The organism is Ruegeria sp. A5, assembly GCF_056543005.1.
The window spans coordinates 1-57,671 of the sequence record NZ_JBQGAV010000004.1; the positions used below are offsets into that span (position 1 = coordinate 1).

At 55.6% G+C, this 57,671-nt stretch carries 50 protein-coding genes, 1 tRNA gene and 1 pseudogene (1 of these 52 running past the window's edge); 18 read left to right on the forward strand and 34 right to left on the reverse strand.

Annotated features, from left to right (window positions below):
• Positions 1 to 283: 283 nt before the first annotated feature.
• Both ACR0AY_RS10260 and ACR0AY_RS10265 read right to left on the reverse strand, forming a co-directional pair.
• Positions 284 to 1,909 carry an FAD-binding oxidoreductase gene (locus ACR0AY_RS10260; protein WP_170512609.1) on the reverse strand — a complete coding sequence of 542 codons (1,626 nt, stop codon included), beginning with the start codon at positions 1,907 to 1,909 and terminating at the stop codon, positions 284 to 286.
• A gap of 273 nt (positions 1,910 to 2,182) precedes the next feature.
• Positions 2,183 to 2,806 carry a glutathione S-transferase gene (locus tag ACR0AY_RS10265; RefSeq protein ID WP_170512607.1) on the reverse strand — a complete coding sequence of 208 codons (624 nt, stop codon included), beginning with the start codon at positions 2,804 to 2,806 and terminating at the stop codon, positions 2,183 to 2,185.
• 112 nt (positions 2,807 to 2,918) lie between these two features.
• Here ACR0AY_RS10265 and ACR0AY_RS10270 point away from each other — a divergent pair, with 112 nt between their 5' ends.
• Positions 2,919 to 3,821 (forward strand): LysR substrate-binding domain-containing protein, encoded by a 903-nt coding sequence (locus ACR0AY_RS10270; RefSeq protein ID WP_170512604.1) that lies wholly within the window; start codon positions 2,919 to 2,921, stop codon positions 3,819 to 3,821.
• Positions 3,822 to 3,893: 72 nt separating this feature from the next.
• Here the strand turns inward: ACR0AY_RS10270 and ACR0AY_RS10275 are convergent, their stop codons facing one another.
• From ACR0AY_RS10275 to ACR0AY_RS10295, 5 genes are all read right to left on the reverse strand, one after another.
• Positions 3,894 to 4,070, reverse strand: coding sequence for a hypothetical protein (locus tag ACR0AY_RS10275; protein WP_480454119.1), 177 nt, complete (start codon positions 4,068 to 4,070; stop codon positions 3,894 to 3,896).
• Between the two features lie 140 nt (positions 4,071 to 4,210).
• Positions 4,211 to 5,713, reverse strand: coding sequence for a glycosyltransferase family 4 protein (locus ACR0AY_RS10280; RefSeq protein WP_170512602.1), 1,503 nt, complete (start codon positions 5,711 to 5,713; stop codon positions 4,211 to 4,213).
• Positions 5,714 to 6,009: 296 nt separating this feature from the next.
• Complete coding sequence (gene sauS, locus ACR0AY_RS10285) at positions 6,010 to 7,404, reverse strand: acylating sulfoacetaldehyde dehydrogenase (protein WP_170512600.1); 1,395 nt, start codon at positions 7,402 to 7,404, stop codon at positions 6,010 to 6,012.
• A gap of 120 nt (positions 7,405 to 7,524) precedes the next feature.
• Positions 7,525 to 8,463 carry a UDP-3-O-(3-hydroxymyristoyl)glucosamine N-acyltransferase gene (locus tag ACR0AY_RS10290; RefSeq protein WP_170512597.1) on the reverse strand — a complete coding sequence of 313 codons (939 nt, stop codon included), beginning with the start codon at positions 8,461 to 8,463 and terminating at the stop codon, positions 7,525 to 7,527.
• A gap of 3 nt (positions 8,464 to 8,466) precedes the next feature.
• Positions 8,467 to 9,111, reverse strand: a complete 645-nt coding sequence (locus tag ACR0AY_RS10295) for a PIG-L deacetylase family protein (RefSeq protein WP_170512595.1) — start codon at positions 9,109 to 9,111, stop codon at positions 8,467 to 8,469.
• 713 nt (positions 9,112 to 9,824) lie between these two features.
• Between ACR0AY_RS10295 and ACR0AY_RS10300 the strand changes: the two genes are divergently transcribed.
• The gene (locus ACR0AY_RS10300; RefSeq protein WP_480454199.1) at positions 9,825 to 10,262 is read left to right on the forward strand and encodes a class I SAM-dependent methyltransferase; all 438 of its coding nucleotides are present in this window, start codon (positions 9,825 to 9,827) and stop codon (positions 10,260 to 10,262) included.
• 441 nt (positions 10,263 to 10,703) lie between these two features.
• On the opposite strand, the gene ACR0AY_RS10305 is transcribed toward ACR0AY_RS10300, so the two are convergent.
• The 9 genes from ACR0AY_RS10305 to ACR0AY_RS10345 form a co-directional block, all read right to left on the reverse strand.
• Complete coding sequence (locus tag ACR0AY_RS10305) at positions 10,704 to 10,877, reverse strand: hypothetical protein (protein ID WP_170512591.1); 174 nt, start codon at positions 10,875 to 10,877, stop codon at positions 10,704 to 10,706.
• A 754-nt stretch (positions 10,878 to 11,631) separates the two neighbouring features.
• Positions 11,632 to 12,729, reverse strand: a complete 1,098-nt coding sequence (locus ACR0AY_RS10310; RefSeq protein ID WP_170401969.1) for a M56 family metallopeptidase — start codon at positions 12,727 to 12,729, stop codon at positions 11,632 to 11,634.
• Positions 12,716 to 13,111 (reverse strand): BlaI/MecI/CopY family transcriptional regulator, encoded by a 396-nt coding sequence (locus tag ACR0AY_RS10315; RefSeq protein ID WP_008759241.1) that lies wholly within the window; start codon positions 13,109 to 13,111, stop codon positions 12,716 to 12,718. The genes ACR0AY_RS10310 and ACR0AY_RS10315 overlap by 14 nt, the downstream gene beginning before the upstream one ends.
• A gap of 66 nt (positions 13,112 to 13,177) precedes the next feature.
• A complete protein-coding gene (locus tag ACR0AY_RS10320) occupies positions 13,178 to 13,579 on the reverse strand; it encodes a DUF2160 family membrane protein (RefSeq protein WP_170512589.1) in 402 nt (133 codons plus the stop codon).
• Positions 13,580 to 13,587: 8 nt separating this feature from the next.
• The gene (locus ACR0AY_RS10325) at positions 13,588 to 14,385 is read right to left on the reverse strand and encodes a carbohydrate ABC transporter permease (RefSeq protein WP_058280831.1); all 798 of its coding nucleotides are present in this window, start codon (positions 14,383 to 14,385) and stop codon (positions 13,588 to 13,590) included.
• Positions 14,382 to 15,245: a carbohydrate ABC transporter permease gene (locus ACR0AY_RS10330; protein WP_170392846.1), complete on the reverse strand. Its 864-nt coding sequence runs from the start codon at positions 15,243 to 15,245 to the stop codon at positions 14,382 to 14,384. Before ACR0AY_RS10330 ends, ACR0AY_RS10325 begins: the two co-directional genes overlap by 4 nt.
• Positions 15,242 to 16,318 carry an ABC transporter ATP-binding protein gene (locus tag ACR0AY_RS10335; RefSeq protein ID WP_170512587.1) on the reverse strand — a complete coding sequence of 359 codons (1,077 nt, stop codon included), beginning with the start codon at positions 16,316 to 16,318 and terminating at the stop codon, positions 15,242 to 15,244. The genes ACR0AY_RS10330 and ACR0AY_RS10335 overlap by 4 nt, the downstream gene beginning before the upstream one ends.
• Before the next feature lies 1 nt (position 16,319).
• A complete protein-coding gene (locus tag ACR0AY_RS10340; RefSeq protein WP_170512585.1) occupies positions 16,320 to 17,369 on the reverse strand; it encodes an ABC transporter ATP-binding protein in 1,050 nt (349 codons plus the stop codon).
• A gap of 81 nt (positions 17,370 to 17,450) precedes the next feature.
• A complete protein-coding gene (locus tag ACR0AY_RS10345; protein ID WP_170392843.1) occupies positions 17,451 to 19,190 on the reverse strand; it encodes an ABC transporter substrate-binding protein in 1,740 nt (579 codons plus the stop codon).
• A 398-nt stretch (positions 19,191 to 19,588) separates the two neighbouring features.
• Here ACR0AY_RS10345 and ACR0AY_RS10350 point away from each other — a divergent pair, with 398 nt between their 5' ends.
• A complete protein-coding gene (locus ACR0AY_RS10350; RefSeq protein ID WP_170512583.1) occupies positions 19,589 to 19,816 on the forward strand; it encodes a hypothetical protein in 228 nt (75 codons plus the stop codon).
• Positions 19,817 to 19,999: 183 nt separating this feature from the next.
• Here the strand turns inward: ACR0AY_RS10350 and ACR0AY_RS10355 are convergent.
• A tRNA-Gln gene (locus ACR0AY_RS10355) sits at positions 20,000 to 20,074 on the reverse strand.
• Positions 20,075 to 20,444: 370 nt separating this feature from the next.
• On the opposite strand from ACR0AY_RS10355, the gene ACR0AY_RS10360 reads away from it, so the two are divergent.
• Positions 20,445 to 20,954: a ferritin gene (locus ACR0AY_RS10360; protein ID WP_170512581.1), complete on the forward strand. Its 510-nt coding sequence runs from the start codon at positions 20,445 to 20,447 to the stop codon at positions 20,952 to 20,954.
• A gap of 27 nt (positions 20,955 to 20,981) precedes the next feature.
• On the opposite strand, the gene ACR0AY_RS10365 is transcribed toward ACR0AY_RS10360, so the two are convergent.
• Positions 20,982 to 21,470 carry an SH3 domain-containing protein gene (locus tag ACR0AY_RS10365; RefSeq protein ID WP_480454200.1) on the reverse strand — a complete coding sequence of 163 codons (489 nt, stop codon included), beginning with the start codon at positions 21,468 to 21,470 and terminating at the stop codon, positions 20,982 to 20,984.
• A gap of 169 nt (positions 21,471 to 21,639) precedes the next feature.
• Here ACR0AY_RS10365 and ACR0AY_RS10370 point away from each other — a divergent pair, with 169 nt between their 5' ends.
• From ACR0AY_RS10370 to ACR0AY_RS10385, 4 genes are all read left to right on the forward strand, one after another.
• Positions 21,640 to 22,626 carry a 2-hydroxyacid dehydrogenase gene (locus ACR0AY_RS10370; protein ID WP_170392503.1) on the forward strand — a complete coding sequence of 329 codons (987 nt, stop codon included), beginning with the start codon at positions 21,640 to 21,642 and terminating at the stop codon, positions 22,624 to 22,626.
• A 27-nt stretch (positions 22,627 to 22,653) separates the two neighbouring features.
• Positions 22,654 to 24,051 carry an FAD-linked oxidase C-terminal domain-containing protein gene (locus ACR0AY_RS10375; RefSeq protein ID WP_170512580.1) on the forward strand — a complete coding sequence of 466 codons (1,398 nt, stop codon included), beginning with the start codon at positions 22,654 to 22,656 and terminating at the stop codon, positions 24,049 to 24,051.
• 86 nt (positions 24,052 to 24,137) lie between these two features.
• Positions 24,138 to 25,466, forward strand: a complete 1,329-nt coding sequence (locus ACR0AY_RS10380) for a hypothetical protein (protein ID WP_170512578.1) — start codon at positions 24,138 to 24,140, stop codon at positions 25,464 to 25,466.
• A 140-nt stretch (positions 25,467 to 25,606) separates the two neighbouring features.
• Entirely contained in the window at positions 25,607 to 28,114 is a 2,508-nt protein-coding gene (locus tag ACR0AY_RS10385; protein ID WP_170512576.1) for a GcvT family protein, read from the forward strand.
• A gap of 69 nt (positions 28,115 to 28,183) precedes the next feature.
• On the opposite strand, the gene ACR0AY_RS10390 is transcribed toward ACR0AY_RS10385, so the two are convergent.
• The 3 genes from ACR0AY_RS10390 to ACR0AY_RS10400 all read right to left on the reverse strand — a co-directional run bounded on the left by ACR0AY_RS10390 (position 28,184) and on the right by ACR0AY_RS10400 (position 30,309).
• Positions 28,184 to 28,519: a carboxymuconolactone decarboxylase family protein gene (locus tag ACR0AY_RS10390; RefSeq protein ID WP_170392499.1), complete on the reverse strand. Its 336-nt coding sequence runs from the start codon at positions 28,517 to 28,519 to the stop codon at positions 28,184 to 28,186.
• A gap of 72 nt (positions 28,520 to 28,591) precedes the next feature.
• Complete coding sequence (locus tag ACR0AY_RS10395) at positions 28,592 to 29,245, reverse strand: DUF938 domain-containing protein (protein WP_170512574.1); 654 nt, start codon at positions 29,243 to 29,245, stop codon at positions 28,592 to 28,594.
• Between the two features lie 2 nt (positions 29,246 to 29,247).
• Positions 29,248 to 30,309, reverse strand: a complete 1,062-nt coding sequence (locus tag ACR0AY_RS10400; RefSeq protein WP_170512572.1) for an NAD(P)/FAD-dependent oxidoreductase — start codon at positions 30,307 to 30,309, stop codon at positions 29,248 to 29,250.
• 203 nt (positions 30,310 to 30,512) lie between these two features.
• Between ACR0AY_RS10400 and ACR0AY_RS10405 the strand changes: the two genes are divergently transcribed.
• Entirely contained in the window at positions 30,513 to 30,923 is a 411-nt protein-coding gene (locus ACR0AY_RS10405; protein ID WP_170512621.1) for a hypothetical protein, read from the forward strand.
• A 3-nt stretch (positions 30,924 to 30,926) separates the two neighbouring features.
• Positions 30,927 to 32,159 carry an HlyD family secretion protein gene (locus ACR0AY_RS10410; protein ID WP_170392496.1) on the forward strand — a complete coding sequence of 411 codons (1,233 nt, stop codon included), beginning with the start codon at positions 30,927 to 30,929 and terminating at the stop codon, positions 32,157 to 32,159.
• A 195-nt stretch (positions 32,160 to 32,354) separates the two neighbouring features.
• Here ACR0AY_RS10410 and ACR0AY_RS10415 read toward each other — a convergent pair whose 3' ends face one another.
• The 8 genes from ACR0AY_RS10415 to xdhA all read right to left on the reverse strand — a co-directional run bounded on the left by ACR0AY_RS10415 (position 32,355) and on the right by xdhA (position 43,012).
• The gene (locus ACR0AY_RS10415; RefSeq protein WP_170512570.1) at positions 32,355 to 33,545 is read right to left on the reverse strand and encodes a S41 family peptidase; all 1,191 of its coding nucleotides are present in this window, start codon (positions 33,543 to 33,545) and stop codon (positions 32,355 to 32,357) included.
• A gap of 106 nt (positions 33,546 to 33,651) precedes the next feature.
• Complete coding sequence (locus ACR0AY_RS10420) at positions 33,652 to 34,725, reverse strand: BMP family ABC transporter substrate-binding protein (protein WP_170392494.1); 1,074 nt, start codon at positions 34,723 to 34,725, stop codon at positions 33,652 to 33,654.
• Between the two features lie 34 nt (positions 34,726 to 34,759).
• The gene (locus ACR0AY_RS10425) at positions 34,760 to 35,680 is read right to left on the reverse strand and encodes an ABC transporter permease (protein ID WP_170392493.1); all 921 of its coding nucleotides are present in this window, start codon (positions 35,678 to 35,680) and stop codon (positions 34,760 to 34,762) included.
• 1 nt (position 35,681) lies between these two features.
• Entirely contained in the window at positions 35,682 to 36,764 is a 1,083-nt protein-coding gene (locus ACR0AY_RS10430; RefSeq protein ID WP_170392492.1) for an ABC transporter permease, read from the reverse strand.
• Between the two features lie 38 nt (positions 36,765 to 36,802).
• Positions 36,803 to 38,320: an ABC transporter ATP-binding protein gene (locus tag ACR0AY_RS10435; RefSeq protein WP_170636097.1), complete on the reverse strand. Its 1,518-nt coding sequence runs from the start codon at positions 38,318 to 38,320 to the stop codon at positions 36,803 to 36,805.
• Positions 38,317 to 39,252: a xanthine dehydrogenase accessory protein XdhC gene (gene xdhC / locus ACR0AY_RS10440; RefSeq protein ID WP_170512567.1), complete on the reverse strand. Its 936-nt coding sequence runs from the start codon at positions 39,250 to 39,252 to the stop codon at positions 38,317 to 38,319. Before xdhC ends, ACR0AY_RS10435 begins: the two co-directional genes overlap by 4 nt.
• A complete protein-coding gene (xdhB, locus tag ACR0AY_RS10445; RefSeq protein ID WP_170512565.1) occupies positions 39,252 to 41,654 on the reverse strand; it encodes a xanthine dehydrogenase molybdopterin binding subunit in 2,403 nt (800 codons plus the stop codon). The genes xdhC and xdhB overlap by 1 nt, the downstream gene beginning before the upstream one ends.
• Positions 41,651 to 43,012 (reverse strand): xanthine dehydrogenase small subunit, encoded by a 1,362-nt coding sequence (gene xdhA, locus ACR0AY_RS10450; RefSeq protein WP_170512563.1) that lies wholly within the window; start codon positions 43,010 to 43,012, stop codon positions 41,651 to 41,653. The genes xdhB and xdhA overlap by 4 nt, the downstream gene beginning before the upstream one ends.
• Positions 43,013 to 43,354: 342 nt before the next feature.
• On the opposite strand from xdhA, the gene dnaE reads away from it, so the two are divergent.
• The 3 genes from dnaE (at position 43,355) to ACR0AY_RS10465 (ending at position 47,528) form a co-directional block, all read left to right on the forward strand.
• The gene (dnaE, locus tag ACR0AY_RS10455) at positions 43,355 to 46,855 is read left to right on the forward strand and encodes a DNA polymerase III subunit alpha (RefSeq protein ID WP_170512561.1); all 3,501 of its coding nucleotides are present in this window, start codon (positions 43,355 to 43,357) and stop codon (positions 46,853 to 46,855) included.
• Positions 46,856 to 46,941: 86 nt separating this feature from the next.
• A complete protein-coding gene (locus tag ACR0AY_RS10460) occupies positions 46,942 to 47,154 on the forward strand; it encodes a YMGG-like glycine zipper-containing protein (RefSeq protein WP_170392486.1) in 213 nt (70 codons plus the stop codon).
• A gap of 5 nt (positions 47,155 to 47,159) precedes the next feature.
• Positions 47,160 to 47,528, forward strand: a complete 369-nt coding sequence (locus ACR0AY_RS10465; protein ID WP_170512559.1) for a hypothetical protein — start codon at positions 47,160 to 47,162, stop codon at positions 47,526 to 47,528.
• A gap of 23 nt (positions 47,529 to 47,551) precedes the next feature.
• Here ACR0AY_RS10465 and ACR0AY_RS10470 read toward each other — a convergent pair whose 3' ends face one another.
• Positions 47,552 to 48,319: an imm11 family protein gene (locus ACR0AY_RS10470; protein ID WP_480454123.1), complete on the reverse strand. Its 768-nt coding sequence runs from the start codon at positions 48,317 to 48,319 to the stop codon at positions 47,552 to 47,554.
• Positions 48,249 to 48,443, reverse strand: coding sequence for a SlyX family protein (locus ACR0AY_RS10475; RefSeq protein ID WP_170392484.1), 195 nt, complete (start codon positions 48,441 to 48,443; stop codon positions 48,249 to 48,251). Before ACR0AY_RS10475 ends, ACR0AY_RS10470 begins: the two co-directional genes overlap by 71 nt.
• A 125-nt stretch (positions 48,444 to 48,568) precedes the next feature.
• Here ACR0AY_RS10475 and hisS point away from each other — a divergent pair, with 125 nt between their 5' ends.
• Genes hisS through hisG form a run of 3 tightly spaced genes read left to right on the forward strand, consistent with a single transcriptional unit; the run spans position 48,569 to position 51,846 of the window.
• Positions 48,569 to 50,068 (forward strand): histidine--tRNA ligase, encoded by a 1,500-nt coding sequence (gene hisS / locus ACR0AY_RS10480; protein ID WP_480454125.1) that lies wholly within the window; start codon positions 48,569 to 48,571, stop codon positions 50,066 to 50,068.
• A gap of 3 nt (positions 50,069 to 50,071) precedes the next feature.
• Complete coding sequence (locus ACR0AY_RS10485; RefSeq protein ID WP_480454127.1) at positions 50,072 to 51,160, forward strand: ATP phosphoribosyltransferase regulatory subunit; 1,089 nt, start codon at positions 50,072 to 50,074, stop codon at positions 51,158 to 51,160.
• The gene (gene hisG, locus ACR0AY_RS10490) at positions 51,157 to 51,846 is read left to right on the forward strand and encodes an ATP phosphoribosyltransferase (protein ID WP_170512552.1); all 690 of its coding nucleotides are present in this window, start codon (positions 51,157 to 51,159) and stop codon (positions 51,844 to 51,846) included. Before ACR0AY_RS10485 ends, hisG begins: the two co-directional genes overlap by 4 nt.
• On the opposite strand, the gene ACR0AY_RS10495 is transcribed toward hisG, so the two are convergent.
• Positions 51,843 to 52,274 (reverse strand): DUF1489 family protein, encoded by a 432-nt coding sequence (locus ACR0AY_RS10495; protein WP_170392480.1) that lies wholly within the window; start codon positions 52,272 to 52,274, stop codon positions 51,843 to 51,845. The two genes, hisG and ACR0AY_RS10495, sit on opposite strands and share 4 nt — an antisense overlap.
• 129 nt (positions 52,275 to 52,403) lie before the next feature.
• On the opposite strand from ACR0AY_RS10495, the gene ACR0AY_RS10500 reads away from it, so the two are divergent.
• Both ACR0AY_RS10500 and ACR0AY_RS10505 read left to right on the forward strand, forming a co-directional pair.
• Positions 52,404 to 54,686: an adenosylcobalamin-dependent ribonucleoside-diphosphate reductase gene (locus ACR0AY_RS10500; RefSeq protein ID WP_170512550.1), complete on the forward strand. Its 2,283-nt coding sequence runs from the start codon at positions 52,404 to 52,406 to the stop codon at positions 54,684 to 54,686.
• A gap of 462 nt (positions 54,687 to 55,148) precedes the next feature.
• Positions 55,149 to 55,484: pseudogene (locus tag ACR0AY_RS10505) on the forward strand (hypothetical protein); the annotation flags it as partial.
• Positions 55,485 to 55,791: 307 nt separating this feature from the next.
• On the opposite strand, the gene ACR0AY_RS10510 reads toward ACR0AY_RS10505, so the two are convergent.
• Together ACR0AY_RS10510 and ACR0AY_RS10515 are read right to left on the reverse strand one after the other, a co-directional pair.
• Positions 55,792 to 57,303, reverse strand: a complete 1,512-nt coding sequence (locus tag ACR0AY_RS10510) for a mannitol dehydrogenase family protein (protein ID WP_170512549.1) — start codon at positions 57,301 to 57,303, stop codon at positions 55,792 to 55,794.
• Positions 57,303 to 57,671, reverse strand: the final stretch of a protein-coding gene (locus ACR0AY_RS10515) for an L-iditol 2-dehydrogenase (RefSeq protein ID WP_170392708.1). It continues 405 nt past the right edge of the window; only the last 369 of its 774 coding nucleotides appear in the window; the start codon falls outside the window, past its right edge; its stop codon occupies positions 57,303 to 57,305. The genes ACR0AY_RS10510 and ACR0AY_RS10515 overlap by 1 nt, the downstream gene beginning before the upstream one ends.

The following is a 57,671-nucleotide window of genomic DNA, read 5'->3' on the forward strand; positions in this document are numbered from 1 at the left end:
CGTTCAGCCAGAAAAGGTCGCTCATATCACCGCTCCGTTTTCCAGCTCGTGAATCACGCAGCGCTGCCGAAATCAATGCATCCTGACCCTAGAAACTTGGAAAAGTAACCAAGATCTTTCCTACACAGAAGCAAACACGTGTAGCCTGAGCGGGTACTCACGCTTGGTTCGGCACGTCTCTTTCTGCGACAGTAAAGCGTTGATTTTTGAAACAAGCCCTAAGGTAACATCCGGGATAATCTAAGATTGTTTCGGCCTTAGCACCGATTACCGACATTCGGAACTATGCTCCAAAAGTCTCATATTTGATCTGATCGCTCATGACGCCTGCAGCCTCCAATCCAGTTTTCAAACCGGTCATAAACTCCAGAGGGCCGCAGATCATATAGTGCGCGTCCGGCCCCGCCCTGATCGCCAACAAGTCCTTAGCAGTGATCCGGCCATGGACGTCAAACGTCTCGCCTAGAAGATCGGTCCTTTCCGGTGAACTGAAGAATATCAATCGAGTGGCATTCGGGTTTCCCGCAATCAGTTTATCAACCTCACGGCCAAACGCATAGGCGCGCCCACTTCGAGCTCCATGGACATACCACACTGGCCGATGGTTTTCTTCTGCTGAGGCTTCGTAAAGCATTGCAAGCATTGGTGTCAGGCCGACACCAGCGCTGATGAGAACTAATGGATTGTCATCTTTGGGGAGTACAAAGTTACCAGCGGGCGGCTTTGCCTCGATCACATCGCCCACGTGCACCTCGTCATGTAGGAATTGCGACCCGATACCGCCTGCCTCGCGTTTTACGCTTATCCTGTAGTTCTGAATCGCGACCGAGCCAGATAGTGTGTATGTCCGACGTACCTTCGCCCCATAACCTGGGATGTCCAAGGCAATCGGCAAATGCTGTCCTGCAAGAAAAGGTGTCACCGCCTCGCCGTTCGTGGGTGCCAGATGGAAAGAGGTGATGTGCTCGGCTTCTAAGACCTTGTCGATCACGGTCAGTTTTGTCATCGTCGCAGGGTCTGCAGACCACCTCAGAGAAAGCGCGGCTGGTCTGTCGATGACAGATTCTATCTCTACATCAATCACACGAAGGATGCTTGGATCGCGCGCTTCCTCCGGGTCCCACTCGACCGAAGCCCGACCCGTCAAATGCAAAAGCCCGCCAGTTGAGAAGTCGACAAAGAGCAACCCAACACGCGGATCTTCGAGCAGGTTCCCGATCGTGTTGAAGAAGTTATTGCCGGTATAGTCGGGGATGCGCAGGCGCTTCGGCCCAACTACCCGGACGAATCCAGGGTCACCGCCACGATGGGAAGCGTCATAGCCGTCGGAGTGCGCTTCGTTAGAGCTTTGTCGCCCCGATCCGATGAATAGAGTGTCAGCGGCGCCTATGTGTTTGATTTGTTCGGAGCTGAGTTGAGTAGACGTCGTCGCTTCAATCGTCATCGCCCTATCGGCTCGCCACCAATTCCGCTCGTTGATATACTTCGGACAATTCCCAAAGGTCTGATGGATATCGACTGCGAAGCCATCCTTGGTTGGACGCGACTTACCGCTGAAGCGGTTGCGGCGGCGCGTAGCGAGTTCGATGCCAACCACGCCGATATCGGTGCCAGCCATAATCGATTCGCTCAGCGGATCTTGTGGATCAATCCGTGTTGCAAGCGTCAGCGTCTGAGAGTCTGGTGACCCAATGAATCCTTCCTCGCCTTCGATGATCGTCGCCCACACTCTTCCCTGGATATCGCTGGAGGCAGCAACCAGAAACGGTTGTGCTTGATAAAAAGCGCGGTGTTGATCTGGCATGTGATTTCGGATGAAGGGCGCCACGCGTTTGGAAAGCCCCCTAACACCTGCGCGTTCTTGTGCAGCCAGTTCACCCGGATGAAATGGGGTTTCTTCGTCCAACATCGTTTTGTCCTTCTTTCTCAATCTTGTCATCAACGACGCTGTATACTCAGGTCCGGGTTATCGTCCGCAAGCAACCCCATGACCCAACAGTCCAAGCAACTTTCGGGGTGCTCTGCACGGTTGCGTCAGTTGCCGCCTAGCGTTTATGCGGGCGCGACCTTAGCTACGTTGCGTCCGTTCATGCCGACTTAGTCAAGGCGCGCGTTTTCAATCACGGTTTCCCGAGTCGATGATGAGACGGCGATTCGTTCGCCTTCGCAAATGTCCATTGAACTACTCGGCAGCAAGACCAACGGCGGTGGCTGGCATCGCTTGAAAACCGGTCAGTGCTTCGAACCTTGCAATCCAGGCACGGACATTCGGGTACGGCGCGAGCGAAATATTCCCTTCTGGCGCATGGGCTGTGTAGGAATAGGCCGCAACATCAGCGATGGTCGGTTGATCACCAACAAGCCAGTCGCGACCGTCCAGCCCAAATTCCAGTTTTTGCATTGCTTTCGTGGCGGTTGCAGCTGCAAAGTCCACGTCCAGAGGTGCGCCAAACACCGTAATCAACCTTGCTGCACATGAGCCAAATGCAATTTCACCTGCAGCGAGTGTCAGCCATTGCTGAACGTTCGCTTCTCCTACGGCATCACTTGGTATCCAGTCGGGTGCGTATTTGCGGGCTAAGTAAACTAATATTGCGTTTGAGTCAGAAATGACGGCGTCGCCATCTTCCAGCACGGGCACCTGTCCATTCGGGTTCATGGCAAGGAAGTCAGGCGTTTTGTGCTCACCAGCGGCGAGATCTACAAAGACAGCTTCATGGGCAATCCCTGCGAGCTTAGCAAAAACCAAAGCGCGATGCGCGTGACCTGATTTGGGGAAGTGATGAATACGAACCGGGTTTGACATTTAAGGGCTCCTGCTGGGGTTGGTCATTTACCAAAACAGATACGACTTGCACAATTGCGCGATAATCGTCAATTTTTGAGAAAGTTTAGGCCCTGAGGGGGCGGAATAAGCTATGGATAAGATTGACCGCATGCGAGCCTTTGCGCTTGTCGCAAAGAACGCCTCTTTCACACTTGCCGCACAGCGTATGGGACGATCCGCGCGGCAGGTTAGCAAATACGTCGCGGATCTGGAAGAAGCGCTAGGCGTTCAGCTTCTGAACAGAACCACACGCAGTGTATCCCTGACGGATGTCGGCGCCACGTATCTGGCGATGTGTGAACCACTTCTTGACGGGTTCGACGAGTTGGAAGAAACCGTCAGGAACCAACAAACGGCTTTACGCGGTGTCATCCATATCTCGGCTCCGACGGGATTTGGATCAGTGCGGCTCGCGCCTTCTCTTGCGGTATTCGCCGCACAGCATCCGGAAGTTGAAATCGACCTTCGTCTCTCGGATCGAAGGGTGTCAATTATTGACGAAGGTTTGGATCTCGCGATCCGCATCGGACCGATGAGAGACAGTTCACTTAAAGTACGCCAGCTTGGCCCAATGCCTTTGCTAGTCTGTGCATCTCCAGACTATTTGAAGCGCACAGGTATGCCGGCGCATCCGCGTGCACTGGAGGCGTATGAGTGCATTTTAGACGGCAACATGACGGATCCTACGATCTGGCGCTTCGATTTAGAAGGTCGGGAATTTGCGGTCCATGTTAACGGTCGGCTTCGCGCCAATGCACCGGCAGCATCAGCACGGCTGGCAGCCACGGGAATAGGGGTTGCCCGTTGTCCGGCGTACACCGTTTCAGAAGCTCTAAAGACAGGAGAATTGGTCGAGCTCTTCGCCGAGAATCGCGTTACACCCTATGTGGTCGCCGCACTTTTTCCGCAGAATCGCCGACTGACGACCCGCGTGCGCGCACTTATTGATCATCTTGCAAGCGACACGTCGCTTTGCTCTGACTTAAAGGGGTGATGAAGCAAAACCGTTAATCAAAAGCCGTTACGATGTGCAGCTTCCTTTGAAGCTCCTGCTTCTCAATGTAACTTAATGAGCTCCGCCTGGACTGAGACCCGCCAATTGCAGCTTAAAGCTGCGTTCAGGATCACCGCGGAGAATGACTGCAGTGGAGAACCGGTTGATTGCCATCATGATCGAACGGCCAGACAATTTGGTCGCGGCGGCTATCGTCGGATTGCAGTTTTGCTCGAACCAGTCTTCCATTTGAACGCGGTCGGATTGTACCTCGCATCCAGCCTGAACCGGATCGTTGGTCGATGGGTAACGGCACCTAGCGTCATTTTCCTGGGATTGCGCCGCGATGCACCAACCTGAGCCGAGCGTTCAGATGCGTCAACCCGCTTTTAGTTCAGGTTGCCATTTGTGCCAAAATCCCTATCGACGGAAAGTCTTTCGTACAGCTCCAACAACCGTTTCGCCTGCGCGTTCCAGCTATACTCTTTGTTAAGTATATCGAGGGAGGTATCCGTGAGTTTATAGGCTTCGCGGTTCTCAGCAACTTTCTTTATGGCTACGGCGATAGCAAGTGGGTCGGTTTGATCCATAGCGACGCCATGACCCAATACTCTGACAAATTCCCTTTGATCAGGGCGATCTGGAACGCAAACCGGTAGCCTAGCAAATGTGGCCTCAAACAGTTTGTTCGGCATCGAATGTAGATAACTTAACCCGATGTTTTGTGAAGCGCTCGCTGCAAGCGTAGCATCTGATACAACGTAGGGTACTGCTTCGGCAGGAACGGGCGCCAGCAAGTGAATTCGGTCAGCAACGCCCAGTTCCTCGGCGATACCCATAATCCAAGCGTCGTTGGGTTCCTTGCGTGGCCCAAGGTTTGCAATATGAAAACCAGGTAAGTGGACTAATGCTGCAGCGAGTTTGTCCACGCCACGGTTTTCTCGTTGGATCCCACCAATGTAAGCGATCAATGGAACGTCTTCTGGCAAATCTAGCAGATCACGTAGCCGGTTTCCGCCTCGGTTAGTTTCACTTCGAGCAATGTCGGGTGAGTTATAGATTAAAGTAGGCTTACTCTTTGTGAAGCGCTTAGAGTAGAGTTCAGCAATTCCCTTAGAAACTGTGATCACATGATCTGTTTGCTTCAGGCAATCGTCTTCCAGTTTCTTCGTTAGTTCCTGCACATCTGTATGGAGTCCGGCACGTTCGGCTTCATACTCATGAGCGTCATAAATAAGTTTACCATTGCCTCGCTTTGCGAGCGCGACACCTGCAGGCAAAGTTAGCAAATCGTGGGCATGAACTATGTCGAAAGTACTGTCGTCCAGCACGGGTAACAGGTTTTGCATGAATACCAGCCCCCGAATTGCGCCGAGGCTCACCCAACTTGCGGCAAGTTCTTTTTTTTCGCGGTCAAGTTGGGCGATAAGTTCATATTGCCTTGCAACACCGGGCGCGCCGATGCTTATTTTGCTTAAGCTTCTCATAACCTTGTGATGCAGTTTGCGCCGCATTCGAGCGGTACCGCGCGCAGATTTATAATAGTATTTGTTTAACGGAGATTGTACGCAGCAAAACTGAAGGCGTTCTAGCTGACGCTTCTTCTCAAGATAGTCGTCAAACCGTTTTGTTACTTCTGCTCCCGAGTACTCTAAAAATGGAAGTTTGTTGACAATTTCTCTGTCCAGAGTGGAGCGTTCGAAACAGCGGAAGCGCTTAATCTTGATGTTCGAGATCGTTTCGTTTTTCTCTCGGTTTCCAAGCTGGTTGCAAAAGACATGAACATTATGCCCTGCATCAGCAAGAACGCGGGCTTGTTTAAAAACACGCGCATCTTGCGTTACTTCGTTGTAATTCAAGATTGCGATGCGCTTCCGATTGACAATATTCATCGCTGTTTTTGCTCGCTTTAATGTGGTGAGGTCAATTGCTGAATTTTGGATTTGTTTGTCTGATTGGCCAATCTTTTTACTGTAGTCAAACTATCTGAAGTTATGATTTGGATCTAGAGATCACCCTAATATGGTCAGAAAAACTTCTCTTCGTCCTAATCCGAATAGACCCATTGGTGTGCACACCACTGCCTAGCAGAATCGGTAACATCCCAGCCATGTTACTTCTCATTTCCGATGGGCGAAGGCATAAGATGGAATATCTTGGGAAGAGAAAAATATAATCCCCATCCTAATCAAACGGGGTCAAACTGCGGATCATAGACGGTTCCGAACGCTTCGTCAGGGCTCGGCATTTCCTTTTCGTAAGTCTCTACTAGCACAGTTTTGTTAACAAAATGCTTGATCGAAAGATTCTCTGATATGGAATTTTTTCCCCAAGTCCCACACCCCATGGTAAGCGTGAATGGTAGTGCATTATTCATCCCGCCGCCATTTCCGAATGTGTGAGCCTGGTTCACGAGAACACGCGCAACGTCAACTTTCTCAGCGAGCGCCACCGAGCGTTCTTTTCTAGCGGTATGAATGCCTACGGAATGTCCGGCACCCTCGTAGTCAAGAATATCGTTGCAAATATCGATGGCGTCGTCAAAGTCTTTCGCTTTGTACACCGAAAGTACAAGTGCAAGCTTTTCTCCGGAAAGAGGAGCTTCTTTTCCGATTTGAGACTGAGGAACCAATATGAAGCGCTTCGAATTCGGGAGCTTCATTTCAAACAGTTTCTGAAGGGTAGAGATGTCTTTCCCTACGGCTTGACGGTTTACGGCACCATTTGTAAACAACTTTTCCTCAATCCTGCCTACTTCTGTAGGAGTCGCGAGGTAACCCCCAGCAGTCTCTAACTCTGAAATCATTGTTTCGTAAACACTTTCGAGCAAAATGACCGAGTTTTCCGAACTGCAGGATGTGGCGTTGTCGAAAGTCTTTGACGCCACAATTTTCGCGGCCGCGTCTTTAATATCCGCGGTCTCATCGACAATTACAGGAACATTGCCTTTGCCGACGCCTATACAGGGTGTGCCACTGCTGTAACCTCTCCGAACGTTTGTCTGGTCACCAGTGACCAGGAGAAGGTCGACATTTCGTGCAAGATAGTCAGCCTTGTCGAATGATATAGGTGCATGTAGCACTTGGAACAATTCAGTAGGGGCGCCGATAGCTCGCAATGCGTCATCGAAATATGATTTCAGTTTTTGAGCAGTGCGCAAACCGGCAGGGGAAGGGCTGATTATGATTGAGTTTCCACCCTTGACCGCCATGAGTGCCTGATTTGCCGGAGTTGCTGCAGGGTTAGTCGAGGGTGTTAGGCTACCGATGACGCCAACAGGCTTTGCCCATTCCGTTATGCCGCGCTCTGGATCTTCAAAGATCTTTCCAACTGTTGGAGTCGCGAGTAAGTCGCAAAGTGTTCCAAATGTTTTCCGACGGTTCTTTAGTATTTTATCCTCAATGTTTCCAAGGCCAGTATCGGTAACTGCCATTTCCGCCAGGGTGCGCGCATGGTCCTGTCGATAGATCGCCCAAGCTAGTGCTCGCACAACGTTGTCGATCTGGATCTGACTATATTTTGCAATTTCCTGCTGCGCGTCATGAGCTGCGGCCAGCTGTTTATCTATCTCTGAAAATGCCAAACGATTTGTCCTGAGTTTGTCGGGTTACTTCTTATTGAGGGGAGTTCAACATTGACACTATATCGTCAAATTTACGAGGCTGTTAGAGCTATCCTAAGCTTAAGCACCGCTATCCATAATTTATTTCGAGTCACGAAGGCCTGCGTATATTTCGAGATTTCTCTGATGAGAGATTGCAAAGTTCCCCGATACCACCGTGTTGTCAGGGAGATGCGAAATGACGATGCTGCCGATCTTGATATTGCAATTGCGTCCAATCCGCCGATTGTTCGATATCGTCGATCCAGCCCAGATTTCAGTTCCGCTACCGATCTTCGTGCCACCGGCGACCTGGCACCTAGTTCCTATCAAGCAGTCTTCGTCAATTTCGACATTATGTGCGATCTGAGTAAGGTTTCCGATGCGAACACCATTGCCAATCATTGTGGGCGACAGGCCTCCACTATCAACACAGGTGTTCGACCCAATAGAGACATCGTTCCCGATTACGACACCACCGAGGTGTGGAAACGGCTTAAGGGCACCATTTGGCTGACGTACATGTCCGAAGCCAGGCGCCCCGATGACGCAACCAGAACAAATCTCGACGTTGTCGCCAATGCTTACACCTGGGTAGACGGTCACATTTGGATGAATAATTACATCTGCGCCAAGTACTGCTTCTTTTGATACAGATGCAGAATGAGCAATCCAGGTATTCTCGGACGTTTGGGCAAACATAGTTTCGTCGTGGAGGCCCTTTGAGAAAGCGATTTCATCGTCGTAGAGTCCAGCCAGGATCATTCTAAAGGTGTCACGGGGGTTATCCACCAAAATCAATACCTTATCGCTCTGAACCACCGCATCTTTTGCTTTGGCTTCGGGCAGAATCAAAACACTTGCCGAAACAGAGATTACGTCGGCAGATACCTCGCGCGACCAGGTAAGATTTATTTTTTCACTTTTTCCAATCGGAGCAGGGCCGATAAAGTCGCGATGGTCTCCGACAACGGTATGGGCAACCCCAATTTTTGTTAGAAACGAGCAAAGATCTTCGGAATTAATTGATTGGAATTGCACGGATCAAACCTTTAGCGTAATCAGTTCAAATGCTTCTGAGTATTTGACACCTTGTTGGATGCCACGAACGGCGGCCAGCCCCCGAATAAATTCAGATTCAAAATAGTTGCGGTTCTTCAAGATCTGAGACTCATATGACTGTAACGCTCTTTGCTTCGCCGCCAAATGCTCTTCCGTTACGTGCACAAAAACCCGGCTCTCAAAGCGGAAGTTGTTCCAAGGCAATTCATAGCCCAGCATGGTGGTCGTTTTAAAGGCGCGCAGTGACTCATTGTGAACGACTTGATGATCCTGATGAACATCACCACCGGAAGGCGTAAAAATTATGTTTGGTTTGATTTTACTTCGGAGTTGCACCAGATCTTCGAGAACGTCTTGGCGCGAATAATTCAAGCGCCTTACTTGATAATCAAATACGTGCAGCCGCTCTTTGGGAATATCATAAGTTTCCATAGCAGCAAAAAACTCACGTTTTAGGTGGTCCTTGTCGAGGCCACTAGGCAAGGATTGCGCGGCCGTGGAAAACACTGCGACATCAACGGTTTCGCACTCCTCCATGCATCGGGCAAGCGTCGCTCCACACCCAAGCTCTACGTCGTCAGTATGTGGGGCGAGAAACAATACTCTCGCACCGCTGAAAAGACTCATGTTGCCCTCCGGTACAACGCTCTGGGTTCGATCAAAAAAGTGTTATCGGCGTTCTGGCTAGAAATCATAGGGCATTAAATATGTCTAGCAGAAAACCTCTGACTTTGTTGGAGAGATGCCATCAACCATTTCCGATCAATAAGGTTGGGTCGTTGAGAGTCGCGCGCAAACAGTTCATCAAGGGCTACGAACCTGAATTTGCGCGAACAGTTGACAGCGCTCTTCAGGTTGCCTTCGGCAATTGCTGAGTCAGTTGAATGTTGTGGCAAGGCTTGTTTCGAATGCCGCTTAGCCTTGCGCTGGAAAAGCCCATTGGCCTGCGAACCAAAGGTCGCTTAGGCGAGAAATCAGAACGGCAACAATTCGTGACAGGTCCACAATGGCCAGATGAATGACAAGTAACGAGCCAAATCATTGCGATGGTTCTACAAGGTTGCATGCCACACTGAGATTAACGTAGATGCGATTGCATCTGAATTTCTAGGAAGGGAACCATCTAATCTGGTTTGGACGAAGATCCGATTTTTAAGGGCTTGTCAATGAAAAGAACTATCGCTGTCGGTCACCGTCTCCCTTTCGTCAAGATTCCCCTCTTCGGTGATCGCGACCGCTACGGTTTGATTTCGGACCGTAAAGATCCAATGTGGGACGAATTGGAGAAAGCGTGCGCGGATTTTTATCGGGCCAACCAGCGATGAGGGCTCGGAAAGTCTATCAACGACGCGGGTTGCCGTGTTCTAAGTACATTTGATTTCGCCGGAAAAACTGTGATCGAGATCGGGTCCGGTTACGCGCCACATTTGCCATTCTTTATGACGAATCCTTTGCACTACATTCTGATTGATATACGCGAAGAGTTTCTACTGAGCGCCGCTGAACAATTGAGCAAGATGGGAATTTCCTACGAAACTCGTCTGATCGATCCACAAAATCCGCATAAACTACCTCTAGAGGCTGATGTGGCAGATGTTCTGCTGACATTCAATTCTCTCGAGCACCTCTATCCATTGCAGAGTTTCGCTGAGGAATACCAACGTGTTTTGCGGCCCGACGGCCATGTTGTTGGTGCGATTCCAGCTGAAGGCGGGCTTGCCTGGTGCCAGTTACTCGCATTTTGCCGTTCGGACCAAATTCGCACCCGCCCTTATTGAGAACATGGGTAAGAATGGCGTCCAATGGGGGATCTCATCGAATATCATTGCCCTGATCACCAAGCGTTTAAAGCAAGGCGCTGCATCGGGCCACGTCATGCTGCAGAATGGCCAGGGAATATGACTAATTTGCCATCGCAGCGTGATCTCAAGCTAGCTGAGGCGTCAGAAATCGCAGAGTTGATCACAGGTTGTCTGCTGAGAATACGCGCGAAGGCCCAGTGAGCCTGCGCGTTAAAGTAAGTTCGATCCAGATGTTCTTGAAGATTCAATACAGCAACCAGCATGGGATGTTTGACGCAGAACGTCCTGCTCAGCTTTGCGCAGTTTGTACGAGAGGAGACCGCAGAGCACATTCGAGACAAGATTGCTGCATCCAAACGCAATGTGTTGTGGATGGGTTGAGATGTCGCCATCGGATACATCGCAAATGGAAGATCGCTAGGGGTGGATGAAAAAGAGGCAGAAACGCCCCGAATGCTCAACGCGCACCACGCGCGGCACGGATATTTGCGCAAAGTCAAGATCGAAGCCGCCCGACTCGGTCCGCGGAGCAGCAAAAGGGAGAGAGGGCTTGGTCAGATCATGGGCGGTGGCGTGTTTGATCGCGACCATACCCACCACATCCTAACGAACCCCATCTAGGCGGGTCGTATACGCCACAAGAATAAGGTCAAAGAGGGGCTACACCCAGCGATTATTGATCCGATGGACAGGGACGAGGTGCCGCAAAAGCAAATATCTATGCATCAACTGAACGCGGAAAGGCACTTCTGATGATGGCATTCCATCCGTGATTTGTGCAGTCAGGGCTGATAGAAGGCGAACTTCAATGGAACAGCGCTGAGAAGTTCGCGGGTTTCTGAGTAGAAGCTGCTTCGCATCCCAAGGGTTCAGCCCCGACAGGCAAATCAAATCATCGAATGTTTCCGGCGCAACTGCGGGCGCGGTTGTCCACGATCAATTGGGACAAAGAAGGTTTACAACACACTCACTATGCTGAATGACCGAGTACGCTGGCAGATCGTCTTCGGGGCGTTTCAATGGCTCGCATAGCGGATAAGAAGGCGTTGTAAGGGCTCTCTGCCAAACTTGGAACGTTCACAGCACCGAAGTATAACCAGACCTTCATTTAGAAATGGCGATGCTGCGTTGTAGCAGGTTGGAATGGCATAAATTGCTATCGAATCGTTCTCGGTCGATCAATATCGAGCAACGCGGACGCCAGCATTAAAGCCGCTGACAGCGATACCTCAAAACCAGACTTATTGAAAATCAGCAGCACTTTAGCGCAGAATCTGTGACTAACTTGCTAGCATTAACCGCAAGTGTAACCCCCCAGCCCGCATTGGACATACACTACTGCCAGTTAATTCCCCTGATTACGAGCTTCCAGCCGTTCAAGGTTTACAACCGTCGAAAGCATAAGACGATCATGGCTCCAATCCTGAGTTTGACGAACCGAGGCCGAACCAATTGCAAGCACAACAACAAGGGAAAGCGCCGACCCAACGAAAATAGCCGACAATTGGGTCGTCGTCACTGGTGCATCGGTCAGGGCGATCACACGCTGTCGCAGAACATGCTTTGCTTTCGGCCCGTTAACCAAGGCCACATGAAGAATGCGAGGGCTTTTTAGCTTAACCGATCGTGTGCAGTAGTCCAGTAAACAGGCGGTATAGTCGGTCGCGTCAATCCCTTTACGCGAGACGACAGACTGATCGCAGGCCAATTCGCGAAGCCGGTCAAACTGATGCTTCATAGCCAGATAGGCCGGGTTCCAGAACAGCAACGGGCGTAAAAGCTCGAAACCCAGTTCCCATTCCACGTCCAATGCGCGGATGTGCTGAAACTCGTGCGCCAGAGCAAAGCGCAGATCGCGTGGCGAGTTCAGTAGATGGCTGGGCAAAACAACGTGGCGGCGACGAAGGCCGCGTACTGCAAAGGGTACGGTCACGCGATCCGAAAGACGAATGTCCACTTTGGCCGATTGTCGCCATAGAAAGCTGGAGCTTACAGCGTTGCGAATTGCAAGCGCGTTGAGGGCAACCCGAATTGCCAGAACAGCCGCCACCAAAACCAGTGTAATCAACGCACAAGTCACAAAAACAGAGCCGCCTGACATGACATGATCAACCCAGCGTTCGCGCGTGTTCAGAAGGGTTTCGAACTGCGCAGCCGGCATTGCGATTTCGCCGCGCAAATAGGCTGCCACTGCGATATCCCCCAGCGCAACAACCCGTCCGGGCCATACCTGAGCAACAAAACCCGAAACACCCATCGCCAGAACCGGGCTGAGCATAACGCCGATGCAGAGTATCTTGAGCGAACGAAGCTGAGCAACAAAGCCGTACCGCATGGGCGTCAGCGCAAGGCCTCCGCGCACGGCCAGCCAGATCAGCGCCGACAATCCAAGCACTATGTTGAACTCGAGAAACGCATCGAGAACCGGTTTAACCGCTGTCATTTTGCAGTCTCCTCTCTACCAGTGCTCGAATCTCCTCTAGATCATCTTCTGTCAGCCCCTCATCATCGACCAGCCTTGCCACCAGAGTTGCGGGCGTGTCGTCAAACAGGGTCCGGGACAAATTCTGCAACGACCGCGACTGATACCTGTCCTTCTCCAGAAGGGGTCTGTAGATCAGCGACTTGCCGTTCTTCTCGCTTTCGACAAAGCCCTTTTCATCAAGAATACGCAAAATTGTGGCTCCGGAAGTGTAGGCCAGATTGCGATCAGGTGGCAGGCGATCAAGGACTTCACGGACCGAACCCTGACCAAGCGCCCAGAGTTCGTTCATGAACTCAAGTTCCACGTCGGTCAGAAGATTTGTTGTCTTTTTCTTTCGCATCGATCTCGGTGTCGCCATTATTTAGTATGCCTGACAGACAAGCATCCTTTCGCTGTTTCTCAAAGCTTAAACTTTCCAGAAGACGAAGACGCCCCAACCGATGGACAGGAAAAGTGGCGTCCATACAGGTTGGCCTACCATCCCAAGCCAGGCAAGGAAGATATAGGTCGAGCCGAGCAGTGTTATGAACAACCGATCGCCCAACGTGGTTGTCAGACCAAGTGCACCGCGACGTTCAAGGCCGTCGCGGAACTTGAACCCTTCCAATAGTCCAATTAGTGCGATGGCCGCGAAGATACCCACGAATACCGCCAACGTCGCCGGGGTCCAGGCCATCCAGAAATCAGGCCAAAGAGGGGCGGTCCACGAGAATCCCTTTTCCTCTTGCTGGCCAACATTGCCCCATCCGGCTTGCTGGGCGAATGCCATCGAAGGCAGGAAGGGGAGGGTGAGAAGAAGTCTACGCATATCGAACCTCACACACGGCCCATCGCGAAACCGCGCGCGATGTAGTTGCGGACAAACCAGATGACAATGGCACCAGGGATAATGGTCAGTGTTCCCGCGGCTGCCAGCAGACCCAACTCATACCCCGCGCTGGAGGCGGTGCGGGTCATCACGGCGGCGATGGGCTTGGCCTCGACCGCGGTGAGGGTCTTGGCCAGCAGCATCTCGACCCATGAAAACATGAAGCAGAAGAAGGCCGCGACGCCGACACCCGCTTTGATGTTGGGCAGGAAGATCGTCACGAAGAAGCGTGGGAAAGAATAGCCGTCGACATAGGCTGTCTCATCCAATTCTTTCGGGATGCCGCGCATGAAGCCTTCGAGAATCCAGACCGCCAGCGGCACGTTGAACAGCGTGTGCGCGAGCGCCACGGCCAGATAGGTGTCGAACAGGTGGATTGACGAATAGAGCTGGAAGAAGGGCAGCGCGAACACCGCCGCTGGCGCCATCCGGTTGGTCAGCAGCCAGAAGAATAACTGCTTGTCGCCCAGAAACCGATAGCGCGAGAACGCATAGGCCGCTGGCAGCGCTACACAGACCGACAGCACCGTGTTGATCGTCACGTAGATTATCGAGTTGATATAGCCCCAATACCACGTCGGATCGGTGAAGATGGTAATGTAGTTCTCCAGCGTGAAGGTCTGGGGGAACAGGGAAAAGCCCGACAGGATCTCGTTCGTGGTCTTGAAGGACATCGCCACCAGCCAATAGATCGGCAGCATCAGGAACGCGATATAGAGGATCGGGATAAGGGACCGCTTCTTCATTGCGCGTCATCCTTTGTCATCAGAGTGTAGAAGACCCAGCTGACCAGCAGCGTGATGGCGAAGTAGATCAGGCTCATCGCGGCCGCAGGGCCAAGGTCGAACTGTCCCAGCGCGATCTTTACAAGATCGATCGACAGCAAGGTGGTTGAGTTGCCGGGGCCACCGCCGGTCAGAACGAAAGGCTCGGTATAGATGTTGAAACTGTCCATAAAGCGCAGCAGAACGGCGATGGTTAGGACAGTCTTCATCTTGGGCAGCTGGATATAGCGAAACACTGACCACGGGCTGGCACCGTCGATCTTAGCGGCCTGATAATAGGCATCCGGGATCGACACGAGGCCCGCATAACACAGCAGCACAACCAGCGACGTCCAGTGCCAGACATCCATGACGATCACGGTGATCCAGGCCGACAAAGGTTGCTGCGTCATGTCATAGTTGATGCCCAGGACGTCATTCAGGAAGTACCCCAGCAAGCCGATCTTGGGCAGAGTGAAGATATTCCACATCGAGCCGACCACATTCCACGGGATCAGCATCGGCAGGGCCATCAGGACCAGACAGACCGGCACCCAGAACCCTTTGCGCGGCATGGAAAGCGCCACGATGATACCAAGCGGCACCTCGATCAGCAGGATCAGAAAGGTGAACAGGAACTGCCGTCCCAGAGCTGCCTGAAACCGGTCGGAACGCAGGATCTGTTCGAACCAGCCCAGTCCTTCCCAGAAGAACTGGTTGTTACCGAAGGTCTCCTGCACCGAATAGTTGACCACCGTCATCATCGGCACCAGCGCATTAAACGCGACCAGCGCCAGCACCGGCAGGACAAAGAACCATGCTTTTTGGTTTTCCGTTCTCATCGCGTCCGCTCCTCGGTTGCGATCCAGCCGTCGCGGTAGACGCGAGATTGTTCGGGTTTGAATTGCAGGTACACATGTGAGCCAGGGTTGGGCGCATTGTGTTCTGCTACGGCTTTCACCGGCGTATCACCGACCATGGCACTGACCACATAGTGTCGCCCGATATCTGCGACCTTGGTGACATGGGCAGGGATGCCGGTTTCGCCAAAGCTTATATATTCAGGCCGGATACCCAGATCGGTGCGGCCTCCGTCACCGTGGGTCTGGCCTTCCAGCATCACTTCATGGCCTTCGAACAGGGCCCGATCGCCCTTTGCTTCGCACGGCAGCACATTCATGCCAGGAGAGCCGATGAAATGGCCGACAAATGTGTGCTGAGGGCGTTCGAACAGTTCCACAGGGGTGCCGATCTGCACGACTTCGCCTTCCTGCATCACGACTACTTCGTCCGCGAAGGTCAGCGCCTCGGTCTGGTCGTGCGTGACGTAGATCATCGTGGCTTTGACGCGCTGGTGCAGCTCTTTCAGCTTGGACCGCAGTTTCCATTTCAGATGTGGGTCGATAACAGTCAGCGGCTCATCGAACATCACCGCGTTCACGTCGTCGCGCACCAACCCGCGACCCATCGAGATTTTCTGTTTGTTGTCCGGGCTCAGACCTGAGGCCCGGGTATTCAGCATATCCGTAACGTCCAGCATCTCTGCAATCTCATCGACGCGACGTTTGATCGTTGCAGGGTCGACTCCCCGGTTTTTCAACGGGAAGGCCAGATTTTCGCCCACAGTCATCGTGTCGTAGATCACCGGGAATTGGAACACCTGCGCAATGTTGCGTTGATCTGGGGGCAAGGCAGTAACGTTCTGACCATCGAACAGAATCTGTCCCTCGGAAGGCGTCAGCAACCCCGAGATGATGTTCAGCAGCGTTGACTTGCCGCATCCTGATGGCCCCAGCAGCGCATAGGCGCCGCCATCGCGCCAGGTGACGTCGATTTCCTTCAGGGCGTAATCCTGTGGCCCGTTGGGATTGGGGAAATAGCTGTGTCGCAGGTTTGCAAGCTTGATTTGTGCCATGTCAGGCTATCCTTTTGCCGTCTTGGCCGAAATACCGGCAATGGGCCGGGTTCATGTAGAAGCTGTGGTCTTCACCCACCTGATAGGGATGGACACCCGAGGCCAGGGATACCCACGCCTCATCCCCATGTTGGAAGTGCGCGCTGGAATCCGAGCCCGAAAGCTCGGTCACGATGACCCGCCCAGTCAGCTCCACGTCGGCGTCGGAAGAGCGGAACGGGGTCACCCGGTGAGGACGCACGGCGACCAAGTAGTCACCATCGGCTATATCGGTGACTTTCCAGCCTCCACCGCCGACCAATTGCGCCTGCGCATCAGACACAGTGATGCGCGCCACGTTGATGGGCGGGTCAGAGAACACACGAGCTGCAGAGATGTTCTCGGGGTTGCGATAGATATCTGAGGTGGGGCCAAATTGGGTGACGCGCCCGTCCTCCATCAAAGCGGTGTAGCCGCCAAGCATCAACGCCTCTTCCGGTTCCGAGGTGGCATAGACGACCACGGCCCCGCGCCCGGCGAACAGGTCGGGCAGTTGTTCACGCAGTTCTTCACGCAGCTTGTAATCGAGGTTGGCCAGTGGTTCGTCAAGAAACACTGCGCGGCTTTCCTTTGCAATCGCGCGGGCCAGCGCGGTACGCTGCTGCTGGCCACCTGACAACTCATGCGGACGGCGCTGTAGCATTGGGCGCAACTGCAGCAAGTCGGCGGCCTCTTCGACACGGCCTTCGATTTCGGATTTTGCCATCCCAGCCACGCGTAAGGGCGAGGCGATGTTGTCGAAAACGGTCATATGCGGGTAGTTCACGAAGAACTGGTGTACCAAACTGATCTGCCGCTTTTGCGTGTTCAGCTTGGTGACGTCCTGCCCGTCCATCAGAACTTTGCCTGAGGCGATCGGGTCCAGCCCTGCCATCATCTTGATCAGCGAGGTTTTGCCCGACCCCGTAGCGCCCAACAGCACATTGAAATGGCCAGTCTTGAGCGTCAGGTTCGTAGGCTTGATATGGATGACATTGCCAACCCGTTTGGTGGCGTCTTTAAGTTCGATCATGTCCGTGGGTTCCGGTCCTTCAGTGCGTCGCACTGGCCTTGGGGTGGGGATGCCGCACACGGCACCCCCGGTTTCGTTTGCTTACTGAGACTGCCAGCGCTGAACCAGTTCGTCATAGTTGACGGTCTGGCCCTGCGGCTTTTCGTTCTCAAGCTTGGCCTTGGGCGAGCCCGGCTTTTCCAACCAGAAGGCGGCATCCTGCGGCTCGTTCAGACGCGGACCACAGCCACCGTAGACACCGGCGCTTTCGTCAGCGGCCTGCATCCGGGCCATAGTGATGTCCATCTCTTCTGCCAGACGGTCCATCGCCTCTTGCGGGGTGAAGGCGCCCGAGTTCACGTCACCGATCTGCTGCCACCAGATCTGGGCCAGCTTCGGATAGTCCGGCACGTTGATGCCGGTCGGTGACCATGCCACACGGTCGGGTGAGCGGTAGAACTCGACCAGACCACCCAGCTTGGGTGCGCGCTCGGTGAACGACTCGTGGTTGACCGAGCTGTCGCGGATGAAGGTTAGGCCCACATGGGATTTCTTCACGTCGACAGTCTTGGACGTCACGAATTGGGCATAGAGCCAAGCCGCCTGAGCACGATCCGCAGGCGTCGACTTCAGGAAGGTCCACGACCCCACGTCCTGATAACCAACCTTCTGGCCTTCTTCCCAATAGGGGCCGTGCGGGCTGGGCGCCATCCGCCACAGCGGCGTGCCTTCGTCATCCACGGTGTTGTTGCCTTCGGACTTCGGCTTCACCATGTCTGCGGTGAAGGCGGTGTACCAGAAGATCTGCTGAGCCACGTTGCCTTGGCTAAGCGCTGGCAACGACTGGTAGAAGTCATAAGACGCCGCACCCGGAGGCGCATAAGCCCGCAGCCATTCATCCCACTTGCGGATCGCATAGACCGCAGCCGGGCCGTTCGCAGCACCACCACGCGAAACGGACGCGCCAACAGGGTTACAGGTGCCCGCTTCCATGCGGATGCCCCATTCGTCGACGGGAACGCCGTTCGGTTCACCCACGTCACCGGCGCCGGCCATCGACAGCCAGGCGTCAGTCATGCGCCAGCCGAGGTCAGGCGCGCGCTTACCATAATCCATGTGGCCATAGATCGTGGTGCCATCGACTTCTTTCACGTCATTGGTGAAGAACTCGGCGATGTCTTCGTAGGCCGACCAGTTGACCGGAACGCCTAGATCATAGCCGTATTTCTCTTTGAACGCGGCCTTGTTGGCTTCGTCATCGAACCAGTCCTTGCGGAACCAATATAGGTTCGCAAACTGCTGGTCAGGCAATTGATAAAGCTTGCCATCAGGGCCGGTGGTGAACTGAATGCCCATGAAGTCATCCAGATCCAGCGTTGGCGAGGTTGTCGCCGCCCAATCACCTTCCATCATATCGGTCAACGGATAGGCCAACTGCAGGCGCGAATGTGTCCCGATCAGGTCGCTGTCGTTGACATAGCCATCATACAGATTCCGTCCGGTTTGTAGCTGAGTCTGTACGGCCTGAACCACTTCGCCTTCGCCGAGAATCTGGTGATTGACCTTGATCCCGGTTATTTCCTCGAACGCCTTGGTCAGAACCTCGGATTCATAGGAATGCGTCGGGATACCCTCGGACAGGACATTGATTTCCATGCCCGAGTACGGTTGTGCAGCTTCGATGAACCACTTCATTTCGGACAACTGTTCATCCTTCGACAAGGTCGATGGCTGGAATTCGTCGTCGATCCAACGTTGTGCTGCGGCTTCGTCGGCCCAAGCAGGACCATGCCCCGCAATGACGGCCGCTGCCGCCACGGCGGAAAGTAGATGTCTCCGCATCTGTCTCCTCCCAAAGATTATGTGATCCGGTGCAGACCGGATGGCAAACAGCATCGGTGATATTCGGCGCTGCTGTCAAACTAAAATTTTAGTAATAAGAGATATCAAGTTTAAGTACTTGATAAATATTAATAACCCCTGGTTGCGGTGTGTTGGAAGTAGAAGATACGTTCAAACAAATGGTGTCCGTTGGTGCTGAAAGCATCGCGAAACACCCAATTCTGAAGCGGGCTTAGCGCTTGCTGTTCCAATGCAAATTGGGTGGAACCCAACGCTGAACCGACCATAGCAGCGCTATACCGGATGCACCGGAAAGGCGTGGAATTGAAACTGCATCTTGGCGATGAGCCGCCCCAGATTGATCAAATACCTGTTCACAGTGTCATCAAAGTGCGTCAGTGGCTGGTGATGATCGTCGATGGCCAACGTTTTCTGAGATTGTAGAAAAAGAAGGTACCTCCAAACGCCGGGTGCAGGATGTGGTCGATCTGGCCATGCTGGTGCCTGATGCTCTGGATGCCATCGATTCAGGCGAACAAACTGATGGCCTGACAATGGACTACCTGATCAAGTCGGGATTCCCGGTGATCTGGTCATATCAACACAAGCGCTTCTCTGCCCTCTGATCTGCCGCCTCTCCGAAACACACCAAACTCGTACCGTCGGAATCGCGACCTGGGACTGTGGTCGGAAATCGACTACTGTTGCGCACACGCTCGGATCTCAGTTGAAGTTGCTGGATCTTAAGCCGCTGAAAACACGCTTTAATCGGCGTGCAACTTCTCGGTATGTGATTTCCGGGAAAATCATGGCTGGGGTGGTAGGATTCGAACCTACGATACACGGTACCAAAAACCGCTGCCTTACCACTTGGCTACACCCCAACGGTGAGCGGCTATCTACGACTGTTGCTTTCAGGGTTCAAGGGCTTTTTTGGACAATTTTGATGTGGATATGCAATTTAGTTTGATGGCGGTTGGATCGTAGGGATGGTCGAATATGGGTCAGGCGATTGTTTGAGGCGAAGCTAGATCTCTAAAACGAAAATCCAACTGGCAATCCTTGGTTTTGCGATCGCGAGATACAATCCGCAATGCGCCACAACTTTCGTTCCTGCGACTGCGTTTCAATAGCACAAGAATTGGAGTAAATTATTGATTAATAGCGATAAAAATTACCTTTATCAGTTGAATGTCTTTGGCTTCGGACCTAGCTAGATAAAGTCCGCTAACCAGCACGAAAAAGGAGCGAGCAATGAAACTGAACCCGCAAGTTGCAGAAGCATTGAATAAGCAGATCAACAATGAGCTCCACGCTTCGTACACCTACTTGGCGATGTCGGCTTATTTTGAAGCGCAGGATCTGCCTGGATTCGCCAGTTGGTTTCGGGGGCATTCTGCCGAAGAGGAAACCCATGCAATGCGTATATTCGACTTTATCGCCAAGCGGGGTGGGAGGGTAAATCTCGACGGCATCGCAAAACCGCAAACGGACTATGAATCACCCGTTGATGTACTGGAGCAGGCGCTGGCGCAGGAGCAAACCGTGACGGGCCAGATCAACGCGTTGTTTGAGCTGGCGCATGAGGTCAAAGAATACAGCACACAGAATATGCTGAACTGGTTCCTGTCCGAACAGATAGAGGAAGAAGACCTGTTCACATCGATCCTGGATAAGGCCAAGGCGGCCAGCGGGGACCGATGGAACCTGCTGTTGTTGGATCAGGAACTGGCCAAACGCGGCAGCGCTGCAGGCGCGGAGTAGCTCAGTCGGCGCTGTCGCGCACGCACGTCATTCCCGAATCTCGGCGGGTTCGACCCCCCAAAGATTGCTTTTCAGGGTCCAGCCCCGATAGCCGCCTGCCGAGATGCGGCACCAATCGGGTGAGCACTTTTCAAGCCGGGCGACGACGCCGGTTTCAAAATGCGCGTTCACCTGCGACTTGGGATCGGGCATCGCGTAAACCGGCAGCAAGTCGGCTTCGATTAGGACTGTCCGCACACCTGAAAGCAGCGCGTAATGCACCCAACCCCCGGCACCGTCGCGATCCTGAACCTTGCGCCAGTTTCCATATTCGGCCGTGATCTGCAGCGGCATGCCACGGCGTTTGAACACCCAATCGATTCGGTGAGTCAGCGAAGGGCCGCGACGGACATTACCCTCGGCGGCTTTCATCGAGACATATCGTGGAAGCGGTAGATTCGTCACTGGACCGCGTTTTTCCTGCGCGGACACGGCCACTGCGCCGAGCACGAGCAGGAAAACCGATATCAACACCACAAAATGGCGATTCACTGAAAAACTAGCACTCACTGCCTGTCTGCTCTTATGCCTGTGGATCGTATGCAAAAAAGGTTGAGACGATGCCCAAGGGGTTCTTGTGCCCCGTGTAATCCTGCGCCACGATGCCATGGCGCGCGGCAGTTTGCAAAGCGGTAGGAGGGTCAAGGTGCCAAGAGAACGTCTGAGTGTTGTCGTTACGCGACGGTTGCCCGAAGCGGTGGAAACACGGCTAAGCGAGCTTTTCGATGTAAAACTGCGTGACACCGACGATCCCATGACTCGCGAAGAGCTGGTGGCGGCAGTGAACACAGCAGATGTGCTGGTTCCGACGATAACCGATACAATTGATGGCGGTATCCTGGGGCAGGCTGGTGAGAAATTGCGACTGATCGCCAATTATGGTGCCGGTGTCGACAATATTGATGTGGCGACGGCGAGGCAGCGCGGGATCCTTGTCTCGAACACACCAGGAGTACTAACTGACGATACTGCTGATATGACTATGGCTCTGATCCTGGCGGTTACACGACGTATCCCCGAGGGGTTAGGTGTGATGCAAAAGGGCGATTGGGCCGGTTGGGCCCCGACGGCCTTGCTGGGTGGCCGGGTCGGTGGTCGCCGCTTGGGTGTTCTTGGGATGGGCCGGATAGGGCAGGCCGTTGCGCGACGTGCCAGCGCGTTTGGAATGCAGGTTCACTATCACAACCGCCGCCGGTTGCGCCCCGAGATTGAACAGGAACTTGAGGCGACCTATTGGGATAGTCTTGATCAGATGGTGGCGCGGATGGACGTCATCTCGATCAACTGCCCGTCGACCCCTTCGACCTTTCATTTGATGAATGCGCGGCGTTTGAAATTGATGAAACCCACGGCCGTGATCGTGAATACATCACGCGGTGAAGTCGTCGATGAGAACGCCCTGACACGCATGATCCGCGCCGGTGAGATCGCGGGCGCTGGTCTGGATGTTTATGAACAGGGCACAGATGTGAACCCACGCCTCCGGCAATTGCCGAATGTGGTGCTGCTGCCCCATATGGGCTCGGCGACGCTTGAGGGTCGGATCGAGATGGGTGAGAAAGTCATTATCAACATCAAGACCTTCGAAGACGGTCATCGCCCGCCAGATCAGGTTGTGCCTGCAATGCTTTAGGCTGTGGCCTGAGAAAAGGGGAACGCAATGGTGCAGGCAACTGCTTTGCCGCGAAACGAGGCCGGGATCGACACGGCGCTGGGAATTTTGAAGCAGAGGTTCGCAGACCGGCTGCAATCTGGTGCTGCGATCTGCGAGCAGCACGGGCACACGACAACGTGGATTGAAAACCAGAGTCCGGACGCAGTCGTCTTCCCGCATTCAACCGAAGAAGTGGCCGATATCGTCAGGACCTGTGCCGAGCACAAGGTGCCAGTCATCCCATTCGGAACAGGCACCTCGCTCGAAGGTCATGTGAACGCTCCTGCTGGTGGCATATCCGTCGATCTGAGTCAGATGAACAAGATATTGGCGGTTAATGTCGGTGATCTAGATTGCGTTGTCCAACCGGGTGTCACCCGAGCCGAATTGAACACCCATCTGCGGGATCAGGGGTTGTTCTTCCCGATTGATCCGGGCGCGAATGCGTCGCTGGGTGGAATGGCCGCGACACGCGCGTCTGGCACCAATGCTGTGCGTTATGGGACAATGAAAGATAATGTGCTTAGCCTTGAGGCCGTGATGCCGGACGGGCAAGTGATCCGCACGGGGCATCGTGCGCGAAAATCTTCGGCGGGTTTTGATCTGACCCGCTTGCTAATCGGTGCCGAAGGCACACTGGGAATAATCACCGAAATCACATTGCGATTGCAGGGTATCCCCGAGGCCATCAGTTCAGCTCGCTGTTCGTTTCCATCGGTGGATGCAGCCTGTCAGGCTGTGATGATGACTATTCAGTATGGTATCCCGGTTGCGCGGATCGAATTGCTGGATCAGATGTCGGTCAAAGCGGCAAACGCTTATTCGGGACTGGATTTGCCAGAAACGCCACTGCTGCTGCTGGAATTTCACGGTTCGGACAGCGGTGCAGCGGAACAGGCAGAGACCTTTGGCCAAATCGCGGAAGAATTTGGTGGCAGCGATATCACCACCACTACGACAACCGAAGAGCGCAACAAGCTGTGGCAGGCCCGGCACGATATGTATTGGGCCAGCCTACAACTGCGCCCAGGCGCGCGGGGCATTTCTACGGATGTATGTGTTCCGATCTCGCGTTTGGCCGAATGTGTGACCTCCGCACAGGATAAGGCCGCTGAATTGGGTTTGCTGGCCCCAATCGTGGGTCATGTTGGTGACGGTAACTTCCATACACTTCTGTTAATCGACATGGATGACGCAAAAGAGGTCGCAAGTGCAGAGGAATTCGTCGGTTGGCTAAATGATCTTGCAATTGCGATGGAGGGCACCTGTACCGGAGAACACGGAATCGGGCAGGGTAAACGCCCCTATCTGGTGAAAGAACTTGGTGCGGCGACAAATTATATGGCGGCGATCAAAGCAGCGCTGGATCCCGATAACATCATGAATCCGGGCAAGGTACTTTGACCGCGATTGTTGGGTTCGGCCATAACAGCGCCTCAATCTTAGGTGAATGATCTAGGAAAGAGCAGTATTTGATTCCGAGGTTATTCATGGGCGCGTTGCGTTTCATTGGGTTTTTGTTGATTGCCGTCGTGGTTGTCGTAGGTCTGGATTATTATCAGCAGGATAAGAAAGTCGAAGGCAGGTTGTCCTTCAACGGATATGTCGACACGATTAATCAGCGGTTCAACTTATATCAGGCGGAGCTAGTCGCGGAAGAAGTTGAACGCGAAAGGCAGAAGCGTTGGCGAGAGGGGGCCAAGCCGTACCTGCCGGATTCGGGCGAAGGCTGGGTGCGTCGTTCGATCGTGGATGCAGATTTTACACGCGATGCCCGAGAAGGTGTTTTGCAGGACGGAATAAGTGAAGCTGCTCGTCCAATTGCAAAAAGAGTTGCTGTGCAAGAGACCGAACAACTGGTCAGAAAACTCGATAATTCTAGTTGGGTCTACGAAAGCGGCGAGCATACGGTCTGGCTACAGGCGAAACTCAGGAAAGACGCTAAATCCAATACACTGACTGGCAACATCGTCAGGTCTGTCGAAGGGTTGGGCGCAGGATCGAGTGGCTACACTCCATTCGGCATAATTGGTGGTGCTGCGTATTTCAGGTTTGAAAACAGCCGATACAAACCCGTCACAGTGAAAAATCGAAAGTTTTGGTCAATGATCACGGCGAGCCTGACGGACCTTGAGGTCGAACCTCGGTTTGAAATCTACAAGGCTACAATCGGACTGGGCGAAGAAATTCGTTTGCAAGTCTATTCCGATGCACCAGCGCCTATGCTGCGAGCGTTTCTGGATCGACTGGATTATGACGGATTGAACGCACTGCTTCAAAAGCAAGTGCCTGGCGTCGGCAACGATACCGTTTTTGATGCTGAACGAGAAAGTGAACTGGCGACAAACATGGCCGCCTTGCGCGGCGAGTTTGTCAAGCTTCGCAGCGAGCTGGCGCGTTTGAAGCTAGAAAACATTGATGGGTTGTCTCTTGTCGCAAATACTTTGGCCGCGCAATACGGTTTGCCGGCAGACACCTTCGACTTGACCGCGAACAGAATCGAATCTGCGGATGATTTGGTTCAGGTCGGATACCGCAAAGGACTGACAGATTTGCTTGAAGACGAGATGCAGCAGGCAGACAGAGATGACGAGGGTTTCTTTGGAAATTTGTTCGCCAAATTCAAAGATCAGGAAACCTCTGAAGAAGTCGCATCTGTAAACGAAAATGAAGGCTTCCTGTCCGGACTGTTGTCAGCCTTTGGTAGCTCTGATTCCGAAGCAGAAACTGCCGTGCGGGTAAACCGAGGCGGTTCCGGAACGGGCATTGATTGCGCAACCACCGGAACGTTCAAAAGGTGCAAATTGGGGGGCGGATAACACGTCAGATCGACTGTTGGAAAGCGACCTGGTGCAACGCTCAGGTCGCTTTTCTTATATCACTGGTCGGATGAATGTCGCGTCGAGCCCCTCAAATGCGCCATATGGTGTCAACTGAATTCAAGGGGAGACACCCGGCTATGAAAACCCAAGTCAAAGCACTGGTCGTTGGCGGCGGCGCCGTCGGGACCTCGATTGCCTATCACCTTGCCAAAGCGGGCTGGGATGATGTGATGCTGATCGAGCGGGACGAACTGACATCCGGTTCCACCTGGCACGCAGCGGGCCTGTTGCCGTTGTTTAACATGTCGTATGCCACGACCCACATCCACAAGTACTCAGTCGATTTCTACAAGACACTAGAGGAAGAAACCGGCTTGAATGCAGGCTTCGCCGTAGTCGGAAACCTGCGTATGGCACAGACGCAAGAGCGTATGGATGAATACATGCTCTATGCATCCACAGCGGAAACTTGTGATGTTGCATATGAGTGGCTGACGCCCGAGCAAATCAAGGAACGTTGGCCTCTGATCGAAACTTCCGACTTGAAAGGCGCGATCTATCACACTGAAGACGGCTACATTAACCCTGCGGACGTGACCCAGGCGATGGCCAAAGGTGCGCGTCAGCGCGGTGTCGACATCGTTCGCAAGATGCAGGCCGATGCGTTCCGCTGGAACGGTACTCACTGGGAAGTCACCTGCACTAAGATGGTCGAAAAGGGCGGCAACCTCATTCCGTCAGATGAGCAGGTTGTGATCACCGCCGAACATGTTGTGACCGCGTCAGGCAACCACGCACAGCGGACCGCGAAAATGCTGGGTATCAAGTTGCCCGCGATCCCGGTCGAGCATACCTTCATCGTCATGGACAAAGACCCCGAGCTGGTCAAATGGCGTGAAGCGGGCAACCCCGAGCATCCAGTTGTGCGTGATGCCGACAACGAGTCGTATGCGCGCGAAGAACGTGGCGGCTGGATTCTGGGTATCTACGAACATGGCGCTCCTGCGCAGTTCGAACACGGCGTGCCGGACAGCTTCCGCGCTGACCTATTCCCGCTGGATCTGGATCGGATCGCCGATCAGTACATGGCGATGGCCGAACGCGTGCCGTCCTGTGCTGAGTCCGGTCTGAAAGACGATTTCAACGGCCCGATCTGCTACACACCTGATGGCAACCCGCTGGTCGGTCCCGCTCCGGGGCTGCGCAACATGTGGCTTGCTGAAGGCTTCAGTTTTGGCATCACCGCTGCGGGCGGCACCGGTTATTATCTGGCTCAGATGATGGTCGATGGCGAAGCCGAGATCGACATGGCTTCGCTGGACCCCAAGCGGTATTCGTCGAACTGGATGACCACCGAGTTCGCGGCGCGCAAGAACGAAGAGTGCTATGAGCACGTCTACATCCTGCACCACCCTGACGAAGAGCGCGAAGCCTGCCGTCCGCTGCGCACCGTTCCGGCCTACGACCGTCAGAAAGCTCGTGGCGCACAGTTTGGCTGGGTCAACGGCTGGGAGCGTCCGAACTATTTCGGCCCGCTGGATGCGCCTGATAACTTCGACAAAGAAAGCCGCAGCTTCCGCCGCGGTGGTTGGTGGCAGTATGCCGTCGAAGAAGCCAAAGCGATCCGAGAAGGCGTTGGCCTGATCGATGCGTCGGCCTTCACCAAGCATGTCGTCAAAGGCCCCGGTGCGACCCAGTTCCTGGATTGGTTCACCTGCAACAAGCTGCCCAAGGTCGGTCGCATCAACCTGACCTACGCGCTGACCGCGCACGGCACCACCCGCACCGAATACACCATCGTCCGCAATGGCGAGAACAATTACTACATCGTCTCTGCCGGTGCCTGGACCGAGTACGACGCCGACTACCTTTGCAAGGCGGCCGAGGACAAGATGGAGGAGTTCGGCTACATCGAAATCCAGGACGTGACCACCCAGTGGGGCGTCTTCGCGATCGCCGGACCCAAGTCGCGTGACGTTCTGAAAGAGGTCATCAAGGACGCCGATCCGGAAACCGCGCTGTCCAACAAGCGCTTCCCTTGGTTGTCGGCCCGTCAGATCGAACTGGGCATGTGCCCGGTCAACGCGATCCGCGTGGCCTATACGGGTGAGCTGGGCTGGGAACTGCACCACCCGATCGAGATGCAGAACTATCTGTTCGACCTGCTGGAGAAGGCCGGTGAAAAGCACGGCATGAAACTGGTTGGTGCCCGCGCCCAAAACTGGCTGCGCCAGGAGAAATCCTATCGCGCCTTCGGCACCGAACTGGGCCGCGACGCGACCCCGCTGGAAGCTGACCTGCCGCGCTTTGTTGATCTGTCGAAAGACTTCTACGGCAAAGCCAAGCTGGAAGAGACCGGCGTGCGCGTGAAGTGCTGCACTCTGCTGATCGACGGACCGGACGATGCCGACCCCTGGGGCCGCGAGGCGCTGTACACGCCGGAAGGTGAGCGCGTGGGTCGTTTGACCTCGGGCGGGTACTCGGTGGCGTTCGAGAAATCCATCGGTATGGGCTACGTCAAGCCCGAGTTGGCGGTCGAAGGCACCAAGCTGCAGGTCAAAATTCAGGACAAGCTGTGGGATGCGGTCGTGACTTGCGACAGCCCCTACGATCCGAAGAACGAAACAATCCGCAAAGACGGCTGACGCTTCCAAGAAATAAGGCGGTACTCACGTAGCACCGCCTACTAAAAGCCCGCTCTCGGTGGGCTTTTTTCATGCGCTTAATTCATCAAAGCAGTCTAGTGCCTTGGCGGCATACATCATGGACGGCCCACCGCCCATCTGGATGGCCATTGCCAGAACGTCCGAAATCTCGTCGCGGGTGGCTCCTGCCTTGGCCAACGCCTCGGAATGCAGGGTAATGCAAGGCTCACAACGTACTGCGATTGACATGCCTAACGCGATGAACTCTTTGGTTTTGTAGTCCAGCGTCCCGCCTTCCTTGACAGATTTTCCCAGCGCCCCGAAGGCACGCGCCGTATCAGGAATGGCTCCGTTAAGGTTACGCAAGCTTTTGCGCGTTTCGTTCAGTGAATCCTGCCAGCTCATTATCACGTCCTTCTTGATACATATGATAATCTGCATATGAATGATGAAGAGCAAAGCAGACTTTGATCCTGATCAGATTCCAGTTTTTTGGGCGACAAATGCCAAGTTGTTCGCAGGCATCTTTACGATTTCGACCAGTTCGAGGGCGTTGTCCTTTAACATAGACAATATATGTGTGTCGTCTTTGTACCCGATCTCAGGGTCTTGTTGGACCAGTGCGTCGTGAAATCGCTGGTCGCCATCGCTTGTCAGGTGTCCGTCACGTTTGAAAGGGCCATAAAGCACCAAACGCCCATCCGTTTTCAGAGCGCACGCTGCTTCGGCAACGAGGGTTTCAGCCTCGGGCAAACTGATCAGGTGCAAGAGGTTGATCAATAAAACCAAATCTTGCTGCGCCATTGTTTTGTGCCAACCCTCCGCAGTTGCATCCAGATGAGCGGCTGCGGCGGTGTTTGGTAAACCCTTGGTGTACGCATCGATGCTGGCGCGCCGTTCGGAGGTGACTTCGCTGGGTTGCCAATGCAACCCGGGCATCCGCTGGGCAAAGGCCGAAATGTGTTGTCCGGTTCCACTGGCCAGTTCCAGGGCCTGACCTGATGACGGGGCGACCCGTGCCAGAAGATCGCACAGCACAACCGTGTTTCGGCTGGCGGCTGGGGCGACGAGTTTGCTGCCGTCGCCCTCGGTGGCGACGCTGGCATTTGGGGGCAGTTTGCGTTTTGACATCGTTACAGCCTACCGGGTGTCAGCGCTTTCACAATCGCCGCATCAAGGCGCGGCGACGCGCCAGTCACAAGATCCGCCACAAGTTGCGAGGCAGCAGGAGCGGTCTGAAACCCATACCCTCCCTGTGCTGCCGACCAGATAAACGATGGATCGGTTGGATCAGGTCCGAGCACCAGCGTGCCATCGGCAACAAAACTACGTAACCCCGCCCAATTGGTTTCTACCCGAGTTACAGTTTCAGTAACCATCGCTTCGTATCGTGCCAGTCCTTCTGCGAGAACCATGTCATCGGCGTAAGCGTCATGGGGTGTGGTTGGGTCCGCCTCGCAAGGCGAGACCAGTAGCTTGCCCGCATCAGGTTTGGCGTACCAGCTCTCGCCTGCGCCCAGCATCATTGGCCAGTTTCGCAGGTCATGTCCGCCCGGTGCGGGGATGCGCGCAATCGATCGACGGTAAGGTGTGATCCCGATGCGGGAAATCCCCGCCATCTGCGCCACCTCATCGACCCAGGCTCCGGCGGCATTTACCAGATTGCGTGCCTCAAAGGATTCTGAGGTTTCGACGGTCCAATGAACCGATTTGCGGATGCTGCTGACCCTCTGACGGGTCAGGACTGAACCGCCATTCTTGCGGACGGTTCGCGCAAAGTCCTGCAGGACGCGATCTGTATCGATATCATATGCGCTATTACTTATGGCTGCATAACCGACAGTTTCAGCATTCAGGACAGGAATGTGTCCGATGGCATCATCCGGCGAAATCTCTTGCACACCAAGATCTTGGGCGTCTTTTTGAAACAGCGCCTGTTGATCCCTTCCGCCAATCAGCATCAGGCCGCGTGGTGTTAGGTACGCATTTGTTTCAAAAAACGCAGCACTTGCCTCGTTCAATGCCTTGACCGAGTTTGGACCGTAACCCTTTTCGAACAGGGCGGCTGAACGACCCGAAGTATGATATCCCAATCCCTCCTCGGCCTCTAACACCGTAACTCTGCCGTGCTCTGACAGGCGCGCACCTGCGCTTAGCCCGGCGACACCGCCACCGATTATCAGAAAATCAATCATGCGTTTTGTTCCGTTTCCGGCCGCCAAGTGATCGAGCCGGTGGTAAGTTGACTGGCGACATTGGCGGACCATGGCACGCGTACTGCCAAACGAAAAGACACAAGCCCACCGCAATGGAAACTTGATCGTAGGCGGCCAGCCTGCTTTTAGTGCAAACAACATAAGATTCGGAGGCGGACGTGAACGCGGCAGATATTCACCCGATGGCAACGGGGCACATTCCGTCATATGTGACACAGGCAGATGGTAGCGACTTCCTCTTCACCTTCATGTTGTTTTTTACCGTCGGGATGGTCGTGCTGATCGGGGTTGCCTACTTCACGTTGCATTCGATCCCGGAAAAAATGGCGCATGAAACCAATCACCCGCAATTCCAATTGGTTGGGATTCTGGCGCTTTTGGCTTTGTTTACGCATAACGGCCTTTTCTGGGTTGCCGCCATCCTTGTGGCTGGGTTCCAGTTCCCTGATTTCGCGGCACCGCTGCGCTCGATTGCCGATGCCATCCGATCTTTGGCGCCTGGGCAGGACAAAGAACACGCTTCACCCCCTCCTGAGCTGGAAACTGAGCCCGAACAATCCAAATCTTCCGAACCGGCAGCACAGGGGCACTGAACAATGATCGAGACGATGCTGTGCGCCCTGATTACCGTGCTTCCTGACTATCTGTTTCGCCGCTTTGTGCAGGGCAAACGGATCGGACACGAGATCACGCTGTTCACCATGTGGTACGAGTTGCGCTGGGGGCTGACGACTTGCGCTATTTTGGCGCTAACCGTTATCACAACGCTGTTTTATTTCCACCCGTCCAGCAAAACAGCGGCTTCCTACTTCCGGACGGTAACGATCCTTCCGCAGCTAGGGGGGCGCGTTTCCGAAGTCTACGTGCGCAACAATGAGCAGGTGACAGCTGGACAGCCGATTTTCCGGATCGAAGACTTCACGCAAACCGCGCAGGTCGAAGCGGCGCATGCACAGATTGCTCAGGTTCAAGCCTCGTTGAAGGTGGCGGAAACCGATCTGGCCGAGGCTGAGGCCGGGATTGCTGGCGCGCGCGCAGCTCTGGATCAGTCGCTCGAGGATCTGGAACGCAATACCACCCTACGTGACGAGGGATCCAGCGCGGTGCGCTTGGCCGAGATTGATCGGTTGGAAAATCTGGTTGCCGAGCGTGAAGCGCAGGTCAAAGCAGCCGTCTCAAAGCGCGCAGCGGTTGTACAACAGATCGAAGAGCTGATCCCGGCCCAACTTGCCAGTGCCAATGCGCAGCTGGATGCGGCATTGACCGAGTTGGACAAGACTGTGGTCAACGCTGGAGTGACGGGCAGGGTTGAACAATTCGGGCTTCAGGTCGGCGACTATGTCAGCCCTTTGCTGCGCCCGGCGGGTATTCTGGTGCCATCCTCCTCCGGACATGACCGATTCCAGGCGGCGTTCAGTCAGCTTTCGGCCCAGGTGGTCAAACCGGGTATGATTGGCGAATTGGGCTGCATGACCAAGCCCTTTACCGTTATCCCGGTGGTTGTCGTCGAGGTGCAGGATGTGATCCCATCGGGGCAGATCAGGCCATCTGATGAGTTGCGGGACGTGCAGAGCAACACTAATCCGGGTTCGATCCTTGTCTACCTTGAACCGCTCTACAAAAGCATGGCCGATGATGTGCCTCCAGGCAGCAACTGTCTGGCGAATATCTATACGGACAATCATGCAAAGCTGGAGGATGAGAGCCTCGGCTTCTGGGAAAAATCGTTCCTGCATGTGGTAGACACGATTGGCGTCGTTCATGCGGCAGGCCTGCGCCTGCGACTGATACTGATGCCGGTGAACACTCTGGTGCTGGGAGGACACTAATTTCACGCCCTAGAAGCTGACCATTGCGGCGTTTCAATCGCTTGAAGTCCTGACCCGACGACAGCTGGGTATCAAAACGCTCGTGGCTAATATTGCCCACGGGCCGATGGTGTTGGGTCTCCAATAAGACTGGCCACCAAGTAGACCTTCGCGGTGCGTGCAGCATTTGCTTTCTTTGAATGCAGCTATGCGGACTTAGCGGCTGTTTAGCGATTTGCTCATGCTTTTGAGAACTCGTTGATGGAGTTCGGTTGGTGCATCCTCAACTGCAGGTCTTTCGACCCATTCCAAATCCAAGTTCAGTGATCCCGCAGGTACGATTTTTCTTGCGATTTCGGGCGGCGTGGTATCGTCAGTCGTTCCATTCTTCCAGTCGTGAAAGGCTGATGAGTATCGAACGATCGCTCCACTGGTCGACAATTCGAGCAATCCGCCCTCGGCAAAGAACATCAGCCCATCACCCATTTCCTCACCAATGAGTTTGAGCCTGTTTCCCAATCGATGTTTGAGGATGGCTACAAACACTATCGCTGCGGAAAACGTGAATTTATCGACAAGCATAACAACCTGCTTGTTTGCGCTTTCTGAGATCGCGTCGATCAAGGGCATCGTTAGAAGAAAGTCGCCACCAGTGTTTCCGCGAACATCAATTAGTAGTGTTTTGTTCGAGGATGCGCGCACGCATTCCACCGCGGCTGAGATGGCTTTAGGCAGCGCATTTTCCTTCGGATCAAAGAAGCTTGGTAACGCTATTGATAGCCCTAGCTCTTGCCAGTCCTCTATCTCTACAAATATCTCGGGTTCCCAGGCTGGATCAGCCTTGCCGTGCTCGTTTCTCGGATAGAGCATCGATCCAGGAACTGTATGTTCATTGGCCACTTTCAGATTGGCTATCCGCCCATTTTCGTCCTGCACACGGAACTCGGTCGTGCCGCCGTTTGACGAAAAACCCAAACGTGCCAAAGCGTACGGCCAAGCCAGTAGAATCGGGCCGATGACCCGTTTCCTTTGGCACGTTCCCGCCAGAAATTTCTCTGCAGTGGCTTCAATCTGGCTCAAAGCTGAGCCGTTGACCGCTATCAACTCTCCTCGCGGTGCGGCTATCTCTGGCGCCGCGTCGATGAATTGAACGGAACGTCCAACGCTCACGAATCTCAGCGGTAGCACCGCGATCGCATCATTCGGGATCAGCCGTGTGTGCCCATTGCCGGGAAGTGCCAATAAACGCATCGCTGACAACAGGAAGGCTTCGACAGAGCCCTCTGAGGCATATTGCCGGGTTTCACCAATACAGTCGTCAATCACGGCCTTTTCGATCTGTCGAAAACTGGGATCGGTCGGCAGGGCAGTTTCTAAAATTTGGTTCAGGTCTTCCGTGAGCGACATGTTTCACGATGCGCATAGCCATTCGTCAATGTCCAGATTGGGCTCAGGGCGACTAAAAAGGCCCGCAAAAACATGCGGGCCTTGTTGTTAGTTTCCGGGTCAGTTTCTACTGCGGGATTTCGCCTTCCAGCCCCTCAACGTAGAAATTCATGCCCGCCAGCGTACCGTCATCGGCGGTCTCGCCTTCGGCCAGCCAGTCACTGCCGTCCTGCTTTTTCAGCGGGCCAGTGAAGGGGTGGTATTCGCCGGCTGCCATCGCGGCTTTCAGCGCCAGTGCTTCTTCTTTAACGTCGGCGGGAACGGCGTCCGAAATCTCACCAATTGCTACCATGCCTTCCCGGATGCCATCCCATGTGTTGGCACTTTCCCATGTTCCGTCCATCACGGCCTGGGTCCGCGCGATGTAGTAGGGAGCCCAATCGTCGATGATTGAAGACACACGCGGGAAGGGTGCGTATTCGCTCATGTCGGAGGCCTGGCCAAAGGTGACAACGTTTCCTGCCTCTTGCGCGGCTGCCTGCGGTGCAGTCGAGTCAGTGTGCTGCAGGATCACGTCCGCGCCCTGTTCGATCAAAACTGTGGCGGCGTCAGCTTCTTTCGCAGGATCGAACCAAGTGTAAGCCCAGACGATCTTGAACTCGACGTCGGGGTTTACCTTCTTGGCGTGGATGTATGCCGAGTTGATGCCGCGGATCACTTCAGGGATCGGGTAGGAACCGATATAGCCGATGATGTTCGACTCGGTCATTTTCCCGGCGATGTGACCCTGAACGGCGCGACCTTCGTAGAAGCGGGCCGAGTAGACCGAGACGTTGTCGGCGGTCTTGTAGCCGGTTGCGTGCTCGAATTTCACATCCGGGAATTTCTTCGCGACGTTGATGGTCGGATCCATGTAGCCGAACGAGGTGGTGAAGATCAGGTCCGCGCCTTCCAGTGCCATCTGGGTCATCACGCGTTCTGCATCTGGGCCCTCAGGCACCGACTCGACGAACACGGTTTCAACCTTGTCGCCAAAGTGCTCTTCCACGGCCAGACGGCCCTTGTTGTGCTCATAGGTCCAGCCGCCGTCGCCCACTGGGCCGACATAGACGAAGCCGACTTTGGTCTTGTCTTGGGCCATGGCCCCCGAGGCCAGACCCAGCGCCATTGCGGCGCTTGCCAAAAGTGTAGTGAATTTCATGTGTTACTCCCCAAGTTGGTTCAGTTGGCCTCGCTTAGTGCGAGGCATGGAAGGTCCGGCCCAATGCGGCAGGTGCGCTGCTCTTGTCGGCCGAAAGGATCACAAGCACAAGGATCGTGATGATGTAGGGCGACATTGCCAGATACTCGACAGGAATGGCAACGCCCGCTGCCTGCAAATTAAGCTGCAACACAGTGATGCCGCCGAACAAATAGGCGCCCAGCAAGACACGCCATGGTTTCCAGCTGGCAAAAACCACCAGCGCCAAGGCAATCCAGCCGACACCGGCTGTCATGCCCTCGGTCCACTGCGGCACGCGGATCAGGCTGATGTAGGCGCCGCCCAAGCCAGCGCAAGCACCACCAAACAGGATCGCCATGATGCGAATCTTGATGACCTTGTAGCCCAGCGCATGCGCCGCATCGTGGTTTTCGCCAACGGCGCGCAATATCAGGCCGATGCGTGTGTATTTCAGCGTGGCCCAGACGGCGGCCGTCAGGGCAATTCCGACGTAGAGGATCGGGTCGTGCTGAAACAGGATTGGTCCAATAACAGGGATATCGCTGATCACAGGGATATGGATTTCACCCATGCTGGGCGGCTTGATTCCTACGTAGCTCTGCCCCATCAGCGCGCTGAACCCGAGGCCGAACAGTGTTAGGGCCAGGCCGCTGGCAACTTGATTGGCCAGCGCCACCTGCGTCAGCAGCACAAACAACAGCGATAGCACCGCGCCACCGATTGCTGCCGCAATAAAGCCCAGCCAGGGCGAACCGGTCTCGACCGAGATTGCGAAGCCGCTGATTGCGCCCACGATCATCATGCCCTCGACACCGAGGTTCAGGACGCCTGCTTTTTCGACCACCAATTCTCCGATTGCGGCCAACAAAAGTGGGGTTGCGGCCACCATTAGCGAGGCGACCAGAAGGACGGGGTTAATTTCACCAAGGTCCATATTACGCTACCTCGCTACGGGCCGCACGAATGCGGTAGTTTGTCAGAAGATCAAATGCCAGCAGGAAGAACAGAAGCATCCCCTGGAATACCTGAATGGCTGCGGCGGGCAGACCCAGCTGAGATTGGGCGATTTCACCACCAATATAAGTCAACGCCATCAGACCTCCGGCCAGCAGGATGCCTACCGGATGCAAACGGCCAAGGAAAGCCACGATGATCGCGGTAAAGCCGTAACCGACGTTGAAATCGATGCTGACCACGCCAGCAGGGCCCGAGACTTCGAACATCCCCGCAAGACCGGCCAGCGCGCCGGCCAGACCCAAACAGAACAGGATCAGGCGGGCAGGGTTTACACCGGCGAACTTCGCCGCACGCGGGGCCTCACCTGTCAGGCGGATGTGGAAGCCCAGCATGTGCCGGTTCAGCAAGACATATGCAAAGATAACAGCGATCAGGGCAGTGACTACGCCCCAGTGCATGCCTGAACCCGCAATCAGCTCGGCATTATACGCGCTGTCGTAGGATTGCAGATTGCGCGAACCCGGAAAGCCGAACCCTTCGGGATTCTTCAGCAGGCCTAGCGAGACCGAGGCCAGCATCTGTTCGGCCACATAGACCAACATCAGCGACACAAGGATTTCATTGGTACCGAAGCGCACTTTCAGGAAGGCTGGGATCATTGCCCATAGCCAGCCGCCAAACGCGCCTGCAATCACCATGATCGGAAAGATGTAGAATGCATCCAGCGGATAGAATGCCAGACCAGCGCCCGCACCGAAAATGGCCCCCATAATGTACTGACCCTCGGCCCCGATATTCCAGATACCGGCGCGGAAGCCTAAAGACAGGCCGATGGCGATCAAAACCAGGGGCGCGCCCTTAACCAGCAATTGCGGCCGATAATAGAAGGCGAACTCGCCAAACAGGGGTTCCCAGAAAATGGTTCCAATAGCCTCGACCGGGTTTTTGCCCAGAATGGCGAACAGTATGCCACCAAAAACCATCGTCGCCAGGACCGCGACCAGAGGGGTGGCATAAGACCACGCCTTGGACGGCTGAGGCCGTTTCTCCAACACAATCATTTGCTCATACCCCCGCGTTTCTCTTTTCTTGTAATTGTTTAGACATGGGCCACCTCCATGCCATGCGCGCCGCCCATCATCAGGCCGATCTCATCGACCGTCAGACCCGTAGTTTCACGCGGGGCGCTTAGTCGTCCTTCGTTCAAGGCGGCAAAGCTGTCTGAGATTTCCATCAGTTCATCGAGGTCTTGCGAGATACAGATGACCGCAGTTCCCTTGGCCGCCAGATCCAGAATGGCCTGCCGGATCGAGGCCGCCGCCGCTGCATCCACGCCCCAAGTCGGCTGGTTCACGACCAGAACATCCGGGTTTTGCAGCACTTCGCGACCAATCACGAACTTCTGCAGGTTCCCGCCCGACAGCGACCGGGCGGCATTTTCAGGACCCGGCGTACGCACGTCAAAGGCGCTAATGATCTTTTCGGCAAAGCTCTTGGTCTCGGACCACTTCAGAAAGCCGTTATTCTCTAGCCCCTCGCGGACCGACCCAGTCAGCAGAGCGTTTTCGGTCAGGCTCATATCAGGGGCAGCCGCGTGGCCCAGCCGTTCTTCGGGCGCGGTCAACACGCCCAGCTTACGCCGCGCGGTCGGGCCGAGTTTGCCGATGGGTTGACCGCTGAATTTGATCGCATCTGCGGTGGTCGGAATTTCGCCAGAAAGCACACCCAGCAATTCATCCTGACCGTTCCCCGCGACACCCCCGATCCCCAGAACCTCGCCCTTGCGGACGGTCATGTGGACGTTGCGAAGCGCGGTTCCGAATTCCGACGGCGACGGCACTGACAATCCGCTGACATCCAGCGCAACGTCACCGAACTCCCGGCCGGAACGTTCAGGTGTCTGCAGGGTCGAGCCCACCATCATCTCAGCCATATCGCGCGCTGAGGTTTCAGCTGGTACACATTCGCCCACATTCTTACCCAGCCGCAGAATCGTGGCGTGGTCGCATAGCGTTCGAATCTCTTCCAGCTTGTGCGAGATATACAGGATCGATGTCCCTTCCGAGCGCAATTTGTTCAGCGTTTTGAAAAGGATTTCAACCTCTTGCGGCGTCAGAACCGAGGTCGGCTCGTCCATGATCAGCAACTTTGGGTCCTGCAGTAAGCAGCGGATGATTTCGACCCGCTGACGCTCACCCGCAGACAGATCACCCACCGTACGGAAAGGATCCAAGGGCAAGCCGTAGGTTTCGGATACTTCGCGAATACGCGACGCCAGATCTCCCATCGGGGGTGGGTTCTCCATCCCCAGAGCGATATTCTCGGCGACGTTCAATGCATCGAACAGCGAAAAATGCTGGAACACCATCGCGATCCCGTCCGCACGTGCGGCGCGCGGTTCAGGCGGTGCATAGGGCTGCCCTCGCAGCAGCATCGTGCCGCTGTCGGGCTTCACCAGCCCGTAGATCATTTTGACAAGCGTGGATTTGCCTGCGCCGTTCTCGCCCAACAGTGCGTGAACTTCGCCTTCACCGATGTCAAAGGACACCTGATCATTGGCCACGACGCCGGGATAGGCTTTGGTCAGCCCTTGCAAGCTCAGAAGTGGAGTGGTCACGCGCTCAGGTCCTTCTTCAATTCGTTCTGTCGGGCGGGGCGTAACAGTTGCGCTGCCACCCCAACGGCGATCATCTGCGGGTGTTTGCCCAAGCCCGGATCGCCGATCGGACAGGTGATCCGGCTGATCCGCTCGGGCGGATGTCCAAGGGCCGCAAGCCGCGACCGGAATCGCGCCCATTTCGTAGCCGAGCCGATAAGCCCCGCAAAGAGGAAATTGTGCGAAAGCAGCCGGTTGCACAGTTCCAGATCCAGATTGTGCGAATAGGTCAGCACCAGATGCTCGGCATCGGTTGGCGCGTGGCGAACCAGCTCGGCGGGTTTTGCGGTCGGAACCGGGGTTACACCGGTTGGAACTACATCGGGAAACCGCTCGGGTCCGGTATCGACCCAGGTGATTGCCAGATCGGGTAGGGGGGACAAAACTTCCACCAGCGCTCGGCCTACATGGCCTGCGCCCCAGATCCACAGATTACGCGTCGGTTTGTGAACGGGTTCGACCATCCAACCTTCGATCAGTTGGGGCTTGGGTGCGACACCCTGTCCTCGCGCTGCCGCCAGCAGACGTTTGACCGATAGCGGCATCTCTCCGCCCGAGGCCGAACGCGCGATGACGGTATCGTCCAGTGCATTCAGCGTTTCATGATCAAATACTTCACTCAGCAATGAAACTGCACCACCGCAGCATTGCCCCATGTCGGGGCCAAGAGCGTGATGCGTTAGTCGGGTGGCGGTGGTTTGGGATCGCGCAGCTTCGGCTGCCTGATACTCCAACGTGCCTCCACCGATGGTGCCACTTTGCCCGTCCTTCCAGACTAGCATCGCAGCCCCCACTTCACGTGGAGACGACCCTTTGATGCCGGCGATGACCACCCGGACAACTGTTCCGTGGGTTTTGACCGCCTCCCTCAAAGCCTCCAAGTCAATTCCCATCAGATGCCTCCCTTCATCTTTTGGACGCCGCGCCAGACTTCTTCAGCCGTGGCTGGTGCATCAAGAGCGGGGTAGACCTCTCCACAGGCCGCGACCGCATTCGACAAGGCCAGCCATGCTGAAATACCCAGCATGAACGGAGGTTCGCCCACCGCTTTCGAACGATAGATCGTGTCCTCACGGTTTTCGGCATCCCAGAGTGCGACGTTGAATACGTCGGGTCGATCTGAGCAGGCGGGAATCTTGTAGGTCGAGGGTGCGTGTGTGCGCAGGTTGCCCGTGCCGTCCCAGACCAGTTCCTCGGTCGTTAGCCAGCCCGCGCCTTGCACATAACCTCCTTCAACCTGCCCGATATCCAACGCCGGGTTCAACGAAGCACCGGCATCATGCAGGATATCGGTGCGCAGAATGCGGTTCTCACCAGTCAGAGTGTCGACGGCCACTTCGGTGACCGATGCTCCGTAGGCGAAGTAGAAGAACGGACGGCCTCGTCCGGCGATCCGGTCCCATTCGATCTTGGGTGTCTTGTAGAAACCGGTCGCCGACAGGCTGATCCGACCCTGATAGACCAGCGCCGCAGCTTCAGCGAAGGTGTAGCGTTCGGCGCCAACCGAAACATGGCCATCAGAGAAGGTGACAGTCGACGGATCGGCCTGATGCCGCTCGGCCAGATAGTCCGCCATTCGATCGCGGATCGTATCGCAGGCCGCCTTCACTGCCATGCCATTCAGGTCACTGCCCGAGGATGCTGCCGTGGCCGAAGTGTTCGGCACCTTGGCCGTGTCTGTGGCGGTAATTTTGACCATCTCCAGCGGGATGCCAAAGCGCGAAGCCGCCACCTGCGCGACCTTCTGGAACAGGCCTTGACCCATCTCGGTGCCGCCGTGGTTCAGATGGACCGAGCCATCCTGATACACATGCACCAAAGCGCCTGCCTGATTCAGGTGGGTCAGCGTGAAGGAAATCCCGAACTTAACTGGAGAGAAGGCGATGCCCTTCTTGATCACGCTGTTCTCGGCGTTCCATTTCGCAATGGCGGCCTTGCGCGTTTCGTAATCGCTGGATTTCAGTAGGGCCTGAGTCATCCCGTGCAATTCGAAATCGCTGACCTCCATTCCGTAGGGTGTGGTATTGCCACCAGCGGGCAGAGGGCGCACGGCGGCGTCCCCGGTTTCGACCGCGCCGCGGCTTGTTAGGTCCTCATGCGGGTCGGGATGACCCAAAGGCTTCTCGGACGGCGTGATCTCGGCAATCGCATGGGCCGGTTCGTAATAGTTTCGGCGGCGCAGTTCCACCGGGTCCAGACCCAGCTCATACGCGGCGTGGTCCATCACGCGTTCGATGCCAACCATGCCCTGCGGGCCGCCGAAGCCGCGATAAGCGGTGGCGGATTGGGTGTTGGTCTTCAGCCGGTGGCTTTCGATCCGTGCATTTGGCAACAGATAGGCATTGTCCGAATGCAGCATCGCGCGGTCGGCGACGGGCAGGGACAAGTCCTGCGCCCAGCCGCAGATGGCGTAGTGGTGGAACGAGACGCCCTGAATATGGCCGTTTTCGTCAAATCCGGCCTTATAGGCGATGCGGAACGCGTGGCGTTTGCCGGTGATGGTCATATCATCGTCGCGGTCATAACGCATCTTGCACGCCTTGCCAGTTGTGCAAGCGGCGACCGCGCAAGCAACGGCCAGCGCATTGCCCTGGCTTTCCTTGCCGCCAAAACCGCCGCCCATACGGCGCGTCTCGACCCTGACGGCGTGCATCGGAACGCCTAACGCATCGGCCACCTTGTGTTGGATCTCGGTCGGGTGCTGGGTCGAGCTGTGAACCAGCATATCCGCGCCTTCATTCGGCACGGCCAAAGCGGCCTGACCTTCCAGATAGAAATGCTCCTGCCCGCCAAGCTCGAATGACCCTTCGATCACATGGGCGGATCCTGCAATAGCCGCATCAGCATTACCTTTGGCATAGATGCGCGGGCCGTCTTCGAACCGACTGTCGGCGGCCAGAGCCTCTTCGACGGTTAGGATCGGGGTTTCCTCGGCATAGTCGATCTTGCCCAAACGGGCCGCCTTGCGGGCGGCCAGATGGCTGCTGGCGATGACCAGAAACACCGGTTGACCGATATAGTGAACCGTGCCGTCCGACAGTAGCGGTTCATCATGGATCGAAGGCGATACGTCGTTGGCGAAGGGCAGATCATCCGCGGCCATAACCATCACGACGCCCTCGGCAGCCTTCACCGCAGACAGGTCCATTGCGGTGATCTTGCCTTTGGCAATCGGGCTGAGGCCAAAAGCCAGATGCAAACTGTCCCTGGGTGTTGGGATATCGTCCACATACCGCGCGGTTCCTGAAACGTGCAGCGGTGCTGCGTCGTGGGGGAGGGGTTTGGTCACGCTCATGCCGATACCTCCAGCACATTGGTCACTTCGCCCTGATCTTCCAGGAAGTATCTTTCGAGCATCGCTTTGGCGGTTTCCAGTCGATAGGTGGCCGAGGCGCGCATGTCCGTGAGTGGTGAATAATCGTCAGCAAAGGCAGGCAGCGCGGCGTCAATCGTCTCGCGCGCCCAAGGTTTACCGACCAATGCGGCCTCGACATGAGTTGCCCGTTTCGGGATGCCGGCCATGCCGCCGAACGCGATGCGCGCCTGCGTGACGATGCCGCCCGAGACGGTGATGTTGAAACACCCGCAGACGGCCGAGATGTCCTGATCGAACCGCTTGCTGAGTTTAAAGGCCTTCAGGCGATCCAGCTGACGGGGGAAGCTGACAGCTTCGACGAATTCACCGGGAACGCGGTCCTGTTTGCCATAGTCGATAAAGAACTCTTCCAGCGGAAGGGACCGGCGGGTGTCGCCTTTGCGCAGATGAAGGGTTGCGTCCAGAGCAATCAGCGCAGGCGGGTTGTCCCCAATGGGCGAGCCATTGGCGATGTTGCCGCCCACCGTTGCAGCATGGCGCACCTGAACACTGGCGTAGCGGCGGATCATTTCGGCGTAAGAGGGGTGAAGATCGGCCAGAGCCTCACCCATCCGATTCATATCGACCATTGCGCCAAAGCGAATTTCATCGTCGGTGATGGTGATTTGCTTGAGATCATCGCAACGGTTGAGGAAGATTACTGGATCCAGATCGCGCAGTTGCTTTGTCACCCACAGGCCGACATCTGTTGCTCCGGCAACCAGTGTGGCATCCGGGTTTTCAGCATAAACAGCTGCCAGTTCATCGGAAGATTCTGGCAGCATGCGCGACGCAGCAGAAAATGCGAGTGGCTTGTCTTTGACCCAGACTGGCACGGGACGGTCCTCGACTGCTTTCGCAGCGCGAATAATCGGTGCATAGCCAGTGCAGCGGCAAAGGTTTCCGGCAAGCTGGGTGTCATGATCCGTGGCGCCCGTCGCATGACTGGCGACCATCGACATGACAAAACCCGGAGTGCAAAAACCGCATTGCGAACCGTGCAGGTCAACCATTGCCTGTTGAACGGGATGTGCTTCGCCATCCGGGCCGCTTGCCCCTTCGACTGTACGAACCGCTTTGCCATGCAGCTGGGGCAAGAACAGGATGCAGGAGTTCAGAGCTTTTGCACCCTCTTCGTCCGTCACCATGACCGTGCACGCGCCGCAATCGCCTTCGTTGCAGCCTTCTTTGGTGCCTGTCAGACCGCGATCTTCACGCAGCCAGTCCAGTAGGGTGGCCGTCGGATCGACATCCGGCAGCTCCACTGTCTCTCCGTTCAGAAGAAACGTGATGTTCATTCGAGAAACCCGTCGCGTTACCCGGTTGCGCCCGTTCGGCCCTCCTTCGATGCGACGTAGAAAGAGTGGCGGGCGGTAGCTTGCCGTCAGATGTTAGAAACAGCGCACCTTATCTGGCAAGAAAAACTGCCTATATGATACACCATTGCACCCGAGTGGCCCATGATTGTAGCGTATGTGTGAAACTTAATAAATTGAAAATAAACACTTTTTGAGAAGGTGTGCGTTCCTGCGCCCGAAGCACCTTCTGAAAAAGCCGAATAATCACCGATGATTTTTTCGGCATTCGATGGTGCCGGTTCCCGCTTTTGCAACGTCGCTGGCTGAGATAGCTTAGCCTGTATGAGCAGTTCCCCCCGATTCATTCACCTCCGCGTTCACACTGAATATTCGTTGCTGGAAGGCGCCGTGCGGCTGAAGAAGCTGCCGGACCTGTGCCAGAAGATGGAGATGCCCGCCGTCGCGGTGACGGATACCAATTCAATGTTCTCGGCCTTAGAGTTTTCGGTCACCGCCAGCGGGGCAGGTGTGCAACCGATCATGGGCTGTCAGGTCGATCTCAGTTACGTTCAGGCGCAGCCGGGAGAAAAGCCCAAAGCACCCGCGCCGTTGGTGCTGCTGGCACAATCCGAGGTGGGATATGAGAATCTGATGAAGCTCAGTTCCTGCCTGTATGTAGACAAAAGCGGGCAGTTGCCGCAGGTCACTTTGGACGAATTGGCGGAACGATCAGATGATTTGATCTGCTTAACCGGCGGTCCAGACGGGCCCGTAGGGTTGCTGTTACAGCAAGGTCAGCGCCCTGCTGCCGAGGCTTTGGTGGATCGTTTGTCCGCGATTTTCCCGGATCGCCTTTATGTTGAGTTGCAGCGTCACCCAGGCGAAGGAGGCCAACCTGAGGCCGAGCGCTTGACCGAGCGCGGTCATGTCGAGATGGCGTATGACAAGAACCTGCCGCTGGTGGCCACCAATGACGTCTATTTTCCGACTTCGGACATGTACGAGGCCCACGACGCGCTGATCTGTATCGCCGAGGGGGCTTATGTCGACCAGCAGGACGGACGCCGACGTCTGACCGCGCAGCACTATTTCAAGTCGCAGCAGGAGATGGTGACGCTGTTCGCCGATCTGCCCGAAGCCGTCGAGAATACGGTTGAAATCGCGCAACGCTGCGCCTTCATGGCCTATCGCCGCGACCCGATCCTGCCGAAGTTTGCAGATGATGAGGTCGCCGAACTGCGTCGCATCGCCAACGAGGGTCTGCAAAAACGTCTGGCTGTGATCCCGCATGCCGTGACTTCCGAAGAATATCAGGAACGGCTGGATTTCGAACTTGGCATCATCGAAGGGATGGGCTTCCCCGGCTATTTCCTGATCGTTGCTGACTTTATCCAATGGGCCAAGGATCATGACATTCCGGTGGGTCCGGGGCGAGGCTCGGGTGCGGGATCACTAGTGGCTTATGCGTTGACGATTACCGACCTTGATCCGCTGCGGTATTCGCTTCTGTTTGAACGGTTTCTGAACCCCGAGCGGGTTTCTATGCCCGACTTCGATATCGACTTCTGCATGGATCGCCGCGAAGAGGTTATCCGCTACGTGCAGCAGAAATACGGGCGCGACAAAGTGGGGCAGATCATCACCTTCGGTGCCTTGCTGTCGAAGGCGGCTGTGCGCGATATTGGTCGTGTATTGCAGATGCCATACGGACAGGTTGATCGCCTGTCCAAGATGATCCCAGTCGAAGGCGTCAAACCCGTTTCCATCGAAAAGGCACTGAAGGATGAGCCGCGCCTGAGGGAAGAGGCACGCAATGAAGAGGTCGTGGACCGTCTGCTCACATATGGCCAGCAAGTCGAGGGGCTGCTGCGCAACGCCTCGACACACGCTGCCGGCGTGGTGATCGGAGACCGGCCGCTGGATGCACTGGTTCCAATATACCAGGACCCGCGTTCGGACATGCCTGCGACCCAATTCAACATGAAATGGGTTGAACAGGCCGGGCTTGTAAAGTTCGATTTCCTGGGTCTGAAAACACTGACCGTGATCCAGAACGCGATGGATTTGATCTTTAAGTCAGGGCGTGACCTTCACATAGCTCCCGATGGCACGGAACTCTATGAACCCGCCGAAGGGGCAATAAATCAGATCAACGCCATCCCGCTGGATGACGAGGCGACGTACAAACTCTATTCGGCGGCCAAGACGGTGGCGGTGTTCCAGGTTGAATCCTCGGGCATGATGGATGCGCTCAAGCGGATGAAGCCGGATTGTATCGAGGATATCATCGCCCTCGTCGCGCTTTATCGACCCGGCCCGATGGAGAACATCCCCAAGTTCTGCGAGGTCAAGAACAAGCTTAGCGAACGCGACACGCTGCACCCGTCCATCGACCATATCTTGGATGAGACGCAGGGCATCATCGTCTATCAGGAACAGGTGATGCAGATCGCGCAGGAAATGGCAGGTTACAGCCTTGGGGGCGCGGACTTGCTGCGCCGCGCGATGGGTAAGAAAATTCAGGAGGCGATGGATGCAGAGCGGCCCAAGTTCCTCAAAGGTGCTGCCGAAAACAATGTGGATGAGGCCAAGGCGACCGAAGTCTGGAACCTGCTGGACAAGTTCGCCAACTATGGCTTCAACAAATCCCACGCCGCCGCCTATGCGGTGGTCAGCTATCAAACCGGCTGGCTAAAGGCGAACCATCCGGTCGAGTTCATGGCAGGCGTCATGAACTGCGATATCCATCTGACCGACAAGCTCGCGATCTATTTTGAGGAAGTCCGCAAGGGGCTGCAGCTGCCCTATGTTCCGCCGTGCGTGAATCGATCCCAAGCGACCTTTGATGTGGCCGATGGGCATTTGGTCTATGCGCTGGGCGCGCTCAAGAACGTAGGCGTCGAGGCAATGAATCTTGTGGTTGAGGGGCGTGGCGAAAAGCCTTTCGTAAACCTGTTCGACTTCGCCCGCCGTGTTGACCTGAAGAAGGTCGGCAAACGCCCGCTTGAGATGCTGGCTCGCGCCGGTGCATTTGACGAGCTCGATAAAAATCGTCGCCGTGTGTTTGAAAGCCTTGATCCGTTGGTTCAGTATTCGGCGGCGATTCACGAGCAGAAGAATTCCAACCAAGTTTCCCTGTTTGGCGAGGCAGGCGATGACTTACCTGAACCGCGTCTTTCCCCGTCGCCTGATTGGTTACCTGCCGAACGCCTGAGCGAGGAATTCAAGGCCATCGGATTCTACCTGTCTGGCCATCCGCTGGATGACTATATGCCGGCCCTGAAGCGCAAACAGGTGCTGACACTGGACCAGGTGACTGAAAAGGCGCGCTCTGGCCCATTTATTGCCAAGATGGCAGGCGTCGTTGCCGGACGGCAAGAAAGGAAATCAGCGCGCGGCAATCGGTTCGCATTTGCCCAGCTCTCTGACCCCACCGGAGCATTCGAGGTCACGTTATTCTCGGAAATACTGGAGAAATCCCGAGAGTTTCTGGAAACCGGCGCACAGGTGGTACTGACGGCCGAAGCGACCATGGAGGCCGATCAGCTGAAACTGCTGGGCCGTTCCGTTGGTCCGGTTGATACAGTTGTGGCCGATGCGGGTGCAACGGGTTTGCGTGTGTTTGTCGAGGATTCGAAGGTTTTGCCGAACATGGCCACGGTACTGGAAGGCGCAGAGGCTTCAGCCAAAAGGGTGGCCAAGGGACCTGTTTATGTTTGTCTGTTCGATCCCGGACTGCCAGGCGAGGTCGAGATGGATCTGGGCCGGGAATTTCCGATCAACCCAGAAATCAAAGGCGCGCTGAAGTCGCTCGAGGGGATATCGGAGATCGAAGAAATCTGATCCCGAACCGTAATGTTGCCACACGCGATGGACCCCGCTAGGCTGGGTGAACATCCTCAAAGGTCATTTCACAGGAGGGTTCCGAAATGGCAAGTTCAGGCAATGTTTTCAGGATATTTACACTCGCCGCGGCATGTTCACTGGCATTGGCCACTGCGGTACATGCAGACGACAAAAAGAAGAAAAACACTCTTACCGGGGCCTTGGTCGGCGCGGGCGTTGGCGCGCTGGTAGGCGATGGTAAAGGGGCTGCGGTCGGTGGGGTGGCCGGTGCGATTATCGGACATAACTGGAAGTGAAGCTGATGCAGTCAATTCTCGTAAAATCTACTTTCTGTGCCACGCTCTTTGTCGTACCCACATTCGCGCTGGCTGACGACTCAGCAGAGCAGATGGTACAGGATGCCTTGCCTGTGATGCACTACACATGTGCGTCGATCGCAGAGGAGGCTGATGGCGACGAAGAATTTGTCGTGGCCGTTGTTGGAAAAATGACGGCCTTGTCACTTTACAACCGCCAGATCAATATCGAAGATCATGCGGCCACTGACGAGGAAAAGGCCCAACTGCGCGAAGCCTTCATCGCCGCTCTGTCCGAGGGCTGTGCCGCCGACAAGAACGCCCTTCTGGGCGGTGTGGTCGATAACGCGGTGAAATCGACGTTGGGGATGTAAGCGAGCGCTGGTTATTGCGGGCGCTAAAGCCTGCCAACGGGGCAACGAATGAGGCCCCAGCCCTTGTCCATCTGGGCCGCTTTCAGGCCTGAGACGAGACGGTCGGACAAAAAGAAGAGTTTTGGAACTTTCGGGTCCAGCCAGATGTCCGGTCCGCCCAACGCTTCGGGTATGACTACCAGTTTGGTTTCTTGACTGCTTCTAGGAAGGTAGGTTCGACCATAGCGATTGCTAAGTGGTGACCGAACATCTCCCTCTGGGCCCAGCACATCATAATTACCCATGGGTCGTTTGTTGCACACGTTCAGAAAGTAATACCGCTCGGACGTGGTCAGATGGTTTTCAGTTGAATCCATCAGCGTCAACGGATGAAATACCGTGCCCCCCAGATCGAACTGTTCCAGAACGGATTTGGCGGATTGGGAAACCATAGGCTTGCCACCGCCATTGATGAATGGAGCCGTATAATACTCGGCTTTAGAATTGTAATGATAAACGCTACCAACCTGTTCTTTGGTCAGCAGATCACCGCGTTTCCAGCTTTGAGAGGCTTGACGGAGGATGCTCTTCGACCATTCGACGTCTTCGGCAGATTGTTTTTTCCGCCAATTGTCTGTGTATTCTCTGCGCGATACACCCTCTATGACGTTGATATTGTTCACCGTCGTAGCAATCCACACGCATTGAGCGTTGCTGTCCTCACTCGCCATCAGCTTGCCCTCAATAATGCGGCGGGCGTTCGTCTCCGAACACAACTCCGCCTGAACCTTCTTGCGCGCGTTCTGCTTCACGCTGCAGCAACATCTCGACGCGGCGGGTCAGGCGGTCGATCTCGTTCTGTTGGTTTGTGACGACCGAGTTCAGCTCTTCGACCGTGCGGGTCAGATGGGCGATCTGCTCTTCCAGATGCTGCATGGGGCTCTCCTTATAGGCGTCTCATAGCGACCCTGTGACGCCCTGACCAGAGAAACCCCGCCTTGCTCCGATGCGGGCCATGGGATAGACCGCGCGCGGAACACTAAATCCCAAGGACGCCCCACATGGCCAAGCCCAAGAAACAGCCCCGCCCCAAGGCCGTAACGCCGAAAGGGTTCCGTGACTATTTCGGCGAGGAAGTCACGCAGCGCACCGAGATGCTGCGGACGATTGCGGGTGTCTATCATCGTTACGGGTTCGATGCCTTGGAAAGCAGCGCGGTTGAAACGGTTGAGGCGTTGGGCAAGTTCCTGCCCGACGTGGACCGCCCGAACGAGGGCGTGTTCGCATGGCAGGAGTTTGACGAAGGCGGCTCAAAAGGTTCCGGGGGCGACTGGATGGCCCTGCGCTATGACCTAACTGCGCCTCTGGCCCGCGTCTATGCGCAGCACCGCAACGACCTGCCGACGCCTTATCGCCGCTATGCGATGGGTCCGGTCTGGCGGAACGAGAAGCCGGGGCCGGGACGGTATCGTCAGTTTTATCAGTGCGATGCGGATACGGTGGGCACGGCCTCAATGGCTGCGGATGCCGAGATTTGCGCTATGCTGTCGGACACGCTGGAAACCGTTGGAATCCCGCGCGGTGACTATCTGGTGCGGGTCAACAACCGCAAGGTTCTGAATGGAGTGCTCGAAGCGATGGGTTTGGGTGAAGACGCCGCCGCCCGAGATAACGTTCTGCGCACGATCGACAAGTTCGACAAGGTGGGCGAGGCTGGTGTGCGTGAGCTTTTAACCAAAGGCCGATTGGATGCCTCTGGCGCTTTTATCGATGGTGTTGGTCTTAGCGGTGATCAGGCCGAGCCGGTGATTGCCTTCCTGACTTCTAAAGCTGCAGATATCGCCGGAACGCTGGCCAACCTGCGCGCCGCTGTGGGTGACAGCAAGATCGGTGCGGACGGGATCGCTGAGTTGGAGCAGATTGCTGCGCTGCTGGATGCAGGCGGGTATGGTTCGGACCGGATCGAGATTGATCCTTCGGTCGTGCGTGGCCTCGGCTATTACACCGGGCCGGTCTATGAGGCCGAACTGACCTTCGAAATATACGACGAGAAGGGCCGCAAGCGGCAATTCGGGTCGGTCTCGGGTGGTGGTCGCTATGATGATCTGGTCAAGCGGTTTACCGGACAGGAAGTACCTGCGACCGGCATCTCCATCGGTGTTGACCGATTGCTGGCCGCTTTGCGCGAAAAGGGGCGGATCGCGGCGCAGGCCACCGGCCCAGTGGTTGTGACCGTGATGGACCGCGATCGCATGGCGGACTACCAGGCGATGGTGGCGGAACTGCGCAATGCCGGAATCCGGGCCGAGGTCTACTTGGGCAACCCCAAGAACTTTGGCAACCAACTGAAATATGCGGACAAGCGGAACTCTCCAATTGCGGTGATCGAAGGCGGTGACGAAAAGGCAAATGGGATCGTACAGATCAAGGACCTGATCCTTGGCGCCAAGATTGCCGAAAGCGCCACGCTTGAGGAATGGAAAGAACGGCCCAGCCAGTTCGAAGTGCCCCGCGGCGATCTGGTCGCTAAGGTGCGCGAGATTCTGGACAATCAGGACTGACCCATGCCGAACCGTTCCCAAATACAGGCCCGCGCCGCCATGATGCGTGTCCGGTTCGAGGCGGCGGGCGCGCAGGTGGTTGATACGCCTCTGCTGCAGCCAGCCGGGACGCTGTTGGACCTCTATGGAGAAGATATCCGCGCCCGTGCTTACGTAACCTCGGACGCGCTGCGGGGTGAGCAGATGCTGCGCCCGGATTTCACCCTGCCGGTGGTGCAGATGCACATGTCCGACGGGGCTGAACCAGCAAGATACACCTATTCCGGCGAAGTGTTCCGCCGTCAGGAACACGATCCGGATCGTGCTAATGAGTATATCCAAGTCGGCTACGAAGTATTTGATCGCGAAGACCCCGCCGGAGCCGATGCCGAGGTGTTTTCGTTATTTGCCCTGCAATTGCGCGGGCTGCCTTTGCGGGCAGCGACAGGTGATATCGGTATTCTGATCGCCGCTGTCGGGGGTCTCAAGACCACTAGTCGTCGTAAGGCTGCACTGATGCGGCATCTCTGGCGGCCTCGCCGGTTCCGCGTTTTACTGGACCGATATGCCGGACGCAAAGCTAGTCTCGAGGGGCGCGATGCTCTGCTTGACGCGGTCGACCCATTGGCGATTGACGTGCCCATGATAGGCAAGCGCCGCACGCCCGAAATTCTCGAACGGATTGATGCCCTGCGCGAAGACCGCGCTGCGCCGCCGATCTCGGACAATGAACTGGCCGGTTTGGAGACGCTGCTTAATGTGCGCGAAACCATGCCTTTCGCGCTGGAACAACTGCGTGACATTGCGGTTGATCTGCCACAGATCACATCTGCTTTGGATCGTTTGGAAGCTCGTATCACAGCCCTGCAGGCGCGTGGCGTGGATGTGGATACACTGGATTTTGAGGCGTCTTATGGCAGGACCTCGATGGAGTATTACGACGGGTTTGTATTCGGCTTTTACGCCGAAGGCCGCCCTGATCTGCCACCGGTTGCGACCGGCGGGCGCTATGATGCGCTGACCAGGCAATTGGGTGGTGGGGCCGAGATTCCGGCAATTGGCGGCGTGATCCGCCCGGACCTGATGCTCGAAATCGAGGAGGCTGCGCAATGAGCCTGAAACTCGGTGTGCCCTCGAAGGGCCGGTTGATGGACAAGACCTTTGCATGGTTTGAAAAGCGCGGCATTACACTGTCGCGCAGCGGATCAGACCGGGAATACGCGGGCAAGGTTGATGGGATTGGTGGCGTCTCGCTGATCCTATTGTCTGCAGGAGAGATTCCGCGCGAGCTGGCGGCGGGACGCATTCATTTGGGCGTGACCGGCATCGATCTTGTGCATGAAAAGCTGCCGCGCTGGGAACAGCAGGTGGAAGAGGTTGCACCTTTGGGGATCGGCAAGGCGGACCTTATCATTGCAACCCCAGCCTGCTGGGTCGACGTGGACACTCTGGATGATCTGGATGCGGCGGCGGCAGGTTTTCGCAGGGCGCATGGCCACCGGCTGCGCATCGCTACCAAGTACCATCGTCTGGTCCGCGAATTCCTGACCGAAGCGGGAGTGGCCGATTACACGCTGGTCGACAGCCAGGGCGCAACCGAGGGGACGGTGGTGAATGAGACAGCCGAGGCGATTGCCGATATCACCTCGACCGGGGAAACACTGCGGGCGAACCACCTGAAAATCCTGTCGGATGGGTTGATCCTGCAATCGCAGGCCACGCTGTGGCGCAGCCGCGTGGCCAAATACGATGCGGCTGAAAAGACGGCTTTGAATGAGCTGCTGGACAGGTTGGCCTAAAGCACCCCAATTTCCGCTAATGCGCGGTTCAGATCGTCGGGCAGGGCATCGTCCTGCTCGCGATTTTTAGGCAAGTCGGCAGGGGTGTCCTCAGGCTTGAGATACCGCCAGCCCTGGAATGGACGCTTCAGAGCGTTCTGCGTTCTGTGTACTTCGGGGTCCAGGACGATGGCGCAGCGGCGGATGCCATCCTCGCCTCGGACTTCATCCAGCCGCAGGATGCGCTGGCGGCACTGAACCACACCTTTGATCACCCAATAGATCGACCCGCCATTCAGAATTTCAGCGTCGCGCTTGGGCCACATGCGGGTGACGTGGCGCGGGTATCCGTCCTCATAGAGTGGTTTGCGGCTGTCTTGCCACGCCATCAGCGTGTCGACGCTTTCTGACCCAACCGAAAGTTTGATGAGGTTTACGTACTTATCCACAGCTTTCCCACAGAGTCGTCCCAAGGATGATCCCTATATTGTAGCCCTCATGCGCTTGTCATCAAGGTGTTGTGGTTTAGATGTGATCTGGGCTAATCTGAATGCCTCTTTCAGCACAGGGAATCACCAATGAGCCGCTTTGCCGCCCCCATCGCCGAGCAGATCTGGGATATGAAATACCGCTTTAAACAGGCGGATGGTACGCCCATCGATCAGACAGTCGAGGACAGCTGGCGGCGCATAGCTCGTGATCTGGCGCGTGTGGAAGAAGACCCGGCGCATTGGGAAGAAAAATTCTATGAGGCGCTAGAGGATTTCAAATACCTTCCTGCTGGCCGCATCACCGCCGGGGCGGGCACCGCGCGACAGGTAACCCTGTTCAACTGCTTTGTGATGGGGACGATCCCCGACAGCATGGGCGGTATCTTCGACATGCTGAAAGAGGCCGCGCTGACCATGCAGCAGGGCGGGGGGATCGGTTACGATTTCTCAACCATCCGTCCGCGCGGCGCGGATGTGAAAGGGGTCGCAGCGGATGCCTCGGGCCCGCTAAGCTTTATGGACGTCTGGGACGCCATGTGCCGCACGATCATGTCTGCAGGCTCGCGTCGTGGTGCGATGATGGCGACCATGCGCTGCGACCATCCGGATATCGAACAGTTCATCACCGCGAAATCCGACCCGGCGCGTTTGCGCATGTTCAACATGTCGGTTCTGGTCACCGATCCATTCATGGAGGCCGTCAAGGCCGATGGACCGTGGGATCTGGTATTTGACGGAAAGGTCTATCACACCGTTCAGGCGCGCGATCTTTGGAACAAGATCATGCAGGCCACCTATGATTATGCCGAGCCGGGCGTGATCTTTATCGACCGGATCAATCAGGCGAACAATCTGAATTACGTCGAGACGATCTCGGCGACCAACCCGTGCGGAGAACAACCTCTACCGCCTTATGGTGCCTGTCTGCTGGGTTCGATCAATCTGGCACGGTTGGTTGCCGAGCCGTTCGAGGATGCCGCGCACCTGGACGAGGAGGCCTTGCAAGAGCTGGTGGCCACCGCCGTTCGCATGATGGACAACGTGGTGGACGCGTCGAAATTCCCGCTGGCCGAACAAGAAGCCGAGGCGCAGGACAAGCGCCGCATCGGGCTGGGCGTGACTGGTCTGGCCGATGCGCTGTTGATGTTGGGTCTGCGCTACGGCTCGGACGAGGCGGCGCGTCAGACCGAACGCTGGTTGCACGCGATCGCGCGCGCCGCGTATCTGGCGTCGGTCGATTTGGCGAGGGAAAAGGGAGCTTTCCCACTGTTTGACGCCGAGAAATATCTGGCCAGCGGCACCATGCAACAGATGGATGACGATGTGCGCGACGCAATCCGCGAACACGGCATCCGCAACGCGCTACTGACCTCGATCGCGCCGACGGGTACGATTTCGCTGTATGCGGGCAACGTATCTTCGGGGATCGAGCCGGTTTTTGCCTATGCCTACACGCGCAAGGTGCTGCAAAAGGACGGTTCGCGCACCGAAGAAGAGGTTGTGGACTATGCGGTGCAGATGTGGCGCGACAAGTTTGGCGACGCCGAATTGCCCAAGTATTTCGTGAATGCGCAAACACTAAGCCCGTCCCATCACGTAAAAATGCAGGCGGCGGCGCAAAAGTGGATCGATAGTTCGATATCGAAGACGATCAACTGTCCCGAAGATATCAGCTTTGACGCCTTCAAAGACGTCTATATGCAGGCCTGGGATCAGGGATGCAAAGGCTGCACTACCTATAGGCCAAACGATGTGACCGGCTCGGTTCTGAGCGTATCGGAAAGCGACGACAAAGCGCCAGGTGAAAGCGCGGATGCCCCGCATGAGGTTGACGGGGGCGAGGTCGTTTATATGTCCGAACCGCTTGATCGCCCACAATCGCTTGAAGGGTCGACTTACAAGCTGAAATGGCCGGACAGCGAGCACGCAATCTATCTGACAATTAACGATATCGTCATTGGCGGACGCCGTCGTCCCTTCGAGGTGTTCATTAACTCGAAGAATATGGAGCATTATGCTTGGACGCTGGCTTTGACCCGGATGATATCGGCCGTGTTCCGACGCGGTGGCGATGTGTCCTTTGTGGTCGAGGAACTGAAAGCTGTGTTCGACCCGCGAGGCGGGGCCTGGGTTAAAGGCAAGTACATTCCGTCCATCCTGGCCGCGATTGGCGGCGTGATCGAGCAACACATGGTCAATATCGGCTTCCTTGAGGGCGAAGGCATGGGCCTGAAATCCGACCCTCAGGCGCAGGTGGTCAACATGGACGCCCCGCGTGGCAAGGCTTGCCCATCCTGTGGTCAGTTCGACATGGTGATGATCGAAGGCTGCATGACCTGCCGCAGCTGCGGTCATTCTAAATGTGGCTGATTTGGCGGAAGAGGACTTGATGTTGTGGGGCTTCAGGCGACACGGCCATTATTGTCACCAAATGACCTCTAACTGCGATCTGCCGACCTGCTGACGGAACCTAAGAAGCGCTAGTTCTTTTACGTTTCTTGTCTGAAGGAAATTTACTGGCCTTGTCGACCGAAGCACCTCTAGCGAGTTGCTTCGGCATATCTGTACGACTTAGTGTATGGCATTTGTTCCAAACATTTGCTTTGGAGTACTGCGCAGTTCTTCAAGCGTCAGGTGCAGGTTTAAACCATGAACCTTTAATAGAGCAGCACCCTAAACTCATTCGTCGAGTGGCATCGGGACAGCGATAGATTTTGAGTGAGCCTCCTTAGCTGAACTGGTCCACCACTATGTTTAAGGAACGGATACCCAAGAAGGGCCAATAAGCGACCAAAGCCGGAAAAGATTGTTTTGAAACTATGACAGTTTGAGGTGCTGATGGGACAAGGGATATTCCGTCTTGATGCAATCAGACAAAACGGCGTTGTTGAACAGACCTACTGCCGCTGTCGCAAGCAATGAGCTGTTGAAGGCGTCATTGGTTCGAGCCCAATGGCGAATGCGGAATGGGTGTAGATCAATTGAAGGAACTGAAGCGGCTCCAGAAGGAGAACGAGCAGCTAGTACCTGCCGTATCTGATCTGACGCTGGGCAGGCTGACCCTTAAGGAGGAGGCAAAGGAAAACTACAAAACTCGCTCGTCGTCGCGCCTGCATCGAACACCTGAGTAGCGAGTTAAAAGTGTCTGAGCACAGAATCTGCCGAGTATGGCTGCAAAAAGCGTGTTAGAACAGCTGGAAACGGGAACTCCGCTACACTGCAGCAAAACCTCCGCAAATCAGCTAAGTCTTTCCCGCACCGCAGCAAACTGCAAAAACTGATCAGAAAGGCGCTTGTGTCTTGTTCAGATCATTGCATTCTGCGTCAGAAACATATTGTTTTTATCAAAATCAGCAGGAAGCGGAAGTTCGCGGTTGCTGCAGTTATCAAGGCTCGAATACCTGAAACGGACCCTGCGGTCGTAACTGTCTAAGAAGTAACATGTGTCCGGGACAGATTAATCGGAAACTCGAAGTTAATGGGACGTTGAACTGTTGGCTAAATATTCAGTTAAAACTGCCCGGCTGCCACTCTGCCAGATCTCGGCTAGCCACCAGGAAAAGGTTTCGGAAAACTGTGTGCCGCGGCCCACTATACCACAGTATAGGCGTTGATCGAGCCAAAGCCCTGGATCGGTTCTAGCCGCTAATGCGGTTTTGTGCAGGTTTTTCCAAAGGGGGTCATTGGGGGCGATTTCGGAGCCATCTTCACGGTATCCTGCACACATCCGGCACCAGAAAGCTTCGGCCAGCGCGAGCCCGCTTATGGAAGAGCCTGCCGCAAGTGCATCACGAAGTGACGGCAGCAAGAACCCGGGGTGTCGCGCCGATCCATCGAAAGCAACCCGGCGCGTCGTGTCGTGAATGGCCGTATTTGCAAATCGCGTCTCAACCTGCTCAAGGTATTCATTTGCAGTCGCTCCGGGGACGGCTGCGACATGAGGCAGAATTTCTTCTTCTTGGACCTTTCTGAAAAACGCCAGGATATCCCGGTCCTGCATGCAATCAGAAATTGTCGGGACATTCAGTATTTCGCCGACATTAGCAAGCAACTGGTGACCGCCGTTCAAAATGCGCAGTTTCATCGTCTCATAGCTTTGGACATCACGGGTCAGCGTGACGCCAACCTGTTCAAGGGGTGGGCGCCCGGCGCAGAAATCGTCCTCGATCACCCATTGGCGATAGTTCTCGTGCGATACGGGTGCTTGGTCATCGACGCCAAGTGCGTGGCATTGTGATATCACTTGGTCTGTTGTAGCAGGCACGATGCAATCCACCATTGAATTGGGGAATGCGCCGTTCTGGTTTATCCAGTCGGCCAGAGCAGGGTCAGACAGGCGTGCTAGACCGACAACGCAGTTCCTCAGGATCACGCCATTATCCTTAAGGTTATCGCAGCTCAGCGCGGTGAAGGGTTTGATGCCCTGTGCCCTGCGCTGCTTGAGCGCCGCAATGATCGCACCGAAGGCCGTGCGCGGCTGGTTTGGATTTGCTGCATCATGAAGAATTTCTTGGTGATCTGTGTCGAGGGCACCCGTGTTGGCATCTCGGTAATATCCACCTTCGGTCACTGTCAGAGACACAATCTTGATAGAAGGCTCGGACATCTTGCGGATCAACGCTGCATTGCCGGCCTCGACCGGAAGATAATCGATCATCGGACCAATTACCTCGGCGGACATCCCTTTCGGGTCCAGTTCGATCAATGTCGTCAAGCAGTCCTGCGCCAGCAGACGCCCTCGCATCTCGGAATCGTAGCTTCGCACACCGGCTCCGATGATTGCCCAGTCGTGGGCCTGACCTTGCTGCATCAACTGGTGGATATACCAAGCCTGATGCGCGCGGTGAAAATTCCCGAGACCGATATGGACAATGCCGGGCGTCAGGTCCGAGCACCTGTAAGATGGGGTCCTGACAGTTGTCGGCAGGTTTGAAAGGTTATCTCGCCTTAGATGCACTGCAGGATTTGCGTTTGCCACAGGGTTCATCAGCTCATCCAGTTTCCGCCATCGACGTTATATGTCTGGGCGACAATGTACCTGGCTTCGTCAGAGGCCAGAAACACAGCCATCCCGGTCAGATCCTCTGCGCGACCCATCCGCCCGTAGGGAACAGCTGCCGCCACTTCGCGTTTCTTTTGGCCGAGCGGTTTATCTTCATGTTTTGCAAAGAACGCATCAACGCCATCCCAATGCTCGCCATCAACAACACCCGGAGCAATTGCGTTCACGTTGATCCCATGAGCGATCAGGTTCAGCCCCGCCGATTGGGTCAGCGATATGATCGCCGCCTTGCTGGCGCAGTAAACTGCGACCAAAGGTTCCCCCCTTCGCCCAGCCTGAGATGCCATGTTGAT

Coding starts and splice junctions, on each gene's coding strand:
- ACR0AY_RS10260 (WP_170512609.1), bottom strand. CDS start 1,909: ATGTTGGACGAAGAAACCCCATTTCATCCGGGTGAACTGGCTGCACAA.
- ACR0AY_RS10265 (WP_170512607.1), bottom strand. CDS start 2,806: ATGTCAAACCCGGTTCGTATTCATCACTTCCCCAAATCAGGTCACGCG.
- ACR0AY_RS10270 (WP_170512604.1), top strand. CDS start 2,919: ATGGATAAGATTGACCGCATGCGAGCCTTTGCGCTTGTCGCAAAGAAC.
- ACR0AY_RS10275 (WP_480454119.1), bottom strand. CDS start 4,070: ATGGAAGACTGGTTCGAGCAAAACTGCAATCCGACGATAGCCGCCGCG.
- ACR0AY_RS10280 (WP_170512602.1), bottom strand. CDS start 5,713: ATGAATATTGTCAATCGGAAGCGCATCGCAATCTTGAATTACAACGAA.
- ACR0AY_RS10295 (WP_170512595.1), bottom strand. CDS start 9,111: ATGAGTCTTTTCAGCGGTGCGAGAGTATTGTTTCTCGCCCCACATACT.
- ACR0AY_RS10305 (WP_170512591.1), bottom strand. CDS start 10,877: ATGGTCGCGATCAAACACGCCACCGCCCATGATCTGACCAAGCCCTCT.
- ACR0AY_RS10310 (WP_170401969.1), bottom strand. CDS start 12,729: ATGACAGCGGTTAAACCGGTTCTCGATGCGTTTCTCGAGTTCAACATA.
- ACR0AY_RS10315 (WP_008759241.1), bottom strand. CDS start 13,111: ATGCGAAAGAAAAAGACAACAAATCTTCTGACCGACGTGGAACTTGAG.
- ACR0AY_RS10320 (WP_170512589.1), bottom strand. CDS start 13,579: ATGCGTAGACTTCTTCTCACCCTCCCCTTCCTGCCTTCGATGGCATTC.
- ACR0AY_RS10325 (WP_058280831.1), bottom strand. CDS start 14,385: ATGAAGAAGCGGTCCCTTATCCCGATCCTCTATATCGCGTTCCTGATG.
- ACR0AY_RS10330 (WP_170392846.1), bottom strand. CDS start 15,245: ATGAGAACGGAAAACCAAAAAGCATGGTTCTTTGTCCTGCCGGTGCTG.
- ACR0AY_RS10335 (WP_170512587.1), bottom strand. CDS start 16,318: ATGGCACAAATCAAGCTTGCAAACCTGCGACACAGCTATTTCCCCAAT.
- ACR0AY_RS10340 (WP_170512585.1), bottom strand. CDS start 17,369: ATGATCGAACTTAAAGACGCCACCAAACGGGTTGGCAATGTCATCCAT.
- ACR0AY_RS10345 (WP_170392843.1), bottom strand. CDS start 19,190: ATGCGGAGACATCTACTTTCCGCCGTGGCGGCAGCGGCCGTCATTGCG.
- ACR0AY_RS10360 (WP_170512581.1), top strand. CDS start 20,445: ATGAAACTGAACCCGCAAGTTGCAGAAGCATTGAATAAGCAGATCAAC.
- ACR0AY_RS10375 (WP_170512580.1), top strand. CDS start 22,654: ATGGTGCAGGCAACTGCTTTGCCGCGAAACGAGGCCGGGATCGACACG.
- ACR0AY_RS10380 (WP_170512578.1), top strand. CDS start 24,138: ATGGGCGCGTTGCGTTTCATTGGGTTTTTGTTGATTGCCGTCGTGGTT.
- ACR0AY_RS10385 (WP_170512576.1), top strand. CDS start 25,607: ATGAAAACCCAAGTCAAAGCACTGGTCGTTGGCGGCGGCGCCGTCGGG.
- ACR0AY_RS10390 (WP_170392499.1), bottom strand. CDS start 28,519: ATGAGCTGGCAGGATTCACTGAACGAAACGCGCAAAAGCTTGCGTAAC.
- ACR0AY_RS10395 (WP_170512574.1), bottom strand. CDS start 29,245: ATGTCAAAACGCAAACTGCCCCCAAATGCCAGCGTCGCCACCGAGGGC.
- ACR0AY_RS10400 (WP_170512572.1), bottom strand. CDS start 30,309: ATGATTGATTTTCTGATAATCGGTGGCGGTGTCGCCGGGCTAAGCGCA.
- ACR0AY_RS10405 (WP_170512621.1), top strand. CDS start 30,513: ATGGCAACGGGGCACATTCCGTCATATGTGACACAGGCAGATGGTAGC.
- ACR0AY_RS10410 (WP_170392496.1), top strand. CDS start 30,927: ATGATCGAGACGATGCTGTGCGCCCTGATTACCGTGCTTCCTGACTAT.
- ACR0AY_RS10415 (WP_170512570.1), bottom strand. CDS start 33,545: ATGTCGCTCACGGAAGACCTGAACCAAATTTTAGAAACTGCCCTGCCG.
- ACR0AY_RS10420 (WP_170392494.1), bottom strand. CDS start 34,725: ATGAAATTCACTACACTTTTGGCAAGCGCCGCAATGGCGCTGGGTCTG.
- ACR0AY_RS10425 (WP_170392493.1), bottom strand. CDS start 35,680: ATGGACCTTGGTGAAATTAACCCCGTCCTTCTGGTCGCCTCGCTAATG.
- ACR0AY_RS10430 (WP_170392492.1), bottom strand. CDS start 36,764: ATGATTGTGTTGGAGAAACGGCCTCAGCCGTCCAAGGCGTGGTCTTAT.
- xdhC (WP_170512567.1), bottom strand. CDS start 39,252: ATGGGAATTGACTTGGAGGCTTTGAGGGAGGCGGTCAAAACCCACGGA.
- xdhB (WP_170512565.1), bottom strand. CDS start 41,654: ATGAGCGTGACCAAACCCCTCCCCCACGACGCAGCACCGCTGCACGTT.
- xdhA (WP_170512563.1), bottom strand. CDS start 43,012: ATGAACATCACGTTTCTTCTGAACGGAGAGACAGTGGAGCTGCCGGAT.
- dnaE (WP_170512561.1), top strand. CDS start 43,355: ATGAGCAGTTCCCCCCGATTCATTCACCTCCGCGTTCACACTGAATAT.
- ACR0AY_RS10460 (WP_170392486.1), top strand. CDS start 46,942: ATGGCAAGTTCAGGCAATGTTTTCAGGATATTTACACTCGCCGCGGCA.
- ACR0AY_RS10465 (WP_170512559.1), top strand. CDS start 47,160: ATGCAGTCAATTCTCGTAAAATCTACTTTCTGTGCCACGCTCTTTGTC.
- ACR0AY_RS10475 (WP_170392484.1), bottom strand. CDS start 48,443: ATGCAGCATCTGGAAGAGCAGATCGCCCATCTGACCCGCACGGTCGAA.
- hisS (WP_480454125.1), top strand. CDS start 48,569: ATGGCCAAGCCCAAGAAACAGCCCCGCCCCAAGGCCGTAACGCCGAAA.
- ACR0AY_RS10485 (WP_480454127.1), top strand. CDS start 50,072: ATGCCGAACCGTTCCCAAATACAGGCCCGCGCCGCCATGATGCGTGTC.
- hisG (WP_170512552.1), top strand. CDS start 51,157: ATGAGCCTGAAACTCGGTGTGCCCTCGAAGGGCCGGTTGATGGACAAG.
- ACR0AY_RS10500 (WP_170512550.1), top strand. CDS start 52,404: ATGAGCCGCTTTGCCGCCCCCATCGCCGAGCAGATCTGGGATATGAAA.
- ACR0AY_RS10510 (WP_170512549.1), bottom strand. CDS start 57,303: ATGAACCCTGTGGCAAACGCAAATCCTGCAGTGCATCTAAGGCGAGAT.